Origin of the sequence: Geomonas oryzisoli (genome assembly GCF_018986915.1) — a bacterium.
Lineage (GTDB): Bacteria > Desulfobacterota > Desulfuromonadia > Geobacterales > Geobacteraceae > Geomonas > Geomonas oryzisoli.
The window spans coordinates 1,062,995-1,119,699 of sequence record NZ_CP076723.1; the positions used below are offsets into that span (position 1 = coordinate 1,062,995).

Consider the following 56,705-nt stretch of genomic DNA (forward strand, 5'->3'; position numbering starts at 1 on the left):
GTGAAAAAAGCGCCAGAGAAAGAATCAGTCAGTCAACCTGGTCATGGTGAGTGTGCGGTAGGGATTCCTGGCGACCGGCAGACCGCCGGCGACGGAGAGCAGGGTCAGGTGCAGATGGGTCGGCGATCTTTTCCGGTAGGCGTTGAGGCCGGTACGGCCGACCTCCGCGATGACGTCGCCCGGACGCACCAGGGCGCCCACCTCCACGTGCAGGACCCCGTTGTGCGCGTAGTAGACCAGCGATGCGGTGGCCGGATCATAGATCCAGAGGTATTTCCCGCCGCGCAGCCGGCTGCCGGGCCGCCATTGTTTTTCCGCGGCGACCACCACTCCCCCGGTCATGGAGAGCACCTGCACCGGCTCCCCGGTACGGTCGTCGAGCCCCGCCTGCCGTTTGTCACGGATGAAGATGTCGTGCGAGGGGTGCCCGGTGTGCCTGTTGCCGGCAAAGTAGTCGTACCCCCCAAGCTGGTAGCCGTTGCCGCGGTCTCCGATGGCCCGGTAGCCGTATCCCTTGAGCGGGAAGCACCAGCTTGTTTCCGGGTAGTCGACGCCCCCCGCGGCGCGGTATTCCCGTGACAGCGCCTGGATCAATCCCGTGAAGCGTTCTTTCGCCTCGGTCTTCGGGAGCGCGTTGTCCCGGATCTGCGTGTTCAGGGCGTTGAACTCCCGCGCCAGGGCGCGCAGCTTCTCCGCGTCGCCCGCTTGCGCCTGGGCGGAGGGCGCGGCGCAGAGCACGAGGGTGATCAAGAGGGCGGCCAGGTGCCGCAACGGGAAGAGTCGGGTCATGCGGTGAGGGCTCCGTGAATGGTTGCGGTCAACGGCATTGCTCGGCGAGGCGGACGAAACCCTCCAGCAGGGTCTGCGCCGCCTCCGGATCGGCGACGTTGATCACCGTGGTGCTCACCGAGAGGGTATCGGTCAGTGACCGGTAGCTGAAGGGCTTTTTGAACCTGAGCACCACGTAGTCGGTGTAATCCTGGCCCGATCTGCAGGCGGCGACATCGAGGGCGGAGAAATCGAGGTCCTGGAACTTTATGGTGTACAGGCCGCCGGAGGGGTAGGTGCCGGAGACGGTGTAGCTGAGGCGGCATCCGTTGAAATCGATGGACTGGTAGCTTTCCTTGCGCGCCGACGAGGTGCTGCTGCTCATGGTCGCGACGATGGCTGCGGCGGTCTGCTGCACGGCAGGGGAAGCGGCGGTCTCCTTTGTGGCGGGGGGAGCGGCGGCACCGGCCGGTGCGGCAAGGAGGGCGACCAGCGCGACGGCGGGAATTGCATGTCTGTTCATGGTAAGCACTGCCTGTTCAGGGAATCGAGTTGATGATCTGCGCGTTTTTGTCCGGGGCACGTCGATGTGCCGCCTCCTGCTTTCCGGGAGGCGTCTACTTCTGCTCCTTGGCCGGCTTCATCAGATCCTGGCGCACCTTGTACGGATCGAGCGCCGGTTCGCCCAGTTCCTTCTTCTCTTCGTTGATGAGCGTGGTCAGGATCTTCTGTTTGCCCAGGTTTTCCAGCTGGTCCGGAAGCGCCGGCAGGTTCCTGAGCTTCTCGTCCTTGGTGGCGAGCCTGGGGAGTTCGACGATGCCGGCGCCACGCAGCCTGATCTTGTACTTCCCGCTCAAGACCGGGTCGTACCAGGGGGAGAGTTCGCGCTCGGCGGTCGTCTTGCCGGTGAAGTGGTTCTTCAGGGAGAGCTGGACGCAGGCGTAGCCGGGCTTGTAGATCAGGAAACTGGTGCGGTCCTGCCGGGTGAAAGGCTGCGCCAGGATGGTTGTGTACGAGGGGATGTGAAACTTCCCTTCCTTGTCGGTGAGCGCCTCCTTGATGTTGATCACGGTGGCGGACTGTCCCGCTCCGGCGCCCATCGACCTTTTGTTGTAGATGGCAACCACCACCGCCCCCTCCACCGGCTGCTTGGTCTCGATGTCCAGCACCTGCCCGTCGAAGGCGGGCTCATGGTAGACGGGCCACACTGCCTGGGAAGCCGTTGCCGTCAGCAGCATCAGGGAAAACGCCGCAAGTACAATCCTGAGCATGTGCATGTGCGAACCTCGATGTTTCGTAATCACTGGAGCACCACGAAGGCGATCCATCCCGCGGCAAGCAGCGCTGGCGGGAGCAGGACGTCGGGAACCAGGTGCTTCCAGTAACGCTTCCCCGAGCCGAAGTGCTCCCGCTGCCTGGCAAACAGCGCCAGCAGTACCGCCGCCACCCAGAGCAGGAAGAACAGCATCAGGCTGAGCGCGATGATGCTGTTCCAAAACGCGAAGCGGTCCAGGTCGGCGAGCCCACCCTTCTCCGTGGAGGCGTTTGCGAGCCAGGCGGCGGTGAGCGACATCGCGACGCAGACAAGCTCCGCTGCGCTTAGCAGCAGTTTCAGGCGGCGCAGGGTCGTCATGCGGCAAAGAGGCGGCAAAGCTGCGCGGCCAGGATGCCGAGCCAGGTGCCCACGATGTTCCCCAGGATCGCCAGCAAAAGCCCCACCGAGGCGAGCCCGGGATGGTACACCTCGGCCACGACCGGCGCCGAGGCGACCCCCCCCACGTTGGCCTGGCTGGCGGCCGCGACAAGGAACATCGGCGCCTTCAAAAGCCGTGCGCCGACCAGCAGGAAGACGGCGTGGATCGCCACGATCAAAAGCCCCGCCGCGATCAGCACCAGTGCCGAGCCGATGCTCGCGACCGAGGCCTTGGCGCCGATGGCGGTCAGCACGAAATAGAGGAGGTCGTACCCGGTGCGGGAGGCTCCGGCGCGCTCCAGTTTTCGGACCGGCGAGAAGGAGAGCAGTATCCCGAGCAGGGTGACGATCATGATGGTCCAGGTGTAGCGCGTGATCACGTCCTGGATCTGCGGCAACTGGCCGGCCAGAAGGTGCGACAGCACGCCGCCCGTTATCGCGATCCCGAGCGAGGCGGCGATGCCGCCCAGCGTCCTGCGCCCCCCCTTTTGGGCCAGGTGCTGCACCGCCTGCTCCCCAAGGTGCTCCAGCACGCCGCGCTCGGAGCGGTTCCAGCGGTCGAAGGCCGGCTGCAGCCCCACGATGGCGATCATGAAGCCCATCCACAGGTAGGGGACCACGGTGTCCACGATGACCATGGGGGCGAACACCGCGTCGGGAATGGCGAGCGCCTCCTTCACCGCGATCATGTTGGCGCTCCCCCCGGTCCACGACCCGGACAGGGCGCCGAAGCCGGACCAGAACTGGGCGCCGATCACGGGGCGGAACAGGGCGAAGGAGACCGCCGCCCCCACGATGATGCCGGCGGCCCCGAGGAAGAACATGGCCAGCGCCGTCGGCCCGAGCCTCAGGATCGCCTTCACGTCAACCGGCAGCAGCAACAGCACCAGGCTCGCCGGCAACAGCCAGGTCCTGATCAGGCCGTAGACCGGGCTCTCGGTGGCGATGATGCCGGAGGTCGCCGCCAGCATGGGGAGGAAGTAGATCCAGAACACGGCGGGGAGCAGGTCGAAGTAGCGCGCGGTGCGTTCGTGGCGCGACAGCCACAGCACCAGTGCCTCGATGCCGAGCAGAGAGGCGACGATGAGCAGCGGGTGGCTGATCATGGCAGTTCGGGCACCACGCCGATGCCGCTGCCCGCCCCGGTCAGGTCGAACCTGCCGCTGTCATCGAGGTAGGGGGAGCGGGAGAGGTCTCCCTTGAGGAAGAAGGTGGTGTCGAGGTCGATGAAATCGAAGCAGCCAAGGCCCGCGGCGAAGTGGGCCGAGGCGGTGATGGCGAGCGCGCTCTCCATCATGGCCCCCAGCATGAGCCGTTTGCCGTTGGCGGCCGCCAGGTGCGCGATCTCGGCGCCCTCCAGGATGCCGCTTTTCATGAACTTGATGTTGATGGCACTGACCGCGTTGCTGTCGATGGCGCGCCGGGCCGCGGCGAGGGAGCCGACGCTTTCATCGGCGCAGACCAGGGTGCCGCTACCCTCGAGGGCCGCGGTGATCGCGATGAGCCCTTCCCAGTCCTGCTTCGGGACCGGCTGCTCCAAAAGAAGCGGGCGCGCCCCATTGGCGTCGAGGCGCTCCAAAAAGGCGAGCATCCCCTGAGCGCTGTAGCCCATGTTGGCGTCGAGGATGAGCGTGCATCCCGGCGCCATCTCCCGTACCGCCAGGATGCGCTGCAGGTCCTGTTCCTCGTCTTTTCCGATCTTGATCTTGAAGGAGCTGAAGCCGCGCTGTGCGTACTGCTGCGCGGTGGACCGCGCCTCGGCCACGGTCCCTATGACCACGGTGATGTCGGTGGTGAAGGAGAGCTGCGGCATGGGGGCTACCGGCGTGAACAACCGGTAGAACGGGATCCCCTGGACCCGGGCGGAGAGATCGAGCAGCGCCATCTCCAGCGCGGCCAGCGCGGCGTGGTTCCCCGCGAAGGCCGGGGCGAACTCGCGGCAGACCGCGGCGGGGTCGCTGATCCTGCGCCCGCGCAGCGCCGAAGCGGCGCACTGCAGGTTCTCCAGGGTTTCGTGGACCGTCTCGCCGGTTATGTGCGTCGCGACGGCCGCCTCACCGAAACCGCAGGCACCGTCGCTTGCGTGCAGCCGGATGAAGACGTTTTCCAGCTCGTCGTGCTGTCCGGTGGATATCCTGAACGGTGTCACCAGCGGCGCCCGGACGATCGAGGCCAGCGCATCGTCGATTACAAAAGAGACCTTCTCCATGGCAAATGTTCCTCCGGGTGCGATCGCTTTCCTGTCGAAGCTCGTGGTATTGCGGAACATAAATTTAAGGCAATTGACAATGGGAAATTGACAATTGACGATGAAAAGCCGCCCGTCTTTACTCGTCCCGTATCGCTTCCTACTGCAAGCCCTTCAGGATGCGCGGGTGTTCTTCTTTCATGGCGCGGAAGATGAGTGAGATCATGTCCACGATCACTTCACTGGAGAAGTTGTCATGGAAGGGAACCACCACCTGGATAGAGAGGGCGTTCCCGGTTTCCACGAACTTCACCATGGTGTACTCGGCATTGAGGGTGTTGATCATCTCGAGTATCGCCGGTTTCTTCTCCGGCGGAAACGCGAAATACTTGTAGCAGATAAGGGTAACATACCTGTCGCTGTCATTGAAGAGCACCATGAGAGAAACCGGACCGACTTCTTCAAGATTCTCATGGATCACGTACAGGGTGTTGTCCTCGTGCGTGTTCTTCTCCAGGGTGATTTCCTGCCCCTTCAGGTATTCCTCAAACGCGGACGCGTTTTGTGCCATCACTGTCCTCCCATTGCCACAGTTCGGTTGATGGCGGGAAATATATGTGAATATTTATGTGATGTAAATTAAAAACAACCCCGGTTAGCTGTTGATCCCGCGCCTGTTCCCTCTCCCTCCGGGAGAGGGTGCCCGGAGGGCGGGTGAGGGCAATGGTGGCTGCCGGCATCTTGCCGTGGGCAACGCCCTCACCCTGGCCCTCTCCCAGAGGGAGAGGGGACGTGGACGGGGCATATTTGAGTCAAGGGGCAGGGTAAGAGGCGGTGGTGGCAAAGGGGACAGAGGGGGAAGGGGACAGAGGGGGAAGGGGACAGGCACCTGGCGGAGCCAGTCCCGGAGGGGGAAGGGGACAGGCACCTGGCGGAGCCAGTCCCCTTTGGGGGGTGATGGTTAGCCCAAAAGACGCGTGGTCACCTGGAGCAGCTGCTCCGGGCGAAACGGCTTCACGATCCATCCGGTCGCCCCGGCCGCCTTTCCCTCCGCCTTCTTGCTCTCCTGAGACTCGGTGGTGAGCATGACGATGGGGAGGCTTCGATCGGCACCGCCGGTCCGCAGCTTCCCGATCTCCTGCTCGGACCATGGGTCACCTCCTCCTTACTTCTCGCCCAGGTACTGCTGGATCGTGTAGTCGAACCCCATGCGGCGTGCCGCCTCGAGCAGCGTTTCCGGCGCGTTTTCGAGCGCGGGGTGCACCCCGAAGAACTCCAGGCAGGAGAGCCACACCGTCAGGAGCTGGCACCCGGCCGCATCGATGGTGGTCACCCCCTCGACATTGATGATGAGCCTGGACCCCGCCTTCCCGGCATCGCTAGTCAGTGCGAACAGCGGGTGGTTTCTCAGGTGGAGCGAACGCTCCTTGACGTGGTCCATGGTCCATTCCCCTTCCAGGTAGCAGCGTGCGTCGGTCAGCATGGCGTCCTCCTCTATCGGTTGGCGGCGCCGGGTCTTCGTCCCGGTCCGCCTGTTGCCCGGCCTTTCGCCTTGGTTGATGGTCATGGTACAAGTTCCGGTCCCGCAGCCGCCGGTGCGCGAAAAAAAGAGAGCGTGCCGCCGCCGGACGGGCGGCAAGTGGCGGAAATCTTTGAGGATGAGTGAGCAAAAAAAGAGGAGGAGGGGCGGGGCGCGGGGAGCGGAGGGATTCTAATGAAGTATACAAAAGCGTGGCACGCCACACCTGGTCGGAGGCAAAATTGTGGCGCGCCACAGCGTGGTGCGGGTGCTCTCTCTCATGGAACTGCACCCATTGTATTAGAAGGGCTAAAGTAGCGGCACGCAGCGCCGAAGAGTCTTACATCCGGCTGACTTAGCGGAATTTTTTCTCCGGATGCCAGGTTCGTGGCCGACGTACGGGTGGTGGAACCAGTGGCGCGGCGTCTTGTGACAGGGTACGGTCCCCCTGTGGCTGTGCCCATCTGGCTGTGGAGTAGTTGCGGAGGCAATGTGATCGCACAGGTACTGCTCGTCGACGACGAGCCTGCCATTCGTTCGACCCTGGCCAAGTTCCTCGAGGAGCTCGACTGCTTCGTCACCCAGGCGGCCGACGTGGGCGAGGCCCTCGCCCTTCTGAACGCCCTGGAGTACGATCTCGTCGTGACCGACATCGTGATGCCCAAGGGTTCGGGGCTGGACGTTTTGCGCGCGGCCCGCAGCCAGGAAGACCCCTGCCCGGTGGTGATGATCACCGGTTCCCCCATGGTGGAGAGCGCCTCGGAGGCGCTGAGGCTCGGGGCTTTCGACTACATCTCGAAGCCGGTGCACAAGGAGCAGATCGTGCACGTGGCGCGGCGCGCCCTGGAATTCAGGCGGGTGTCGCGGGAAAACGACCGCTTCCGCAACGACCTGGAGGCCATCTTCACCAGCGTCCAGGACGCCATCATCTCGGTCGATCGCGATCTGAAGATCCTCAACTTCAACAGCTCGGCCGCCACCATCTGCGGGTTGGACAGCGCCGCCTCCGGCACCTCCTTTTACGACCTTCCCTTGCGGTGCGACCGGAAATGCCGCGGCGCCCTGGAGACCGCCATTCACACCAGGAAGCCGGTCCAGACCCGGTACTTCAAGTGCGGCAGCGCGGGCGACGCGGGTGCGGAGCAGTACGTGAGCGTATCGGTCACCCCGCGCCGGCTCACCGAGCGCCAGGTCGAGGGCGCGGTGATCGTGGTCCGCGACGAGAGTTCGCTGTACCGGCTGGAAAAGAAGCAGATGCCGCGCAGTTCCTATTCCGGCCTGATCGGCAAGAGCGCACCGATGCAGATGCTCTACTCGATGATCGAGCGCCTGGCCGGCGTCCCCTCCACCGTGCTGATCCGCGGCGAGAACGGGACGGGAAAGGAGCTGGTGGCGGCGGCGCTGCACGCCAACGGCGGGCGCCAGGACCGTCCCTTCATCAAGGTGAACTGCGCGGCCCTGACCGAGACGTTGTTGGAAAGCGAGCTGTTCGGCCACGTGCGGGGAGCCTTCACCGGCGCGCTGCGCGACAAGGCCGGGCTGTTCGAGAAGGCGGACTCGGGGACCCTGTTCCTGGACGAGATCGGCGAGGTATCGCCGCAGATGCAGGTGAAGCTTTTGCGGGTGCTGCAGGAGCGGGAGCTGGTGCGGGTGGGGGGGGCGGAGCCGGTCAAAGTCGACGTCCGCATCATCGCCGCGACCAACCGGGACCTGGCGAAAGACGTGGAGGAGGGGAGGTTCCGGCAGGATCTTTACTACCGGCTCAAGGTGGTGGAGCTTATCGTGGCGCCCCTGAGGGAGCGGCCGGAGGATCTGCCGCTTTTGGCGGAGCATTTCGTGAGCAGGCTGAACGCTAAACTTGGGCGCAGCATCACCGGTATTTCCGACGAGGCGCTGCGGCTTCTGTCCGGCTACCCCTGGCCCGGCAACGTGCGCGAGCTTGAGCACGCCCTGGAGCACGCCTTCATCATGTGTCCGACCAGGATGATCCTTCCCGACCATCTCCCGGCGGTGTTCCAGGCAGCCGTCGTCGAAGACGGGCTCACCATGCGGGAGCGCATCCAGGAAGCGCTGGCGCGTCATGCCGGCAACAAGTCCCGCGCCGCCCGTGCCCTGAACATCGACCGCAAGACCCTGTACCGCAAGATGCAGGAGTACGGCATCACGGATGTCCCCACCCCACCCTAGTGTCTTACCGAAGGAGGGGACTGGCTCCGCCAGGTGCCTGTCCCCTTGAGCTTTGTAAGGTGGCTGAGCGGAATGGAGCGTACCGCTAGAGGGACAGGCACCTACGGAGCCAGTCCCTTCTGCTACGACGCGAACACCAACCTTTCTACCCTCCCTGCTCCTTTCTTGCCTCGAGCACTTCCCTGATGCGCTGGATCAGCCGGCTGCTCTGGATCGGCTTGTGCAACACGTTGGCCATGATCCCCTTTCCCGCGAGGATGTCGTTGTCGTAGCCGGTGAGGAAGATGACCGGCAGGGACGGGTGCAGGGCGTTCAGCCCCTGCCCGCACTCGATGCCGTTGATGCCGGGGAGGATCACGTCGATCAGGGCGAGCGCGATGCCGGTGCTCTTGCGGGCGATGACGAGGGCCTCCTCGCCGCTGCCGGCCGCGACGGCCCGGTACCCCGAGGAAACCAGGGTGCGGGTCAGGGCGCTGCGCACCGCCTCTTCGTCCTCGACCACCAGGACCAGCTCACCGCTCCCCACCGGCACCCCTTGCTCGGTCAGCCGCGGCGTCTCTGCCGGCGGCGCCGTCAGCGGGATGCAGATGACGAACTCGGTTCCCCCATCCGGCGGCGTATGCACCGAAATGAAGCCGTTCATGCGCTGCACGGTGCCGTAGATCATGGAGAGGCCGAGCCCGGTCCCCTTGCCCACCTCCTTTGTGGTGAAGAAGGGTTCGAAGATGCGCCCCCTGATCTCTTCGGGGATGCCGTGCCCGCTGTCGCGCACCGACAGCTGCGCGTAACTGCCGCTGGTGGCGCTGCAGCCGCAGGTAAGGGCGCCTCCGTCCGCCTCCACCCGACGGGTCCTGATGGTGATGCTGCCGCGCCCCGATATGGCGTCGCGGGCATTGGTGACCAGGTTGAAGACGATCTGCTGCATCAGGCCCACGTCCGCCAGGATGTACAGCGGCTCGGCACACGGCTCCAGCTCGATGGCGATTTCCTCCGTGACCAGCTTGGTGGCCAGCTTGCGGCTTTGCCCGAGCAAGTCGTTGAGGTCGAAGTTGGTGAGCTCCACGGCGCTTTTGCGGCTGAAGACGAGCAGGTTCTTGGTGAGCGACGAGCCGTGCTCCACCGCCTTCACGATCTCGTCCAGATGCTGCGTGTCCACGCCCCCCTGCTGGTTCTCCACCGTCTGCAGGTAGGCATTGCCGGTGATCACCTGCATGATGTTGTTGAAGTCGTGCGCCACCCCGCCGGCCAACTGCCCCACCGCCTCCATCTTCTGGGCCTGGCGCAGTTGCTCCTCCATGGCGCGCTTCTCCGACACGTCCTCCTTGATCGCCATGTAGTGGGTGATCTCTCCCGCCTGGTTCCTGATGGGCGAGATGATGTCGTGCTCCCAGTACACGGTGCCGTCTTTCCTGGTGTTGCAGAAGTCTCCCTGCCAGACCTCCCCCTTGCACAGGTTCGCCCAGAGCAGTTGCGGGTTCTTCCCGACCATCTCTTCGGCGGTGTAGCCGGTCAGTTCGGAGAAGCGCGGGTTGACGAAATCTACGGTGCCGTGGCGGTCGGTGATGACGATGGCGGTGGGGCTCTGGTTCACCGCCACGTAGAGTTTTCTCAGCGTCTCCTCGGAGGCCGCCAGGGCCCGCCTGGTCTTCATCTCCTCGGTCACGTCGGTCAGCATGAACTGCATGTACGAGGTCGGGCCTATGCTGAGGATTTCCGCGGAATAGAGCAGGTCCACCCCCTCGCCCGACTTCCTGCGCAACCTGAGGGGCTGGTTCACGATGCGCCCGTGCTCCTGCAGGTGCCGGACGATGGCGGAGCGCTGCACACCGTTCAGGTAGATGCCCAGTTCGGTGGCGGTTCTCCCCACCACTTCGTCATGCTCGAAGCCGAGGATCTCGAGCCAGGCCCGGTTCACCTCCACCAGCCGCCCGGTGTCGAGCTCGCCGATCCCCACCCCGACCGGCGCGTGGTCGAACATGCTGCGGTACTTGCGCTCGCTGAGCATGAGGGCTTCTTCCGCCTGCAGCCGGGCATGATGCTCCTTCGCCTCTTTGACCGCCCGGGTGATGCAGGGGGCCAGGCGGGGGAGGTTGTCCTTGTGCACGAAGTCGGACATGCCGCGCTTGAGCAGTTCGACCGCCTGCTCTTCGCCCACGCTGCCCGAAACGAGGATCACCGGCAGTTCCGGGTAGCGGTCCCTGATGGTCGCCAGGGTTTCCTCGAACACCATGTGCGGGACGTTGTAGTCCGCGAGCACGAGGTCCCACTCTTCGCACAGGGATCGGCTCAACTGGTCGCGGTCGGCGATCCGGGAGAAGGACGCGGCGAAGCCGAAACCCTCGACCTGGCGCTGGATCAGCTTGAAGTCGGTGGCGTTGTCCTCGATCACCAGGATGCGCAGCGTCCGGTCGGTCATGCCTCCACCTTCGGTGCCTGGTTCACGGCGAGCCAATACACCCCCAACTGTGCCACGGTCTCGGCGAACTGGGCGAAGTCGAGCGGCTTGCGCACGAAGCTGTTGGCTCCCCCCTGGTAGCTGCGCACCCGGTCCTGTTCCTCGTCCGACGAGGTGAGCATGACGATGGGGATCTGGCGGGTCCTCTCGTCCTGCCGCAGGCGCTCCAGTACCTCGAGGCCGTTCACCCGGGGGAGGTTCACGTCCAGCATCACCACCGTCGGCAGGTCCCCGGCGCGCCCGGCGAAATCCCCCTCCCGGAGCAGGTAGTCCAGCGCCTGCTGGCCGTCGCGCACGACGAACACCTCGTTGGCCAGGTTGATCCTGTTCAGGGTGCGCAGGATCAGTTTCTCGTCCTGCGGGTTGTCCTCAACCAGCAGGATGGTCTTGTGTTCCGACATCGATGCCTCCTGTCATTTAAGGGAGCCAGAACCGGAAGGTCGCCCCATTGCCCGGCTCCCCGTCCGCCGCTATGGTGCCGCCGTGGCGGTTTACGATGCGCTGCACGGTGGCGAGCCCGATGCCGATGCCGGGGAACTCGTCCTGGCGGTGCAGCCGCTGAAACGGTTTGAAAAGACGCTCGGCGTGCCGCATGTCGAAGCCGGCCCCGTTGTCGGCGACGGCGATGAAGGTCCTCCCGTCGCGCAGCTCGGCGCAGACACGGATGCGGCCCGTCTCTGTGGAGGCCGAATACTTCCAGGCGTTGGACAACAGGTTGGTCAGCAGCATCTCGACCATGCGCGGGTCGCCGTTTACCTCGAGTCCGTCGTCTATCTGCCACTGCACCTTCCGTCCGGGTTCCTGGCGCTCCAGGTCCTTCATCAGCCGCTGCGCCAGGGCTGTCACGTCGACGGACCGACATTCCAGGGTGCTGCGGAGGCTGCGGGAGAGCACCAGGAGCCCGTCGACCAGTTCCCCCATCCGGTACCCCGCCGTCTGGATCTCCTGCAGGTGGTCGAGCCCCTCCTCGGAAAGCTGCGCCGCGCAGTCCTCCCGCAGCGCCTCGCTGAAGCCGATCATGGCGCGCAGCGGCGCGCGCAGGTCGTGGGACACCGCGTAGGCGAAGGCGTCCAGCTCCTGGTTGGCCGCTTTCAGTTCAGCCGTACGCAGCTCGACGCGCCGCTCCAGGTCCGTGTTGAGGCTCTCGATCTCCTCCTGCGCCTTCTTCAATCCGGTGATGTCCTCGGAGAAGAGCACGATGCCGCCGATAGTCCCGTCCGCCTGGCGCCAGGGGCGGATCTCCCAGCGGACCCACTGCACGGAACCGTCCGCGCGGACAAACCGGTCCGCGTCGGCACGCACCACCTCGCCGGCCAACCCGCGACGGTGGAATTCCCGCCACTCGGGGGGGATCTCCGGAAAGATGTCGTAGTGGGAACGGCCGATAATCTCCCGGCCTTCCAGGCCGTAATCTCTTATCCAGCGCAGACTGACGTGAAGGTAGCGCATATGCCGGTCGAACATGGCCAGGGCGGCGGGGGCGTGTTTTATGAAGATCTCCTGGCGTTCCTCGCTCTCCCGCCGCGCCGCCGCCGACTGCTCCAAAAGCGTCCGTGCCTCGGCGATCTCCGCGATTTCCGGGCCCGGCACCGGCGTCGGCTGTACCAGCCCCCGGACGGCACGCCCCAGACGGCTTGCCGCGAGGCTTCCACCGAGAACACCGGCGACGGTGGTGAGGAGAAGCCCCAGCGCCAGCAACAGGGCGAACCGCACCAGGGGAGCCCGGTAGGCGGCCGCGGGGATTTCGAGCACCACCGTCCAGGGGGAGAGTTCGGAACGCACCACCACCCGGTCGGCCGGGTCCGTCTCTTGGTGGCGCACCGCGTTGCGGCGCGCGATCTCGCGCCCCCCGCTGTCTTTGACCGCGATGGACCACCCTTCGGGGAGTCGGCGCCGGTCGATGCGCTGCTGCAAAAGGGTCGTGTCCAGCAGGGTGAGCAGTACGTATTCAGGGCGTTTTTTCCGCAGGACCGGAACCGCGATCGAGCAGAGCGGGGTCTTGCTGACCGGGCCGATGAAGAGGTCTCCCACCTCCGGCTTTCCGGAGGCAACGGCGGCGGGTGCGGCTGCCTTCCCCGTGGGGACCGGCAGCGGCGGAAGGGGGGTGCCCAGGGGGGTCCTGGTGTTCAAAAGCATCTGCATCGGGCGCCCGACGTCGGCCAGGATGACGTGGCTGCCGAAGGAGGCATGGAACGCCTGGGCTTCTTGGTAAAGTTCAGGCCACCGGGCCCTGTCCTCCAGCAGCGGGGAACTGGCCAGCATCTGGAGCGCCCCGATCCGGGACGCGAGGAACTGGTCCAGGTCGGTGGCGAAGTTGCCGGCCTGCATCGCGGCCTGGCGCAGGTCCTGCTGGTGGCGGGCGCGCAGGGTGTCCACCGCGAGCCACAAGGACAGTAGCATGAGCGGCAGGATGCTGAGCCAGATCAGTCGCCTCAGAAACAACGCTAGGGGCGTTTTCTGTTTGGCTGGAGCCACGGAATGTGTTTGGGAAGATTTCATTGGTGCTGCTCACTGTGTCGCGGGTGACCGTTCTCTGACAACGGAGAAAAAAAACGTATACCACCCTGTCATAGAATTTCTAGTAGAGCTTGTTTCATTTTCTCCTACAAAGAGGGGTTTGTGGCTTTCAGTGACCACGTAGTAACAAGTTTTGGGTCTAGTTCAGGAAATGAGGGTGTTGCTTGGAAATGACACAGTACCTGCATGGGGGGTGCTACGTGTACTGTGGTTGAAAACGCGGCAGCGGTGCGGCCGGTGGCACCGGCGCAGGACGCAAGCGGTGACGCGGCGCCCGAGTTGAATGTACGGGGGGGGATGGTATCGTTGACGGGTTTTAATTCCGCGGGGCAAGGAGGCGCTATGTTGGCGAGACTGTTGGCAACGGAGGATACGGCAAGCCTGACGGTTTTAAGACTGTTCCTTGCACTGGTGATGTTTCCTCACGGCGCGCAGAAGGTGTTCGGCTGGTTCGGCGGCCCGGGCTTTACCGGCACCATGGAGATGTTCACGAAGATGATGGGGATCCCGTATCTCTTCGGCCTGATGGCGGTGCTGACCGAGTTCGTCGGGCCGCTGCTGCTGGTCGCCGGGCTTGCCACCAGGGTGGCGGCCCTGGTGATGGCCGGCGAGATGGTGGTGGCGGTGGCGCTGGTGCACCTGCACAACGGCTTCTTCATGAACTGGACCGGCAAACAGGCCGGAGAAGGGTTCGAGTACCACATCCTCGTGGTGGGAATGGCGCTCGCGCTTATGATAGGCGGGGGCGGGTGCTGGTCCGTGGACCGGCTCATGTTCCGGCGGCGTGCAGGCGGGCCGCTAAGGTGACGGCGGCAGCGCGGGTAAGCGGCCCGAAGCGGGCGGCTATTTCAGGAAGCCGTACTCCGTCTTGTAGAAGTCGAGCACCGTCTGCACCTTGGCGCTGGGAGCGCCCTTGGTGAAGGCGTAGATCGGGCTGCCTATGGCGATGGTGTCGATGGAGCGGGTGGCGGCGGTGGTCATCTCATGGGAGACGACGCCGACGCTCCCCGGCAGCTTGGCCACGGTTTCCGCTATGTCGCGGTAGGTGGTGGCGGGGTGCCTGGTCGCGGTGACCGGCTCTCCGTCCAGCGCGATGCGGGTGAACTGGACGTTTTGCCCTTCGGTTTCCTTCCCCCACACCACGACGATCGGGAGGTTCTTGCCTCCCACCTCCTTCCAGGTACTGATCCTGCCCGTGAAGACGGCTTTCAACTGTTCTTTCGACAGCTGCCGTACCTCGCTGTCCCGGTTAGCGATGACGATGAGCTCGTTGTCGCCAACCTGGGTGGACACGATGGTGGCAGGATCTATCACGACCCCGTCCTTCGCGGCGCCGGCAACGATGTCCTCCAGGGGGTGAGCGCCGGTCGCTATGTCGACCTTGCCTTCGTTCAGGGCGATGAGCCCCTTCACAGCGGAGGACTGCACTATGGTGAGGTAATCGCCGTGCAGCTTCTCATAACGTTTCTTGATGGGAAGGAATACCGTGCTGATCGCGGTCCCGCCCCCCTCGATCTTTATCTCGCCGGCAAACGCCGGGACCCACAACGTCATGCTCAGCGCTACCGCTATGACAGTCCTCTTCATCATACCCCCGGTCTCTAATGAGTCCGAGGAATATAGGGTATTCCGTATTGAATGTAAATGTAAATTTCCCCGGTAGTTACGTTGCGACCGCTTGCCGCGTACGTCCTCGCCGTCTATGACCGGCTCCAGCCGCGGGGCTCCCCTGCCGGAAAACCGTGGCAAGCCGCAGCTTGTCGGGTCTTCGCTTCGCTGCGACAGTCATTCGCCGGCGCATCCGACCAAAACACAAGTCATTCTGCGGCGTGCCGCTATCTCCGGTAGTATCGGATCATGAAATTACCGGTTGTTCATTGCTGATCTGCCGTGCTATGCTGCCGAGCTGTCCGGCAAACCGGTATAGTTTGATTCGTTGATAGAAAGCGAGGCGCACATTGAAAGGGAAAAGCTTGATCGACTCCATCGGCTCGACGCCGCTCATCGAGATCGACTCTCTCTGTGACAACCCTGCCGTGAGGATCATGGCGAAACTCGAGGGGAGCAACCCCGGCGGCTCGGTCAAGGACCGCCCGGCGCGGCACATGATCCTGGCGGCCGAGAAAAGCGGCGAGCTGACCGTGGACAAGGTGATCCTGGAACCGACCTCGGGCAACACCGGCATCGCGCTGGCCATGATCGCCGCCGCCAGGGGGTACCGCATCAAGCTGGTGATGCCGGCCTGCGTCAGCATGGAGCGCCGCAGCGTGCTGGAGGCCTACGGTGCCGAGATCGTCCTTTCCCCGGGCTGCGAGGCGACCGACGGGGCGATCCGGCTGGCGCACAAGATCTTCGAGGAGCACCCCGGGAAGTACTACATGCCCAACCAGTACGCGAACCCCAACAACGTGCTCGCCCACTACGAGACGACCGGTCCCGAGATCTGGCGGCAGACCGGCGGCGCCATCACCCACATGGTGGCCGGCATGGGGACGGGGGGGACCCTGATGGGGCTCTCCCGCTATTTCCGCGAGACCGCACCCCAGGTCCGGGTGGTCGGCGTCGAGCCGGTGCTGGGACACAAGATCCAGGGGCTTAAGAACATGCAGGAGGCCATCGTCCCTCCCATCTACGACGCGACCGCCTACCACCAAAAGCTCGTGGTGGAGGATGACGATGCCTTCGAGACCGCGAGGCTCCTCGCGGCACAGCACGGCATCTTCTGCGGCATGTCCGGCGGGGCCGCCGTTTTCGGAGCGCTCAAGCTGGCCCGGGAGCTGGAATCCGGGACCATCGTGGTGATCCTCCCCGACCGCGGCGACCGCTACCTGAGCACCAACCTCTTCAAATCGATGTGCGCGCAGTGCCCCCCCTAGCTGGGACGGCGCAATCATGAACAGCAAAGCCCCCCCGGCAGTCACAGCCGGCGGGGCTTTTTTTTCGGCCACGCTCTTCCTCCCTAAAGGGGAGGTTCATCCGTGAATTCCGGGGAAATCTCCCCCTCCCTTGACGGGAGGGGGACCCAAACGCGGTTCTCCCCGGAATTACCCGATGAACCAAAAGGGAGGAGGGGAAGCAGCAAGGGGAGGGGAGAAGAGTCGAAATTTAAAAAATTAAAGTCGGCGGTCGCTATTCCCGATACGGAACCTATCGGCTCAAAACCGTAAGGAGGTCAGGGTATGGAAATTTCGACTGTACGCAATGCGACGGCTCTTCCCCTTGCCACCCAGACACTGCAGGCAACCGCCTCTGCTTCTGCTGATACGAAAAAGGTCCCGGCAGGCAAAGACGAGGTAACGGTCTCCGACGAGGCGCTGGCATCGTCCAGGCAGGCGACCGCAGACTCCTCCGCCGCACCGGACGGCACGCTGCGCCTGCTTGGAGATCTACTGAACCAGATCACCGGCAGCACGGTGCAGCAGTTGAGCTACCAGGAAACGGATATCGCCGCGCAGTCCGCTTCGCTCTCCTTCAGCGGGACCATAGCCACCAGGGACGGCAAGGAAGTGAGCTTCGGACTCCAGCTTGACTATGACCACCTCTCCGTCCAACAGCAGTCGGCCACCTTCCAGTCCGGCCCCGACGGCCTTTCGCTGACCTACCAGGGGGATGCTGCCGAGTTGACCAGCAGAAGCTTCAGTTTCTCCCTGGCGGCCGGCGCCGACAGCCAGGCTGTGACCGGCAAAGGCGTGTTCCACCTGAACGACGAGGTGAGCCGGATCGCCAAGGAGATGAAGCCGGCGGTGAAGGAATTCATGGCCGCAACCGGCGCCCAAGGGGGATGGGGCCAAGTGAACCGACTGCTGCGCTCCACCGTCTGATACGTTGTCGGCACCTGCACGGCAAGAAAAAGCCCCCGATCCAGGTCGCGGGGCTTTTTATTTTCAGGCGCCCCCCGTTACTGATGAGGGAACCTACCCTTTCAGTTTCATGAGAGGTTTGGTATAATGAAGTCGTCTCTCAACCGGCGGCCAGCCGCTTCACTGGCCAAGGAACGAGGCGCACATGAAACCGCTGCTGCGCACACTCTGCACCCTGCTGATTCTCCTCGGCGTGACCAGCCTCCCCTGTTCTGCAGCCGACAAGATTCGATCCCTCTGTGACATCCACTATCCCACCGACTACCTCTACGAGTGGGACTGCGTCAAGATCACCGGCAAAGACACACCCTACCGGATCTTCGGCAAACAGTGGCAGGACGGCCTGCGCTTCAACCGCATGGACCGGCGCCATTTCCTGGCCGGCATGTCGGTCAAGGTTCCCAAGCACATGGAGGACATAAAGGAATTCAACCCGATGCCTCCCTTTCACTACGAAGCCGAGAAGGAGCCGCAGTTGATCCTCATCGACCAGAACGAAATGTTCCTGGGAGCCTACGAGTTCGGCACCCTGGTCTTCTCGGCGCCGGTCGCGGTCGGGGTGGAGGAGTACCGCCTCAAGAACGGCACCTACCGCGTCGATACCGCCGACCCGAAGCACGAGTCGAGCCTCTACCCGGTCGAGGGGACGGACCGCCCCTACCCGATGCACTACGGGCTGCGCTTTTACGTGGACAAGAAGGACGACGGCTGGACCTCTTACTGGATCCACGGCCGCGATCTCCCCGGTTATCCCGCCTCCCACGGCTGCATCGGGCTCTCCGACGAAGAGATGCAGCTCGCCTATTACGGCGAACCGGCCAAGCCCCTGCTTATGGACGCAAAAACGCTGTACCGCTGGGCAGTCGGCTTCCACGACACCGGAACGCTGCAGAGGCTGCGCGGACCGATGGTCATCATCATGGGAGAGCCGCAGGTGCCGCCCGACCAGTTGAGGCCACTTGCCGAGCCGACGGTCGCGCCTGCTGCCGTCGCGCCGTCGCACCCGTAAACCCGTGCCGGAAAAATCGCCCTTGCGCTGTCCATTTCCGGTTTCCGGTGTATATTCTCATGGTGCCCAGGTTCCCGGGCATCGCTCCCTGCAGCAGCAGTCACGTCTCTTGATCAGTTGATCTGTCTTTCCAACAATCGATCCATGTTCGCAGCCAGCAGCCTCGACCTTCCCGGCCGAGCGTGTCGACGCGTCCGCCCTGGACCGAAAACGTCACCAGCGAGGGTACAAAGATGATCGTCAAACGCGGCAGCGTGGTGAGTCATGCCATGGCACAGCAATGGGGTACCGGCAAGGTGGTCGAAGTGGACGACGTGAGGGCCACCATCCGCTTCAACGACGGCATGGTCCGAAAGATCATCTCCTCGCATTTCGACGACCTGAAGCCCGCCGACCCGGCCAGCTACCATCCGCCGGCGAAGGCGCAGAAGGGGAGAGAGAAGGTGCAGGCGGCCGGCTCCGGTGCCAAGTCGCCCCGCTCCAAGACGCCCCGCGCCAAGACGTCCCGCGCCAAGGCGACCCGGACCAAGAAAGCGGCAGCCGGCGCGACGGCGCAATAGGGAGAGGCTGCGGCAGCGAACGCATGACGGAGCTGCGACGAGCGATTCTGTATGGCAGGGGGGAGCATCTGTTTGGTCGCTTGCCACGCGCGGAAATGCCGTCATACTCTCTCTCATGAGATCAGCGACCGCAGTTGCCGCGGGAGGAGGAGAACCATGAAATGCCCGGTATGTAAGAACCATGCGCAGGTCGATACCAACCTCCATTCGGAGGGGTTCAACGAGGGGATCACGGAATGCAGCGTCTGCGGCACGGTCTGGTCCGCTAACCACGGCGTCATCGAGATCGTCAAAGACCCACAGGAGGAATCGTTCCTGGAAGTCTCGAGCGAGTGCGTCGAGGGTGATGATTACAGTCTGAACCTTGATGGCAAGTCGTAACTGCCGCCGTCCATCCCGCCGCCCGTCTCCAAAATCCCCCTCCCGACGGAGGGGGATTTTTTTCCCCGCTGCCATTGTCTCATCCTTTTCGCAACTCCTCTCCCGCCGGCGCCGGTACCGTTGACACCCCCGTTTGATTTAGCGTAACCTGTGCAGGTTGTCCGGATTCAGGGGGTAGAGCCATGAAAACCTTCAGCATCATCGGTTGCGGCGCCGTGGGTAAGACGCTGGGGCGCCTGCTGCAGCAGTCGGGTGCCGTGCAGATCAGGGACATCCTGACCCGTGCTGCGGCCACCGCGCAGGCCGCGGCCGATTTCATCGGGGCAGGGCGTCCCGTCGTCGATTTCGGGGAACTCGAGCGCGCCGACCTGTACCTGGTGGCGAGCTCCGACGACGCCATCGCCGCCTGCGTAGAAGGGCTCTGCCGGGCTCAACTGCTGGACCGGCACACCACGGTGTGTCACCTAAGCGGCGCGCTGGGGAGCGACGTCCTGGGGGGCGCCGCGGCCATGGGGGCACAGGTGGCGAGCGTTCATCCGGTGAAAAGCTTCGCCGACCCCGCCGTCTGCGTCGGCGATTTTGCCGGAACCTGGTGCGGGATCGAGGGGGATCGGGAGGCGCAGGAAATCCTGGGGACGCTCTTTCGCGGCATCGGCGGGAAGGTCTTCAGTATCGATCCCCGTTTCAAGACCGTTTACCACGCCGGCTCCGTGCTGGTCTGCAACTACCTCACCGCCTTGCTCGAGGCGGGGCTCAGGGCCTACCAGAAGGGGGGAGTTCCCCGCGAGACCGCACTGCAGGTCATGGAGCCGCTGGTGCGAGGCACCGTCGACAACGTCTTTCGGGTCGGCACCGCCGCCGCCCTGACCGGTCCCATCGCCCGCGGCGACGCCGGGGTGGTGGGGCGGCAGCTGGATGCACTGGAAGGCTTCGACACGAAACTGGCGCTCATCTACCGCGCCCTGGGGAGTGTCGCGCTCGAGTTGTCGCGTGAGCGGGGGCAGGCGTCGGCAGCGGGGCTCTCCGCAATCGAGGAACTGCTGGCAACGCGCAGGGCAGGAGCATCGTAGGGTATGTCGCACCGCTTGAAGCATGAGCCGATGAAAACAAAAGAACTGCTGGATGCGGTCGTGAACGGGACCTCCGACCTAATCTACGCGAAGGACCTCGAGGGGAATTACCTGCTCATCAACCGCGAGGCGGCCAAGTGGTATGGCAAGCCGGCGCAGGAGATCCTGGGGCTGGACGACAGCGACCTCTTCCCCGACGAAGTGGTGCAGGTGCTGCGTGAAAACGACCACCGGGTGATGGCCTCGGCTGTCAGCTCGACCATGCAGGAGAGGGTCGTCGACCGGGTCGGCCGCCCCTGCGTCTTCCTCTCCACCAAGGGACCGCTCTTCGACGCCAACGGCAGGGTGAGCGGCATCTTCAGCATCTCCCGCGACATCACCGAGCAGGTGCAGGCCCAGGAACTGTTGCTGTCCAACCAGGAACAGCTCAGTGCACTGGCGATCGAGCTGTCTTCGGCGGAAGAGAAGGAGCGCCGCCGCATCGCCGCCGACCTGCACGACGAGATCGGGCAGAACCTGGCCCTGGCCAAGCTGAAGCTCAGCGACTGCCGGCACGATTTCAAGCTTCCCGCCGCCGCGACCCGGACTGTTCGGGAGCTGGAGCTTCTGCTCGAAAGGACCATCCAGGAAGTGCGCACCCTCACCTTCCAGATCAGTCCGCCGCTGCTGTACGAGGTGGGGCTGGAGGCGGCGCTGGACTGGCTTGCGGAAGAGTTCCAGGCTAAGCACAAGTTGCAGGTCAGGGTTGAGAGCGACCTGCACGCTCCGCTGGACGAGGAGTTGGGGACAACCCTCTACCATGTGGCGCGCGAGCTGCTGGTGAACGTGGTCAAGCATGCCGGGGCCGGCAAGGTTTCCATAACCATCGGCGTAGCGGAAAAGCGGCTGGAGCTCAAGGTTTCCGACGACGGCAAGGGCTTCTCGCACCAGGCCGAGGAGGGGGGGATGATCTCTGGATTCGGCCTCTTCAACATTCGGCAAAGGGTGCAGCATCTGGGCGGGCAACTGGAGTTCGCTTCGGGCCCCGGTGGCACCGAGGTCACGGTCCGCGTCCCCTGGTCCGGCGCCGATCATTAACAACACGGGAGTCGCGATGATACGCGTAATGATAGTGGACGACCACAGCATAGTCCGGGAGGGGATACGGATCCTGCTGGAGAAGTTCCCGGACATCGAGGTGGTCGCCGATGCCGACAACGGCAGGTCGGCGCTGGAGGTTGCCGGGAGTGCTTCACCGGGCGTGGTGCTGATGGATACCAGCATGCCGGGCATGAACGGGATCGAGGCGACCCAGCGGCTCGGCGTTGAATGCCCGTCGGCGCGGGTTTTGATCCTCTCGATGCACAAGGACAAACGTTTCGTCGCCCAGGCCTTCAGGGCGGGGGCGCGCGGCTACCTGCTCAAGGACTGCACCTCGGCGGAACTGGTGCACGCTGTGCGGGCGGTGGCGGCTGGTGAGATCTACGTCTGCTCCGGCATCATCGGCGTGGTCATCGACGACTACATAAAGAGAATCCCCGACTCCTTCGCCCAGAGCGAGGCGGCGCTGACCCCGCGGGAACGGGAGGTGCTGCAGCTGATCGCCGAAGGAAACAACGCCAAGAACATAGCCTTCCTGCTCAAGATCAACGTGAAGACCGTTGATACCCACCGTCAGCAGATCATGAAGAAGCTGAAGCTGTACTCCATCGCGGAACTGACCAAGTTCGCCATAAGGGAAGGGGTCACCAGCCTGGAAAACTGATCGGGTCAGGAAAATCTCCGTGTCCTCTCATAGAAACCCTTATATCGATACTGGTTTCTATTTGTTAGAGTTGCTTTCATTTGCGATCCTGAACCTCCTCGCGCAGCAGCAACTACCGGGACCGATGCAGACTACAAAAATCATCCTTGCCGACGACCACGCGCTGATCCGGGAATGCCTGATCGCGATGCTTGAGAAATGCCCAGGATTGGAAATCGTGGCCCAGGCTGCGAGCGGAATGGAGGCCGTGCGGCTCGCCTACGACCTGCAACCGGACCTTGTCCTGATGGACCTGGTGATGCCCGACGGTAACGGCATCGAAGCGAGCCGCTGCATCCTGAGCGCCTTCCCGGACATGAAGGTGCTGGTCCTCTCCATGTACGGCGATGCGCGCTCGGTGCGACAGGCCCTGGATGCCGGCGCGCGCGGGTTCCTGGTCAAAAGCTGCCCGTCCGACGAGATCGTCGAAGCCATCCGCATCGTTTCCGACAACGGTTTCTATCTGAGCTCCCACGTGCAGGGGGTCCTGGAGCACGAGCTTCAGACCGCAGCAGGGAAACTGCCGCTCACCTCGCGCGAGGAGGAGGTGCTGGTGCTGATGGCCCAAGGCAAGACCTCCCGGGAGATCGCCGTCCTGCTCCAGATCAGTCCCAAGACCGTAGAAACCCACCGCATGCACCTCATGAAAAAGCTGAACCTCACCAGTATCGCCAGCCTCACCAAGTACGCCATCAGGGAAGGCCTGCTGCCGCTCGATTGATCCCCGGCCCAAGCAGGCCCATGCCGCTTCACCCCCTTCACCCTCCTTCTTTTTTGTCGCCTTCTTCCTGGTCCCCGCGTGTTCCGGCAGCGCCGCCGGCGGTTCTTCGCTCGCCTCACGGAACCGTCTCGGCCAAAATGCCGCCGTAAGCAGGCCTTTTTCTGATTCACCGCGCGCTTTTCCGGTCGATGAAACATGGGACGGTCGGCGAGGCACCCGCACAGGAGCTACCTCGCCCGGACAACCACACCCGGAGGACGGAGCTCACATGAAATGGTTCACCAATCTGAAGGTAGGCACTAAGCTTGTCGCGGCGTTTGTAGCGGTATCGGTCATCACGGCCGTGGTGGGGATCATCGGCATCCGCAACATGGGGACCATCAATGACATGGCCGATGAAATGTACATGAGGGAGCTGCTGGGGGTCTCCAATATCAAGGAAGCCAACATCAACCTGATTTACATCTCCCGGGCCGAGAAGAACTACCTCCTTGCCACTACGCAGCAGGAGCGGGAGAAGTACGTCACCAACATAAACAAATACAAGGCCGGCTATAAGGAATGGCTGGACAAGGCGAGGCCGCTGTTCACCTCGGAGAAGGGAAAGATTCTCCTGAAACGGCTGGAGACGGCCAACGAGGAGTGGTTCGCGCTGCAACAGAAGGTGATCGAATTGGGGGCAAAGGACAAGCTCAACGACAGCTCGCCCGCGGTGACCCTCTCCTTCGGTGAGGCCCGCACCAAACAGACCGTGGTGGATGAGACCCTGACCGAACTGGCCCGGCTGAAGGAAGAGAATGCCAAGGACGCAGCGGTGGAGACCGCCAGAATCTACAAGGGGAGCCTGACGCTGATGGTGAGCCTAGTGGCGGGCGGCGTTCTGATCGGCCTGGCGCTGGGGATCATCATCTCGCGCATGATCAGCGTCCCGCTCCGGCGCGGCGTCGAGTTCGCCTCAGTCGTGGCGGATGGTGACCTGACCCAGACCATCGATCTCGACCAGAAGGACGAGGTCGGCCAGTTGGCCGCGGCGCTGAACAACATGGTGGGGCGCCTGAAGGGGATCGTCGCCGAGGTGAAGAGCGCGTCCGATAACGTGGCGGCGGGGAGCCAGCAGCTTTCCTCCGGGGCGGAGGAGATGTCCCAGGGGGCCACTGAGCAGGCGGCGTCCGCCGAGGAGGCCTCGTCCTCGATGGAACAGATGTCCTCCAATATCCGACAGAACGCGGACAACGCCATTCAGACCGAGAAGATCGCGGTGAAGTCGGCCCAGGACGCCCGGGAAGGGGGGCAGGCCGTCCAGGAGACGGTGACCGCCATGAAGGAGATAGCCGGCAAGATCGGCATCATCGAGGAGATCGCGCGCCAGACCAACCTGCTTGCGCTCAATGCCGCCATCGAAGCGGCCAGGGCGGGGGAGCATGGCAAGGGGTTCGCGGTGGTCGCCTCCGAGGTGAGAAAGCTCGCGGAACGGAGCCAGAGAGCGGCCGCCGAGATCAGCGAGCTCTCGGCCAGCAGCGTCGATGTGGCCGAGAAGGCAGGAGACCTGCTGGCCAAGATGGTGCCGGACATCCAGAAGACCGCCGAACTGGTGCAGGAGATCAGCGCGGCGAGTAAGGAGCAGGACACCGGTGCGGACCAGATCAACCGGGCGATCCAGCAGCTGGACCAGGTGATCCAGGCCAATGCGGGAGCCTCCGAAGAGATGGCCTCCACCGCCGAGGAACTCTCCAGCCAGGCCGAACAGCTGCAGACCGCGGTCTCCTTCTTCAAGATCGGCGACGAGCGCCTGAGGAGGGTTGCGCCTGCGGCCAAGGTCGCTCCCACCGCCAAGCCGGCCGCGGCGCAGGGGAAGCAGCTGACCCGCGCCAAGGTCGCGGCCCCCGGCGCGACGGCCGCGCAGGTGAAGAAGGCCGTGGGGCATGACTTCAACCTGGACGACAAGAGCGCGAGCGACGCGGATTTCGAGCAGTACTAGCTTTGATTGAGTCGGCGGCCTGAGGGCCGCCTGTGATGCCCTGCCATGCAGCGCCGTCCCCCGGGACGGCGCTTTTTTTTGCCTCGACCAGGGACCAGGAGGTCGGCGTCCTTGCCGGCAGGCCGGCGCAGGGGCTGCATAGCCCCCCCTCCCTTGACGGGAGGGGGCCGGGGGGTGGGTGAAGACTCACCGAACGGATATGATGCCCGCAAGGATCAGAACCTTCGGGCGCAGCCCAATAAAAAGGGGCAGCCGCTCCATGGCGGCTGCCCCTTGCCTCTTTCGATTCGTTCTGTCTATTGTCCGGTCGCCTGCTAAGCCGCGGCCCCTTCCAGCTCCTGGACCATTTCCAGTTCGCCGCTGGTGAACACCTTGTCGATGTCCAGGATGATGATGAACTGCTCGTTGTGCTTGCCCATCCCCTTGATGAAGTCGGTGTTGAGCTTGGTGCCGATACGCGGCGGCGGCTCGATCTGGTCCGGCTCCAGGTCCATGACCTCCTGGACCGCGTCGGCCATGGCTCCCATGACCACCTTTTCGCCTTCCAGTTCCACCTCGACGATGATGACGCAGGTGTTGACCGTCTGCTCAGCCATCGCCATGCCGAACTTCAGGCGCAGGTCCACCACCGGGACCACGCTGCCGCGCAGGTTGATGACGCCGCGCATGTAGTCCGGCGTCTGCGGCACCTTGGTGATGGACGTGAAATCCAGCACCTCGCGCACCTTGCCGATGTCCAGGGCGAACAGCTCGTCCTCCAGCTTGAAGGTCAGATACTGGGTAGTTTCCGTGATTGTCTCGACCGCCATATTCTCTCTCCTCTCTCAGTTTTGACTGTCGGTGCGCCCCACTATGAGTAACGACCAATCAGGCTAGGCTCGAACCGGTTCCGCCGATCGTGCACCCGGAACCCATCAAATATATCGTCACATTGCGGCGCTAAATTGAGTCAAAAAAACCGTGGTTACAAAGTTATAATCTGCCGGCGCCCGCCCCTGGGCCGGAGGGAGGGGAAGGAAGTCGTGGCGCAGCGGCCGGTGCCGCAAGCCGCTGCGCCGATGGGAACACCCTTTTAGAAGCTTTCGAATGCCTCGTCGTTCAGGTCCAGGTGGACGGCGTGAGGAGCGGCGTGGGTGAGCGAACGGGCCGGCGCGGCAGCCTTCTTGGCCGGCTTGGCAGCCGCCTTGCGCGGTGCGGCAGCCGTCGAGGCGGTGTGGGCCACCCTGAAGAAGCTGATGGTGTGCTGCAGCTGCTCCGACTGCGAGGCGAGCTCTTCCGCGGTGGCCGACATCTCCTCGGCGGCCGAGGCGTTCTGCTGGATCACCTGGTCGAGCTGCTGGATCGCTTTGTTGATCTGCTCGGCGCCGGTGTCCTGTTCTCTGCTGGCGGCGGTGATCTCCTGCACCAGTCCGGCCGTCCTCTGGATGTCCGGCAGCATGTTGGAGAGCATGGCCCCGGCGGTTTCGGCCACCTCGACGCTCGAAGAGGAGAGATCCGAGATCTCCGCCGCAGCCTTCTGGGAACGCTCGGCCAGCTTTCTCACCTCGGACGCGACCACGGCGAACCCCTTGCCGTGCTCGCCGGCGCGCGCCGCCTCGATGGCGGCGTTCAGTGCCAGGAGGTTGGTCTGCCGCGCGATCTCCTCGATGATGGAGATCTTGCCTGCGATCTCTTTCATTGCGGACACCGTCTGTGCCACCGCCTTGCCCCCCTCCTGCGCATCCGCCGCGGACTTGACCGCGATCTTCTCGGTCTGCAGGGCGTTATCCGCGTTCTGTCTGATGTTGGAAGACATCTCTTCCATGGAGGAGGAGGCCTCCTCCGCGGCTGCGGCCTGCTCGGTGGCCCCCTGCGACATCTGCTCTGCGCTGGAGGACATCTGCTGGCTGCCTGCCGCGACGTTGTCCGATGCATTCTTGACGTCGTTGACCACCTCGGAGAGCTTGCCGACCATGTTGCCCAGCGAGCGCATCAGCTCGTCCTCGGCGGAGCGTTCGGTGATGGTGACGGTGAGGTTGCCGTCGGCCACCTCCCTCGCTGCGGCGGTGATGGTGTCGGTGGCCCGGATCAGCACGTTCAGGTTGTTCTTGATCTCGTTGAAGTCACCTTTGTACTCTTCCCTGATCTCGGGCGGCATGTTCCCCTTGGAGATACGCTCCACGTATTCGGCTGCCACGTTGAGCGGGCCGATCACCGCGTCGAGGGTGCCGTTGACCCCTTCCACGACCTCGCGATAGGCGCCCTGGTGCCGGGAGGCGTCGGCGCGGCTGGCCAGTTTCCCTTCCATCGCGGCCGCGGAGAGGTCCATGGTGTCCGCCACCAGCGCCTTGATGCTCGCCACCATGGTCTGCATGGCCTGCAGCAGCTGCCCCGTCTCGTCCTTCCCGGTCTCCGCGATGGAGACGGAGAGGTCGCCGCAGGCCAGCTTTTCCGCGATCTGGACCCCGGTGCCGAGCGCACGGCTGATCATGCGCGAGACCAGGACCGCCAGCAACGCCCCGATCAGAACCGCAGCCACCAGGGCGGCGATGATCATCCAGCGGGAGCTCTGGTAGGTTTGGGTCGCGCGGTGCGCCGCCTCCTCCGCCCCCTTGTCGTTCATGGCCACGCCCTTCTCGATGGAGACCACCGCCTCGCTGAAGCTCTTGGCGCCGTCTCCCTGCAAAAGCGCCAGGGCCTGCTGCTTCTTGTTCTGCCGGGAAAACTCGATCACCTTCTGGTGGTCCGCCAGGTACTGGCCCCATTCGGTCGTGAACTCCTGCAGGTTCTTTTTCTCCTCGGGGGTGTCGGCCAGCTTCTCGTACTGCCCCGTTACCTTTTTGATGCCGGCCAACTCCTCTTCCAGGGTCTTCTCGAGTTTTTTCATCTCTTCCTGGGACGTGGCCAGGACGTGCTGGAATTCTGCGTTGCGTACGTCGCCCATGCCGATGCGCATGTCGTCCAGTGCATTGACGCCCGGCAGCCATTGCGTTGTTACCTCGACCGTGTCACGGTTCAGGCGTGCCAGCTGCCAGATGGAGAAGATCCCCAGTGCCGTGGCGAGCAGCAGTACCGACGCTACGACCGCCAGGATTTTCCCGCCGATCTTCATGTCATTGAACCATTTCATGTTTCTCTCCTATGTGCTATGGGTTGAGGCCGCTGGTGCGGCCCGGGTTCAGGCGCTGGGTGTTGCCGCACTCCGGCTTTGCGGGACCCTGGTCCCCGAGGCGGTATCAGCACCTTCCGTCCTTGCCGATGTCGAGCACGAACGATTCATGGTCTTGGGTACAAAAGGTGCCGGAGTGTCCTCATTGTCTCGACAGTCATGGGACTCCTCCTGTCTGTGAAGATGCTGTCATCGTGTAAAGGAAGAGAGGAATGTGTCAGAGACGGGCCGGTTGGTTTGTTTATCGATATATATCGGCGACATTTGTAAGGAATTAAGAGAAAACTCGCATGAAGCAGTGGGAGACTTCGACGCGTCAGTGTCCAAAAGGCCTAGACTTTGTCGGGCAATGCGGGCATTATTGTCGCCGTTGTTACTTGATATAACTGAAGTTATTGACCTGCGGTTACGAATGGGGTTACACAGAGATACGGGAGGAGCATATGGACGACACGATGAGAAGAAAGGACCGTCAGCTCTCGGCACAGGTAGCCAACGAGATCCTCGAGAAGGGAAGCGTCTGCCAGCTGGCAATGGCGGCACAGGGTGAGCCCTACCTGGTGACCCTCAATTACGGCTACCGCGACTCGACCATGTACTTCCACTGTGCCAGGGCAGGCAGGAAGCTGGAGGTGATCGAGCAGAACAACCGGGTCTGCTTCACCGTGGTCGAGCACGGCCCGGTGCTGCCGGCGGAGAAGCCTTGCGACTTCACCATGAAATTCCGCAGCGTGGTCGGGTTCGGCACCGCGCGGGTGATCGACGGCTACCGGGACAAGTGCGAGGCGCTCGGTATAATCATGGCTCAGTACGCTCCCGGTGAGACCTTCCAGTTCCCGGAGGGGACCCTGGCAGCAACGACGGTGTTCGCCGTCGACATCTCCTCCATGGCAGCCAAGAGCAACCTTTGACCGTCACCAATAACTTTGACCGCCATAGCAACCACTGACCACTGACCCCCAAGAGCAACCACTGATAGCTCAACAAGTGAGGTCCCCATGAACATCCTGGCCATCGATCCCGGTTCCACGTCGACCAAGGTAGGGGTGCAGCGCGCGGGGAAGCTGGTCAAGGCGACCATCGAGCACCCCCGCTGCGACATCGAGAGCTTCCACGCCGTGATGGAACAGCTGGACTACCGGATGGAGCACCTGGTGCGCTACCTGCGCGAGACCGGCGCCGAACAGCTGCACTGGGACGCGGTGGTCGGGCGGGGCGGCCTGGTCCGCCCGGTGCCCAGCGGCGTCTACCTCGTGGAGGATCACCTCCTTGCGGACCTCATGCGGGGAGTGAACGGCGAGCACGCGGCGAACCTGGGCGGTGTCATGGCCCACGCGGTTGCGACCCGCCAGGGGGTACCGGCCTACGTGGTGGACCCGCCGGTGATCGACGAGATGTGGCCGGTGGCCCGCATCTCCGGCATGGCGGGCATCGAGCGGCGCAGCATGTTCCACGCCCTGAACCAGAAGGCGGTGGCGCGCGATGTGGCGCGGGAATTGGGCAAGCCGTACCAGGAGCTGAACCTTATCGTGGCGCATCTCGGCGGCGGCATCACCGTGGGGGCGCACCGCTTGGGGCTCGTGGTGGACGTGAACAACGGCCTCAACGGTGACGGCCCCTTCTCGCCGGAGCGGACCGGCGGGCTGCCGGTGATCGGCGTGTTGCAGCTCGTGGAGCAGGGGGCCTTCACCACCGAGCAGTTGAAGAGCATCGTGGCGCGCAAGGGGGGCGTCTTCTCCTACCTCGGCACCGTCGACCTGCGCGAGGCGGAGGAAAGCGCGCAGCAGGGGGACCGCTGGGCGGCCCTGGTGCTGGAGGCCATGGTGTACCAGATCGCCAAGGAGATCGGCGCCTTGGCCGCCGCCCTTTCCGGGGAGGTCGACGGCATCGTCCTCACCGGCGGGCTTGCCTTCAGCCGGACCGTGGTGGCGGGGGTGCGGCAGCGGGTTGCCTTCATCGCGCCGCTGTTCGTGCGGCCGGGGGAGTTCGAGATCGAAGCGCTGGTCGAGGGGGCTTGCAGGGTCCTCTCCGGCGCCGAACAGGCGCGGCGCTACCCGGGAGGAGCCGATGAAGATCGGGCCTAATCTGAGGGCGGTGGTCGCCGCCAGGGGCGTGCCGATGGACGAGGTGCGCGAGGCGCTGGGGTGGGACCGGGAGACCCTGGACCGGGTGCTGGCGGACCGGCTTTCCCCGGGCATCTCGGAACTGTTGCGGCTCGCCACCTTCCTGGGAGTCGGCATCTCGCAGCTTTTGGGGGGCGACCAGGAGTCGCGGCAGCGCGCGGTGAAGACCGGCAAGGACGAGCGGATCGGCGTGGACCGCCGTAACGCCCTGCACTACGAGAGCCTGGCGCAGTCCTTCGCCGGACGGCATCTTGAGCCTTTCGTGGTGGATCTGTACCGCGCCCCGGAAACGGAGCCGGACCTGAGCCGGCATCCCGGCGAGGAGTTCCTGTTCGTCCTCTCCGGGGAACTGCAGGTCACCGTGGACGGCGAGCCCTTTCACCTGGAGGCGGGCGATTCCCTCTACTTCGACTCGCTTTTGCCGCACGTGCTGGTCTCCCTCAGTGAACACACCCGGCTCATGGCGGTGCTCTACAAGGGCGAGTCCATGCTGCAGCTCACCAAGGGGCACGGCATGAAGAGCCTCATCGAGGCGGCGAGACTCGCCCCGCGCCAGAAGGTGGTGCTGGTCTGCCCGGACCCCGGTTCGCTCAAGGCGGTGAACAAGGGGATCGAGGAGGGGATCCTGGAGGCTGCCTTCCTGGTGGGGGATCCGGACCGGGTGCGGCACTCCTGCGCCGATCTGTTGATCTTCGAGAAGCAGTACCGCTTCGTCCCGGTCGGCGCCGGTGACGACCACGAGCGGGAGGCGGCGCGCATCGGCGTGGAGCTGGTGGCCTCCGGGCAGGGGGATCTCCTCATGAAGGGGGGGATCAACACCGCCGTCCTGATGAAGGCGGTCCTCGCCAAGGAGACCGGGATCGGTACCGGCAGACGGCTCTCCAACGTGAGCATCTTCGAGCTTCCCGGCGTGGAACGGCTCATCTTCCTGACCGACCCCGCCATCAACCCCGAGCTCTTCGCGCACCAGGAGGCCGCCTCGGCCATCGACATCATCGAGAACGCCATCGAGGTGGCGCGCGCCCTCGGTGTCGAGCGTCCCAAGGTGGCGCTTTTGGAAGCGAACGAGGTCCCTTCCGCCAACATACCGACCACGCTATTGGAGCAGGAGCTTTCCCGGCGCAACTTCCCGCAGGCGGACGTCTACGGTCCGCTCTCCTACGACCTGGCGCTCTACCCCGACTCGGTCCGCAAGAAGGGGCTGACCGGCAACCCGGTGGCGGGACAGGCCGACATCATCGTGGTGCCCCACATCTCGGGAGGCAATTTCCTCTACAAGAGCTGGGTCTTCACCATGGGGGCGGAGGTCGCCAACGTGGTTTTGGGCGCCCGGGCCCCCATCATCCTCACCTCCCGAAGCGACAGCGAGCTCACCAAGTTCCTCACCATCTGCGCCAGCTCCCTCTACGGCCACTACCTGCGCCGGCAGGAGTGAAACCCGCGCGGCAGGTCCGGACCGGGCAGGGAAGCGGATCGTCCCTTTGCCGTTTGCTTTCCCGGCTGCAGCCGGGTATGCTAATGAACGCTTGATCACTCTGACGCGAGGAAAGCATGCCCAGCACCCCGCTCATCATCGGCCACCGCGGCGCCTCCCGTGACGCTCCCGAAAACACACTCGCCTCCTTCCGGCTCGCCTTCGCCCAGGGGGCGGACGGCCTCGAGGCCGATTTCCGGCTCACCCGGGACGGCCGCGTCGTCTGCCTGCACGACGCCGGCACCTTGCGCACCGCCGGGGAGAACCTGGAGGTGGCCGGGGCGACCCTGGCCCAGCTGCAGCGCCTGGACGCAGGGCGCTGGAAGGGAGAGCAGTGGCGGGGCGAGCGCATCCCGACGCTCTCCCAGGTGCTCGAGCTGCTGCCGGCCGGCAAGAGGCTCTTCATCGAGCTCAAGTGCGGGGCCGAGATCATCGACCCCTTGAGCGCGGAGCTGGCCCGCGCCGCCGTCCCGGCCGACCGCATCCGTTTCCTCGCCTTCGACCACCTGCTGGTGGCAGCACTCAAACAACGCCTCCCCGACCATCGCGCCTGCTGGCTGTGCGACTACCGCTGGCGCGGCGGCTGGCACCCCTCGGCCGGGGAGGTGCTCTCCCGGCTCGCAGAAATCGGCGCCGACGGCCTCGCCAGCCGTGACCGTGCCATACTGGACGCTTCGCTGGTAGTGCAGCTGCGGCAACGGGGGCTGGAAATCCACGTCTGGACCGTCGATTCCGCGAAGGACGCCCGCAGGCTCTGCGGCCTCGGCGTCGACTCCATCATGACCAACCGCCCGGGATGGCTGCGCCGCGCCCTGGACCTGCCGCAGGAGAGAGCATGAACCGCAAGGCATACCTCGCCACCGGCCGCATGATCGCGATGCTGCAGGGGTTCTCCAAGCTCAGGGTGAACGTCCACGGCAAGGAGCACATCCCCGAAGGTCCCGTCGTGTTCGTGGTGAACCATTTCACCCGCATCGAGACGGTGCTGCTCCCCTACCACATCTACCGCCTGACCAGGATCCCGGTCTGGTCCCTGGCCGACGCCTCCCTGTTCGCGGGTCCGCTGGGGCGCTTTCTGGACCTGATGGGGGCGGTCTCCACCAGGAACCCGGACCGCGACCGCGTCATCGTCAAGACCCTGCTCACCGGCGAGGCCAGCTGGATCGTCTTCCCCGAGGGGAGGATGGTGAAGGACAAGGAGCTGTTCAGAAAGCGCCTGCTGCTTCCCTCCAGCGGGGTGCGTCCCCGCTCCGGCGCCGCGACGGTCGCGCTGCGCACCGAGTTCTACCGCCAGAGGATGCTGCGGCTGCAGGGGGTGGCCCCGGAAGAGGTGGCGAGGCTCCAGGGGATGTTCCAGATCCCCGACCTCGGGCCGCTCAAGAAGGGGAAGTGTCACATCGTCCCGGTGAACATCACCTACTACCCGCTGCGCGCCCGGGAGAACGCGCTCAGCAGGCTCACCGAGCTCTTCCTGGGGGAGGCCCCGCAGCACCTGAAGGAGGAGATCCTCACCGAGGGGAGCATGCTCCTCTCCGGGGTGGACATCGACATACGCTTCGGCAGCCCCATCGACCCCTCCTCCTACCTCATGAGCAGGGATGTCGAGGCCGACATCGTCTCCACCGCGAGTTACGGCTTCGACGACCGGCTCCCGTCGCTCTCCGAGATGAAGCATGCGGCGAACCGCCTCATGCAGCGCTACATGAGCAGCATCTACAGCCTCACCACGGTGAACCACGACCATCTCTTCGCCTCACTGCTGCGGGCCTTTCCCTTCAAGTCGATCGATGAGGACGACTTCCGGCGCAGGGTGTTCCTGCTGACCAAGGTCTGCCTGCGGGATACCACCTGCCGACTGCACCAAAGCCTCAGCACCGACCAGGTGTCGCTTTTGACCGACGACCGCTACCACAAGTACCGCGAGTTCCGGGAGCTGGCGCTGGAGAAGGGGGTGGTGGTGCAAAAAGAGGGCGAACTGGTGAAGGACCGGGCCAAGTTCTCCGCCCCGTTCGAGATGCAGCGCGCCCGGATCGACAACCCCATCGGCGTCATCGCCAACGAGGTGCTCCCCCTGACCCAACTGCAGCGCGAGGTGCACCTGACGGCGTGGCTGCCGGTCTGGCTGGTGCGCAAGAAGGTGGCGCAGATCCTGGAAACCCAGGCCCTCGAGGAATTCGACGCGGACTACCGGAAGTACTACCGAGAGGGGGAAAGCAAGGAGAGCGAGGTGGGGATGCCCGTGCTCCTGAAGGGGAGCTCGCGCAGGCTCGGCGTGGTGTTGGTGCACGGCCTCCTCTCGGTCCCGGCCCAGATGCTGGAGCTCGCCCGCTACCTGCAAAAAAAGGGGCTCTGGGTCTACCTGGTGCGCCTGAAAGGGCACGGCACCTCGCCGGAGGACCTGGCCCTGAGAAACGGCAGCGACTGGGTGCAGTCGGTGGATCTGGGCTACGCCCTCATGAAGGCCCAGTGCGACCGGGTCGTGATCGGCGGCTTCTCCTTCGGCGGCGGGGTGGCGCTCGACTGCGCCAGCCGCGTCGGGGATGCGGCGGCGGTGTTCGCCGTCTGTCCGCCGCAGCGGCTATTGGACATCTCCTCGCGTTTCGCGCCGGCGGTCACGGTCTGGAACCGGGTCATGGACGTCTTCAGCTACCAGTGGGCCAAGAAGGAGTTCGTCGAGAGCGTCCCGGAGCGCCCGGAGCTCAACTACTCCAGGATACCGGTCAGCGCCCTGCGGGCCATGGAGCGCTTCATGAGCGAACTGGAGCCCAAGCTCGCCGGGATCCGGACCCCGGTCCTGGTGCTGCAGTCCGAGGGGGATCCGGTGGTCGATCCGCGCGGCTCGCAGCGGCTCTTCGAGATGCTGGGGAGCGAGCACAAGAGCTACCGGAGGTTCCCGCTCAAGCGGCACGGCATCCTGGCCGGCGCCGGGTCCGAGGAGGTGCATGCCGCGGTGGGTGCCTTTCTCGACACCATGCTCGGCACGGGAGGCGTCGGCAACGCCCCGGCGCAGGGGTAGCGGCTTTCCAGAATTGTCGGGATCTGCTACAAGGGTGATATGGGAAACGACAACTGGCAGGGGATATTGCAGAAGCAGCACTGGGTCTTCGACCTGGACGGCACCCTCACCGTGGCCATCCACGACTTCGTCCACATCAGGAGCGTGCTGGGGGTCCCGCAGGGGAGCGACATCCTGGGGCACCTGGCCGCTCTACCGGAAGCGGAGGGACACCAGGCCCGGGCGCTGTTGCAGTCGATCGAGGAAGAGCTGGCGGGGCGCACGGAACCGGCCGAGGGGGCGCTGGAGCTGGTGCAGTTGCTGCACGAGCGCGGCACCCGGATCGGGGTCCTCACCCGCAACACCAGGGAGAACGCGCTCACCACGCTGTCGCGTATCGGGCTCATGAGTTTCATCGGGGAGGGGGACGTGCTGGGGCGGGACGACGCCCGGGCCAAGCCCGACCCGGACGGGATCCACAAACTCGCGTGCCGCTGGGGAGTCTCCCCCGCGGCACTGGTGATGGTTGGTGATTATGCCTTCGATCTTGAGACCGGTCGCGCGGCCGGCGCCGGCACCGTTCACGTCGACCCTGCCCGCGCCTTCCGCTGGCCCGAGCTCACCGACCTCGCGGTGGGGAGCCTGGCCGAACTGGCGCGGGCGCTTCAGGCCAGCGTCTCCAGCTCGTGGTCGGCTATCTGCACGATCTCGTCGTAGATGGCCAGCATGACGTGCATGTCGCACCACTTCCTGGTCATGGCGTGGATCAGGTAGCCGCCGTTCACCAGGGTGCCGGAAAGAAGCGCGATCCCCAGCAGCCTCTGCTCCTCGACCGACAGCAGGAAACACGCGTAGACCGCGATGTTCACCATGGAAAAGAGCCATGCCACCTCCGGCCCCTTGAACGGGTTGAGCATCACCTTGGTGAGGTCCATGTAGTAGCGGGTGAGCCCACGCACCCTGCGCATGCACTCGATGATCCCTTCGCTTTGTTCCTTCAGATACAGGCTGGCAAGGAAATGGGTGCTGGCTTTCTCTTTCCCCTTCGACATCCTTTCTTTCACGTACATATCGATTGCTTCGTCGACTGTCTCTTTACTCATAGCCGCCACCTTTGGACGCCCGGTAGTGATGTTCCTGCGTCCGATCGGATCTCTATGTGAGGGGCGCTGACTCGCCCTTCGGATCAAGTAGTGAAAAGGGGCTCTGGCACCGGCGGATCCCGGTACTTGCATAAGGCAAACTATGGTGCAAAACAACTCCGGTGTCAACCGGTGTCACCGCATGCATCTGTCCCATTTATCGGCGCAAATTTGCTTTAGTTGACAACTTTTCGCTCCTGCCGTACTCTCGGAGCCTGTCTGGAAGCGAACCGGGGTGCAACTCACTGAAACTTCGACCTGGAGGGGTATGGGGAACAAAAAACAGCAGGGCAACGACACCGCCGAGAACGGCCTGATCGTCTCCCATTTCGGGGTGGCGGTCGAGGTGCTCTTCGAGACGGGCGAGCGCCGCATGGTGAAGGTGAAGCGCAACTCCGGGCACGTGGTCGGCGACCAGGTCACGGTGGTCGGCGAGGTGCTGCACCGGCGTGCCAGGAGGACCGAGCTGAGCCGGCGCGACGCCCGGGGGGGCATCCACCTGGTCGCCGCCAACCTCGACGTGCTCGGCGTGGTGCTCGCTCCCGGCACCCCCTCCGGGTTCCTGGACCGCGCCGTCGTTGCCGCCCGCGCGGCCGGGCTGTCCCCCTTCGTCGTCCTCAACAAGTGCGACCTTCCCGAGTCCGAAGAGCTGGGTGCAATGATCGGCTCGGTCTACGGCGCCATCCTCCCCCTGTTCACCCTGAGCGCGGTCACCGGAGCGGGGATCGAGCCGCTGCGGGACTTCCTGCGCCAGGGGCACCGGGGCGCCTTCGTCGGCACCACCGGGGTGGGGAAGAGCTCCCTGATGAACGCGCTCTGCCCCGAGCTCAACCTGAAGGTGGGGGAACTCTCCGACTACAACTGGACCGGCAGGCACACCACCACCGTCTCGTCCCTGCACGCCCTTCCCGGCGGCGGCGAACTGGTCGATACCCCGGGCTTTCGCGACTTCGGGCTGGTGGACATCACCGTTTCCGAGCTGGCCGCCTGGTTCCCCGGCTTCGAAGCGCTTAAGGACCATCGTTGCCGCTTCAACGACTGCCGGCATCGGCGGGAGCCGGGCTGCGCGGTGCGCGACGAGGTCGGCTCGGGGGGGATCAGCGAGGAACGCTACCAGACCTACCTGGTGCTTTTGGGCGAGGTCGAGGCCCTGGAAGAGGCGGCGCAGCGCCGCAACTGGAAGAAATAGAGAGTACAGAGGAGATACATGGCCGTACCCTGGAAAGTATTGCAGAGCGTGACTACCGGCGACGGGGTCCTGGAACTGAGGCAGCGCGGCGAGCGCGACTTCCTGATCACCGTGAACGGCTTGGTGCTGATGAACAGTTCGCTGCACCGGTCGGAGGTGGCATTGGGGGAGGTGGCCTGCGGCCATCTCAAGCACGAGGCGGCGCCGCGGGTGCTGGTGGGGGGGCTGGGCATGGCAATCACCCTGCGGGCGGTGCTGGACCAGCTGCCTGAGACGGCCGGCGTGGTGGTGGCGGAGCTGAACCCGGTGGTGCTGCAGTGGTGCCGTGGGCCGCTGGCGCCCTTGACCGGCGGGGCGGCCGACGATCCCCGCGTCGCGGTGGAGATCGCCAACGTGGCCGACGTGATCAGGAGAAGCGCCATGAACAACAACCGCTTCGACGCCATCGTGCTCGATCTCTACACCGGGCCGCATGCCAGGACGGACAAGATCATGGACCCGCTCTACGGCGAGATCGCCATCGAGCTGAGCAAGGGGGCCCTGAAGCCGGGCGGCGTCTTCGCCGTCTGGGGTGAGAATTACGACCAGGGCTTCGACAAGCGCCTGCGCCAGGCCGGCTTCACGGTTACCTGCGACCGTCCCGGCCGGGGGGGGCTGCGCCACGTGGTGTACCTGGCCCGCCTGGAGTCCCGTCCGCAGGCCGGCGTCGAGCGGCGTCACAAGCGCTCGCCGCGACGCTAGCCTTTAGGCGCGCGAAGCGCGCCAACTTCACCAGAATAAAAAGAGGGGGGCGAACCCGGTTCGCCCCCCTCTTTACGTATCGCCTCGACTCAGGCGGCGGCGCCGAAATCCGCGCCCGCGTACTGCACCGCCGCGGGGTCGTTCGCCCTCGGGGGTGACACCGCGTGCACGCCCCCGCAGGAGGGGCATCCCTGCACGAAGGTTTGCAGCACGAACTCCCTGCCGCATTCCTGGCAGCGCACCTCGAGCGCATTGGGAAGCGGCGAACAGGCCACCCTCCCGCCGTGAGCCGCCAGCACAAACTCGACCAGTTCCCTCCCCGTAGCGTAGGGGCCACCCCTTCTGGAGCTATCCGAACCGCAATCGCACATCTTTCCTCCCTTGTTCCTTATGTTCCATTTGGTTCACCAGCGTGACGCAGGCTAGCACGGCGCCGATCTGCCATGCCTTGACCTCGGTCAAAAAACCGCGCTTGCCAGACAATTTCCGGCCACAACTGATGCTAAATTCGCCCCTCGTATTATTGCAATGGCGTCCGCTTCCAGTATATTGTGTTGGTGTTTTTTAATGTCTGTCCGCGCGCGAGGAGATCACCCCAGATGGAAGACGAGAAACGCAACGTGGAAATAGCAGACATCGGCGTCGTCAACAGCCACGATCACCTCTGCCTTATGTACCAGGACGAGTCGGAGGTGCTGAACCTGGTGCTTCCCTTCATCCAGAAGGGGGTGGCGATCGGGGAGCGTTGCGTCTGTCTCCATGGCGCCGAGCAGAAGCTGGAGCGGCTGCTGCACAACGTGGTCGAGGTGCAGAAACAGGATTCGGGCGCGCTGGTTCTGTTGCCGGTGAAGCAGACCTGGCTCAGGGGAGGGACGTTCAAGCCGGATCGGGTGATGGAGCTGATGCGCAACATCTGCGCCGGTGCCGCCGCCGAGGGGTTCAGCGGAACCCGGATCATCTGCGACATGGGGTGGGCCGTGAAGGACGACAAGTCGCTGGAGCTTTTGTACCGGTTCGAGCGCGACCTGACCGCCTTTGCCGCACAGCAGGAGACCGCGCTTCTGTGCCTGTACGACCGGCGGCTGTTCACCCCGGAACTGCTCATCGAGGTGGCGCGCATCCATCCCGGGCTGGTCACCGGCGGCAGGGTGTGCGACAACGCGCTTTTCATCCCGCCCGGGCTGCAACACCGCAAGAAGGCCGCGGTATGCGAACTGGACGTATTCCTGGCCGCATCGCAGCGTATGGCGATGGTGGAGGCGGAAAGCGAGCGGCTCAAGCAGGAGCTCGAGCAGGCCTACGCTGCCCTGGCGCGCAAGATCTACGAAAACTGGCAGGAAGAGGACACCTTGCGGGCCAGCGAACAGGAGATCCACGAGAAGGACGAGGCGCTCCTCGCCAACCGGCGCCGCCTGCAGACCATCCTGCAGCACCTCCCGGTCATCATGATGGCCTTCGACAACGGCGATCGCCTGGCCGCCTGCAACCACGAGTTCGAGCGGGTGACCGGCTACCGTGGCGAGGAGGTGATGGGGAAGCCGATGCTTGAGCTTTTGCAGGTCGAGGGGGCGCTGCGCGAGGACGTGGTGGCGGCACACCCGCCGCAGGGGGGGGATTACCGGGGACGGGAATGGACCCTCCGCGTAAAGGAGGGCTCGCCCAAGCTCATCTCCTGGTCCAACCTGTCGCGCTACATACCGATCACGGGGTGGGTCAACTGGATCGTCGGCCTGGATGTGACCCCGCGGGTGCAGGCGGAGAACGGGCTCCGGGTGCTCAAGGTGGAACTGGACGCCCGCACCGCGGAGCTGGAGGCGATCGGACAGGCCGTGTCCCACGACCTGGGGGCGCGACTGGCACGGATCAGCGCCGATTGCGACCGGTTGCAACTGCTCGACCGCGCCCGGCTCGACCGTACCTGCCGCGTGCTTTTGGAGAGCATCGACACCGGAGCACGGGAGCTCACCGGGGCGGTCGCCGCTCTCGAGCGCATGACGGCTCTGACCGCGGCCGAGCTGCAGCCGGTGGAGGTGGACCTGAGCGCCATGGCCTCGGAGATCGCGGCCCAGCTCAGCGGCCGTGCCCAGCGTCCGGTCGACTTCCGGATCGAGGACGGCGTCACGGTCACCGGGGACAAGGAGATGCTGCGTCTGGCCATGGAGCAGCTGTTGCAGAACGCCTGGCACTGCACCATCGGCGTCAGGCACCCGGTGATCAAGTTCGGTACCGCGCAGGTCGAGGGGGAGCGCAGCTGCTACGTGAGCGACAACGGCCCAAGGCTCGGTGCCGCCCCGAGCGAGGCGATCGGCGGCGCCGCGGAAGCGAGCTGCCGCGGCATAGGTTTGGCGACGGTACAGCGGATCATCAACCTGCATCGGGGGCGGATTTGGAGCGCGGAGCAGGCAGGAAAGGGGGGAACCCTCTACTTCCAGGTCTAGCGACGCCTAACAGGCAGAGAGGCCGGTCATGAAAAGCAACGAAGCGACGCCGCTGCCGGTAGTGGTGGTGGACGACGACCAGGACATGCTGCAGATCTACCGGGCCCTATTGCAGGGGCACGGGGTGGGACCGGTGCTGACCTTCGACGAGGGGGAGGCGCTGGTGCCTTACCTGCGCCGCAACGAGGCGGCCCTGGTGGTCCTGGACCTCGCGCTGCCCACGGTGACGGGTAGCGACCTCTTGCCCCGCCTGGTCGAGGAATTTCCGCATCTGCCGGTACTGATCATCACCGGCATGGCAGAGGTGGGACAGGCGGTTTCCTGCATGCGCGCCGGGGCCTGCGATTACCTGCTGAAGCCTATCGACAACGCGCTGTTCCTCGCCGCCATCGACCGGGCCCTCGGGCTCTCCGAGGACGAGAGCCGGTTGCGCCGCAGGCGCATGCCCTTCCCCGACATCGTCACCGAAAACCCGCAGATGCTGAGGCTTATGAAGAGGGCCCAGGCGGTGTCCCACAGCGGGCAGCCGGTGCTGATCACCGGGGAAACCGGCGTCGGCAAGGAGCTCTTTGCGGAGGCGGTACATCGCTGCTCGGGCAATAAAGGGGAGCTGGTGACGGTGAACGTGGCGGGGCTGGACGACGCCGTTTTCTCCGACACCCTGTTCGGCCACCGCAAGGGGGCCTTCACCAGCGCCCAGGATCACCGCGAGGGGCTGATCAGGAAGGCGGCGGGGGGGACCCTGTTCCTGGACGAGATCGGCGACCTGCGCGAGGGGGCCCAGGTGAAGCTGTTGCGGCTGATCCAGGAGCACGAGTACCTGCCGCTGGGCTCGGACGTGGCGGCGAAGACCGACGCCGGCATCGTGGTAGCCACCAACCGGGACCTGAAGCAGCTGCTGGAGCAGGGAAAGCTGCGCGAGGACCTTTATTACCGGCTGAGCTGTCACCGGCTCCACATCCCCCCGCTCAGGGAGAGACCGGGTGACATCCCCCTGCTGCTGGAGCATTTCGTCACGGTCGCGTCCCGGCAGATGGGGAAAAAACGCCCCTGGTACCCCGCCGAGCTGCCGCGGCTGTTGCAGCAGTACCACTTCCCGGGCAACGTGCGCGAGCTGCAGGCCATGGTGTACGATGCGGTTGCTTTGCACGAGAAGGGGCCTCTTTCCCTGGCGGCCTTCCGCTCCAACATGGGGATCCCCTCGGGGAGGGGGCTGACCGTGGAGGGGCACGAGATGGTCACCGTCATCTTCAACGGTTTTCCCAGCATAAAGGAGGCGCAGTCGCACCTGATCAGTGAGGCGTTGCGGATGTCCAACGGCAATCAGGGCGAGGCCGCGAGTCTGCTGGGGATCTCCAGGCAAGCCCTCAACAACCGGCTCAGGAGGAGGTCGGCCTGAACCGCCTGCAACGGAAGTTGCACCTGCCACAAACGTTGCCTACCCTGCGACCCGCCCTCAGCAAGGCCCTGGCGCCATCAGCCACGAACAGCATAAACCTTTGTTGCCGGACCCGGCGCCACGCCGAGGCCACGGGTCCGGGTAAGTGGCCGAAACGACACGGGCGGTAAGAAAGGCCGGTGTGGGCACGGTTGCTGCTGAAGTACCAGGATGGACCCGCCGCGACGGCGGGAAAACGATGTTCACAGCGTAACGGGGACGTCCGGTCGGGGAAGCGGGGTGTGAGCTTCCAGGTGCACCGGGCGGGACGTCCGGCGACGCCCCCGCGGGGGCAGGTCAACAGGGGGTGCCCCATGACCGATGCGTACAAGGCGAAGAGGAACAACGGGGAGGGCCGGTATTTGGCTATAGACAAGGAAATAGCGTCCAGCATGCTGAACGCGTCGTACGCGGTCGATCTCAAGTCGGCGGTGCATAACTCGCTGGAGACGATACGCAACATGCTCCTGGAGCGACCCAACAACGAGGAAATCAGCCTGCTGACCCAGCAGGTGGAACGCCTGCTCACCGAGCAGACCGAGCGTCTGGAGTCCATCAACCGGGACCTCGAGGCTTTCAACTACTCGGTGGCCCACGACCTGTGCGCGCCGCTGCGGCGCATCTGCGGCTTCACACGCGCCCTTCAGGAGCAGTATGCCGGCAGGCTCGACCTGGAAGGGATGGATTACCTGGAGCGGATCTTCAAGTCCAGTCAGCACATGAACGAGTTGATCGAGGCGCTGTTGCAGCTCTCCCAACTCTCCTACCTCAGCCTGAAACGTGAGGTGGTCGATCTCTCCGAGATCGTCAGCGACACCGCGGCTGATTTCACGCAAAGCTCTCCCGACCGGAAGGTCGAGTTCGCCATCCAGCCTCGGATCCGCACCTTCGGCGACCATAACCTGCTAGAGATCGCCATGAAGAACCTGTTGAGGAACGCCTGGAAGTTCACCCAGATGCGGGAGGTGACCCGCATCGAGTTCGGGGCCCGGGAGAGCGCATCGGACAAGACCTGTTTCGTCAAGGACAACGGCATCGGCTTCGACATGGCCAACTCCGAGCGGATGTTCCATGCCTTCCAGCGCCTGCACAGCTCCAGCGAATTCCCGGGCAACGGCATCGGCCTCACCACGGTGCAGCGCATCATCAACCGCCACGGCGGGCGCATCTGGGCCGAAGGGGAGGTGGACAAGGGAGCCACCTTCTTCTTCACCCTGCAGTCCTGCATCACCTGAAAAGCCCCTTTTGCTGCGCTGCCCGATCTGCTATCATCCCTCCACATTAAAATCGGAGGCGGGCATGCACGAGATGAGCATAACCCAGAGCGTGGTGGAGATCTGCGAGGGACACGCTGCGGGGCGCAAGGTGGTGGAGGTGGTTCTCGAGATCGGTGAGCTTTCCGGGGTGGTGCCCGAGAGCGTGGAGTTCTGCTTCGAGGCCTGCACCAAGGGAACCCTGCTCGAGGGGGCGAAGCTCACCATCGAGGAGGTGCCGGGGCGCGGCAGTTGTCCCGCCTGTCACGGCGAGTTCCCGCTGCAAAGCCTCTTTTCCCCCTGCCCGGGATGCGGCGCCTTCGGCCTCGCCATAGTTTCGGGCGAGGAGCTGAGGGTGAAGGAGCTGGAGTTGGCCTGACCGGGGGGGCACCGGGGACTGGCTTCGCAGGTGCCTGTCCCCTTGCTCGTGTCCCCTTTTTTCTCCCTTTGGGACAAAATGATACAAAGTCGGGACAGAAGTACCCAACAAAATGAAGCAAACAAAGGCGCCGTGCGGAGAGCTTCCGCGGGCGCCATTTTTATTGCTCAAGGATTTCAATGTATTACATTTTGAAATTTTGTTTACTGGATTGGCACGGGTGTTGCCGTATACGGGCGGTTTGATTTATCTCGAGGAGGCTTGTTATGAAAGAAGAGATGTTTTGCGAAGGGGTCACCCGCAGGAGTTTCATGAAGGCCTGTGTCACCGCCACCGCGATGATGGGGCTGCCCTTCGCCATGCATACGCAGGTGGCCGAGGCCGTTGAGAAAAACGGCAACCCTGCGGTGATCTGGCTCCACTTCCAGGAGTGCACCGGCTGTTCGGAGTCGCTTTTGCGCTCGTCGCACCCGACCATTTCCACGCTGATCCTGGACATGATCTCGCTGGACTATCACGAGACCCTGATGGTCGGCGCCGGTCACCAGGCCGAGCAGGCGCTGCACGATTCCATGAAGGCTAACCACGGCAAGTACATCCTCGTGGTCGAGGGTGCCATCCCGACCAAGCAGAACGGCATCTTCTGCAAGGTGTCCGGCAGGACCGCACTCGAGTCGCTGCAGCACGCGGCCGAAGGCGCCGCCGCCATCATCAGCATCGGCACCTGCGCCTCCTACGGCGGCATCCAGTCCGTCTCCCCGAACCCGACTGGCGCGGTCGGCGTGAAGGACATCATCAAGGACAAGCCGATCATCAACATCCCCGGCTGCCCGCCCAACCCCTACAACTTCCTTTCCACCGTGCTGTACTACCTGACCTTCAAGAAGGTGCCCGAGCTCGATGCGCTGGGCCGTCCGAAGTTCGCCTACGGCAGGAAGATCCACGAGCACTGCGAGCGTCGTCCGCACTTCGATGCCGGCCGCTTCGCCAAGGCCTACGGCGATCCGACCCACGCCCAGGGATACTGCCTGTACAAACTGGGCTGCAAGGGCCCCGCGACCAACGCCAACTGCTCCGTGCAGCGCTTCAACGACGTCGGCGCCTGGCCGGTATCCGTCGGTCACCCCTGCATCGGCTGCACCGAGCCGGACATCCTCTTCAAGACCGCCATCGCCGAGAAGGTGCAGATCCACGAGCCGACCCCGTTCGACAGCTACGCTCCGGTCGATCTGAAGGAAAAAGGGAAGGGTCCGGACCCGCTGACCACCGGCTTCGTCGGTCTGGCGGCAGGTGCGGCGCTTGGCGCCGGCGCAATGCTCGCCAAGAAGCTTCCGGGCGGTGAGGCGCAGGAGGATGCCCATGAAAAAGACAAGTAGACGCGATTTCCTGAAGCTCGCCGGCGCCACCGGCGCGGGGCTTCTGGCCTGCGGCGCGGGTAACGCCCTGGCCAACGAGGGACTCCAGGTCAACAACGACGAGCTCGGCATGCTCTATGACGCCACCAAGTGCGTTGGCTGCAAGGCGTGCATGTCCGCCTGCAAGAGGGTCAACTCCGACTACGGCTCACTCTCCTACGAGAAGGCGAAGTTCGACGAGGACGGCCTGTGGGATGCCCCGAGCGACCTCTCCGGCTCGACCCGTACCCTCATCAAGCTCTTCAAGGAGAGCGAGAAGCGCTGGAGCTACGTGAAGTACTCCTGCATGCACTGCCAGAAGCCCTCCTGCGTTTCGGTCTGCCCGGTTTCGGCCATGACCAAGGAGAAGGTCTCCGGCATCGTCGACTACAACAAGAACACCTGCATCGGCTGCCGCTACTGCCAGATCGCGTGCCCCTACAACATCCCGAAGTTCCAGTGGGAGAAGGCGGTACCGCAGATCGTCAAGTGCGACCTGTGCAAGGCGACCAACCTGCGCGAGAAGGGGATCACGGCCTGCGCCGAGACCTGCCCGGCGGGCGCCATCAAGTTCGGCAAGAGGAAGGACCTGCTGGAGGAAGCGCACCAGCGCCTGAAGGATGCTCCGGACAAGTACGTGGCCCACGTCTACGGCGAGCACGAAGGGGGCGGCACCAACCACCTCTACCTGGCCTCCATGCCGTTCAACAAGCTCGGTCTCCCCGAGATCAAGCCGGAAGCTCCGGCCGAGTTCTCCGAGAAGATCCAGCACACCATCTACAAGGGTTTCATCGCCCCGGTGGCCCTGTACAGCACCCTCTGCTTCATCGCGGTGAAGAACATGAAGAAACACCAGGGGCACGACGACGATCACCAGAAGGGGGGTAAGTAATGGGTCACAGCGAAGAATATAAAAAGCTGGAAGGTAAGATCTTTACCAAATCCTTCTTCATCCTCCTCTCCGTCGTGCTGCTCGGCTTCTACTTCGTGGGCGTGCGCTACGTGAAAGGGATCGGCGCCGTCTCCAACATGAGCGACGGCTACCCCTGGGGTATCTGGATCACCTACGACGTCGCCACCGGCACAGCCATCGCCTGCGGCGGCTACGCGGTCGCCATCCTGGTTTACATCCGTAACAGGATGCAATACCACCCGATGATCCGTTCCGCGATCCTCACCTCCATGTTCGGCTACGGCCTGGCCGGCTTCTCGGTCATGGTCGACCTGGGCCGTCCCTGGAACGCCTATAACTTTTTCATCCCGAGCAAGTGGCAGGCTAACTCCGCCATGTTCGAAGTCGCGCTCTGCGTCATGGCTTACTCCACGGTCCTCATCCTGGAGTTCCTCCCGGCGATCCTGACCTCGATCGAGAAGAGCAAGTGGGACCGCATGAACGCGATCCGCAACTGGCTGCACCCGAAGATCGCTCCGGACAAGAAGACCATGGAAGACAAGCTGGAGATGGTGCGCCTGGGCGCAGCCTGGCTCAACCCGCGCCTGAACAAGGTCCTCATTTTCTTCATCGTCCTGGGCATCACGCTGCCGACCATGCACCAGTCCTCGCTGGGGAGCCTGCTCCTCATCGCCTCGACCAAGCTGCATCCGCTCTGGCACACCGGCTTTTTGCCGCTGCTGTTCCTGCTGAACTGCGTCTTCATCGGCTACTCCATCGCCATCCTGGAGTCGATCATCTCGAGCTACTCCTTCAAGCGCCCCTTCGAGATCGAGGAACTCTCCGGCCTGGCCGGCCTGATCCCGTTCGTCACCGTGATCTGGCTCACCGTCGTCATCGGCGACCTGGCTCACAGAAACCAGATCTCCGCGGCGCTCAAGGGTGACTTCTACTCCGGCTGGTTCATGACGGAGTTCCTGCTGGTCGCCTGCGGCTCGCTGATCCTCTTCGTCAAGAAGGCCAGGAAGTCGGCACGCTGGCTCTTCATCTCCGCTTCCATGATCGTTCTGGGCGGCGCCCTGTACCGCTTCAACGTCTACCTGATCGGCTTCAACCCGGGCCAGGGGTGGAAGTACTTCCCCTCCTTCGCCGAAGTGATGATCACGGTCGGCATCGTGGCCCTCGAGATCCTTGGCTACAAGGTGTTCGTGGCACTGTTCCCGGTCCTCCCCAACATGGACCTGCACGGCGCACACAAGAAGAAGGGGCATGCCAAGAAGCACAAGGGAAGCGAGGCGGACAAGACCCTGCCGGCAGGCGAGGCGCACGCGCACTAACATTAATTAAGCAATTAGCCTTTGGAGGAAATAAATGTCTAGAATCACGCTTGATCCCATCACCCGAATCGAAGGACATCTGAGGATCGATGTCGAAGCAAACGGCGGCAAGGTCACCAACGCCTGGTCCTCCGCCCAGATGTGGCGCGGCATCGAGGTCATCCTCAAGGGGCGCGCCCCGGAGGACGCCTGGAGCTTCGTGCAGCGTTTCTGCGGCGTCTGCACCACCGTGCACGCCATCTCGTCCATCCGCGCCGTCGAGCACGCCCTCGACGTCGAGGTGCCGCTGAACGCGCAGTACATCCGTAACATCATGATCGCGCAGCACTCGGTGCAGGACCACATCGTCCACTTCTACCACCTCTCGGCTCTCGACTGGGTCGACATCGTCTCCGCGCTGAAGGCCGATCCCAAGAAGACCGCGCAGATCGCGCAGAGCATCTCCGACTGGCCGGGCAACTCTGAGAAGGAGTTCAAGGCGGTGCAGGACAAGCTGAAGGCGTTCGTGGCCGGCGGCAAGCTCGGCATCTTCGCAACCGGCTACTGGGGCCACCCGGCGATGAAACTCTCCCCGGAAGTGAACCTGATGGCGGTCGCCCACTACCTGAAGGCGCTCGACTACCAGAGGAAGGCATCCCAGGCCACCGCGATCCTCGGCGGCAAGAACCCGCACATCCAGAACCTCGTGGTCGGCGGCGTCGCCACCGCGATCAACACCGAGAACATCGCGACCCTCAACATGGAGCGCCTGATCTACCTCAGGACCCTCATGGAAGAGACCCGCGACTTCGTCCAGAAGGTCTACTACCCGGACCTCCTAGCCATCGCCGGCGCCTACAAGGACTGGTTCAAGTACGGCGCGGGCGTCACCAACTACATGGCGGTGCCGGAGTTCCCGGAAGACACCAAGAACACCAAGTTCATGCTTCCGGGCGGCGTCGTCATGGGCGGCAACATCGGCGGCATCAGGATGGTCAAGGATCACCGCGACGACTACCTGATCAAGAACATCAAGGAGAACGTCACCCACGCCTGGTACGAGGGTAACGGCACCCTGCATCCCTGGGACGGCGAGACCAAGCCGGACTACACCGACTTCAAAGAGAACGGCAAGTACTCCTGGTGCAAGGCTCCGACCCTCGACGGCAAGCCGGTCCAGGTCGGTCCGCCGGCCCAGATCATGGCCGCTTACGCCGCTGGCAACCCGAAGGTGAAGAAGCTCGTGGACGGCGCCGTATCCACCCTGGGCATCTCGCTCAAGGACATCCACTCCACCATGGGCCGTCTCTACTGCCGCGGCGCCCGCGCCCACGTCATGGCCGACCTGTCGCTGGAGAACCTGGACAAGCTGATCGCCAACATCGCGTCCGGCGACCAGACCTACGCCAACCACACCGTGATCCCGAAAGGCGAGTACAGGGGCGTCGGCTTCCACGAAGCGCCGCGCGGCACCCTGTCCCACTGGATCGTGATCAAGGACAAGAAGATCGAGAACTACCAGGCCGTCGTTCCCTCCACCTGGAACGCTGCGCCGAGGAACGACAAGGGCGAACTCGGTCCCTACGAGGCATCGCTGGTCGGCAACCCGATCGCGGACGCCAGCAAGCCGCTCGAGGTGCTGCGTACCGTCCACTCCTTCGACCCGTGCATCGCCTGCGCCGTTCACACCGTGGATCCGGAAGGCGCTGAGATCACCAAGGTGAAGGTGCTGTAGCCGTAACAACGAAAGGGGACTGGCACCTGACGGAGCCAGTCCCCCTCTGTAGAACGGGCAGGGGACTGGCTCCGCAAGGTGCCTGTCCCCCTCTCATAGCTGGTGGCCGGTAGTGAAAGACAGCGGTTAGAGATGGGTTGGGGGCTGCAAAGATTCGGCAAAACCGAATGGCTATAGGGGCGGACACCAGCGAAAAAAGCTTGTGCAGCCGCCGGTACTCGTTTAATTTATAGCCTGGTTTTGCTAGCCCCCAGTCCCTAGTCCCTAGCCCCTGGTTTTCCCCCCCGGCCTTTTCTTTTTTCTGGAGGTTACATGCAGGTCCTCATCTATGGCGCCGGCAACCTGATCCTTTCCGACGAGGGGTTCGGCGTCCATTTCGTCAGACATCTAGAGCAGCACTACCAGATCCCGGATAACGTCGAGCTCTACGACGGCGGCACCCTGGGCATCATGGTGCACTTCAAGTTCGAGGAGGCCGACAAGGTCATCCTGGTGGACGTGGTGCAGGCCAAGGGCGAGCCGGGTGACATCTTCCGCTACGAGCGCGAAGACATCATGCTGAAAAACATCCCGGTCAAGATGTCGCCGCACCAGATCGGGCTGCAGGAGATGCTCCTGATCTCCGAGATGCGCGACGCACCCAAGCCCGACCTCACCTTCTTCGGCATCGTCGCGAAGTCGCTCGATCCGGGGGACCAGCTCACCCCGCCGCTTCAGGCCGGGCTCGAGAAGGTGGCCGGGCTCGTGGTCGAAGAACTGGCCAAGGTCGGCGTGGAACTCAAAAAGAAAGCCGCTTAGCAACTATCTTTCGCTGGTAAAAGTCCCCCTTTGCGTAGGGGGATTTAGGGGGATTTGCTTTTGGTTGGGAATGGGCAAATCCCCCCCCGTCCCCCCTTCGCAAAGGGGGGAGCCTTGGTTCACGTGCACTACTTCATAGGTGACAGTTTTAACGCTGCCGGATGAACCTTTTCAACAGGGGGGAGCGACAGGTAGCGGAAGGTTGCGCTAATCCGGAAAGATAAGACGCCTGATCCGGTAAGCGGGTCGGCGTGTAAAAGGAGAACAATATGTTTGGATTTGGTTTGCCCGAGTTGATCATCGTAGCCGTCATCCTGCTGGTGGTGGCCGGTCCCAGCAAACTGCCGCAGTTCGGCCAGGCGCTGGGGAGCAGCATCAGGGGCTTCAAGAAAGCCATGAACGGCGACGACGTGGTCCAGATCAACGAGAAGAAGCAAGACTAGCCGGAGGTTTAAGCTATGTGTGTAGACTGCGGCTGCGGCCCGAATCACGACCACGACCATGATCATGACCACGACCATGATCATGACCACGACCATCACGGACACCACCATGGGCACCACCACGGTCACGACCACCATCACGGGCACGACCATGACCATGGCCATCAGCACGGAGAGGGGCATAAGCACCACCATCACCACGAGCATCCCGGCGAGGAGAAGCCAGCCAGGAAGGTGGTGATCGAGACCGACATCCTCGCCAAGAACAACAGGATGGCGTCAGGCAACCGTGCCCTGTTCCGCGAGAAGGGGTTCTTCGTGCTGAACCTGGTTTCCTCCCCCGGTTCGGGCAAGACCACGATCCTGGAGCGGACGCTGAAGGACCTGGCCGAGACCTGCCGCTGCGCGGTGGTCGAGGGTGACCAGCAGACCGACAACGACGCCATGCGCATCGCCGCGACCGGCGTACCGGTGAAGCAGGTCAACACCGGGGCGGGTTGCCATCTCGATGCGCACATGGTGCTGCACGCCACGGAGAGTTTCGACCTGGATAACCTGGACCTGCTCCTGATCGAGAACGTCGGCAACCTCGTTTGCCCCGCCTCCTTCGACCTGGGCGAGCACCACAAGGTGGTTGTTCTTAGCGTCACCGAGGGCGAAGACAAGCCGCTCAAGTACCCGCAGATGTTCCACGCCGCCGACATCATGCTGCTCAACAAGGTCGACCTGCTTCCCTATCTCGATTTCGACGTGGAGAAGTGCAAGGAAATGGCGCGCCGGGTCTCCCCGGGCATCCATATCCTCGAGGTCTCCAGCAAGACCGGCCAGGGGATGGACGAGTGGTACGCCTGGCTGAAAAAAGGGATGGAGCGGTCCAAGGCTTAGTCCGGACCTTTCGGTAACGAGATGACCTCACGCGAGCGCGCCAGCCTGGAGATCGACGGCATCGTGCAGGGGGTGGGTTTCCGCCCCTTCGTGTACCGTCTCGCCCTGCGTTTCGGGCTCTCCGGTTGGGTGCGCAACACCGGCAGCGGTGTGCAGATCGAGGCGGAAGGGGACGCGGGCGACCTGCTCGCCTTCTGCCACGCCCTGCGCGACGAGGCGCCCCCGCTGGCCGTGATCGGATCCTTCAGGATCGAGAATATTGCGCCTGCCGGTGGGGATGGATTCGTCATCCTGGACAGCGCCAAGGCGGGGAAGGGGGGCGAGATCTCCCCGGACTGCGAGGTCTGCGACGACTGCCTCGCCGAACTTTTCGACCCGAATAACCGCCGCTACCTCTACCCATTCATCAACTGCACCAACTGCGGCCCGCGCTATTCCATCATTACCGGCATCCCCTACGACCGCCCCGCCACCACCATGGCCGGCTTCGCCATGTGCGACGACTGTCTGGCCGAGTACCACGACCCGCTGAACCGCCGCTTCCACGCCCAGCCCAACGCCTGTCCGGTCTGCGGTCCGCGCCTGAACCTCGTCGATCGTGACGGTGCCGCCGTGGCCGGCGATCCGCTGGGAGAAGCGCTTGCCGCGCTCCGCGAGGGGCGGATTGTCGCGGTGAAAGGGGTGGGCGGATATCACCTGGCGGTCGACGCCTGCAGCGAGGCCGCCGTCGGCCTGCTGCGCCGGCGCAAGAAGCGGGACGAGAAGCCCTTCGCCATGCTGGCCGCCGACCTGGATGCCGTGCGACGTCACGTGCAGTGCTCGGACCTGGAAGGACGGCTTCTCGCCGGGGTTGAGCGTCCCATAGTTTTGATGCGGAAGCTGCCGCAGACGCCGATAGCGGAGTTGGTGGCCCCCGGCAACGGCTGGTTCGGCTTCATGCTCCCGGGAAACCCGCTGCAGCACCTCCTGGCGCGCAGCTTCGGCGGTCCCCTGGTGATGACCAGCGGCAACCTGTCCGATGAGCCGATCGCCTATCGTGACGACGAGGCGCTGCGGATGCTCTCGGGGATCGCCGACCTCTTCCTCACCAACGACCGCGAGATCCACACCCGGACCGACGATTCGGTGATCCGTCTGTACCGGGGCGAGCCGTTATTCCTGCGCCGTTCGCGCGGATACGTACCGCGGGCGCTGGCGCTGCCGGGCGAGCAGGTGAGCGTGCTGGCGCTGGGGGCGGAGTTGAAGGCGACCCTTTGCCTTACCCGCGGCGCACAGGGGTTCCTGAGCCAGCACATCGGCGATTTGAAGAACGCCGCTACCCTGGCCTCGCTGGAGGAGAGCGCGGCGCATCTGGAAAGGCTCCTGGAGATCAAGCCCACCGTGGTGGCGCACGATCTGCACCCGGACTATCTCTCCACGGTGTACGGGCAGGGCCTCGGTCTTCCCTGCGTCGCGGTTCAGCACCACCACGCCCACATGGCCTCATGCATGGCGGAGAATGCCTTGGACGGCGAGGTCATCGGGGTGATCCTCGACGGCACCGGCTACGGCACCGACGGCACCATCTGGGGCGGAGAATTCCTAGTCGGCGGCTACCAAGGCTTCGAACGGCGTGGCCATTTCGGGCAGTTGGCCATGCCCGGCGGCGACGCCGCAGTGAAGGAGCCGTACCGCATGGCGCTCTCGGCACTGTACCGGCTGCACGGCGCTGAGCTGTTCCGGCAGCCGCTGGCCGTCTGCGACCAGGTGCGGGAGGCTGACCGCCCGCTGTTTCTGAAGATGCTGGAGAAGGGGATCAACGCCCCGCTCACTTCGAGCTGCGGCAGGCTCTTCGACGCCGTATCCGCGTTACTCGGCGTGCGGCATCGGATCAGCTACGAGGGGCAGGCCGCCATCGAGCTGGAGGCGCTGGCGGAGACGGGCAGCGCTACGGAACCTTATCCCTATTTTCTGGCAGGGGGGGCGGGAGATGTGCTGGATTTCGGCCCGGCCGTTGTCGCCATCTGCGCCGACCTTGCCGCGGGCAGGAGCCGCGCCGACATTGCCCGGGCTTTCCACAAGACCGTTGCTGCCGGGCTCGTGGATCTCTGTGGGCGGATCAGAACGGCAACGGGGTTGGATCGGGTGATCCTGTCCGGAGGGGTGTTCCAGAACCGGTTGCTGACGGAGGACGTGGCGGAACAACTGGCGGCGGAGGAGTTTAGAGTTTATTGCCACCGGCTGGTGCCGCCCAATGATGGCGGTCTGGCCTTGGGGCAGGCAGTCATCGCCGGCAGAATTTTTCCGAGAAAGTAAATGCCCGAGGACTTTTCACGCTCCTCCCCCCGGAGGGGGGAGGTTGGGAGGGGGGGATTGTTTCCACAGCCGCTACGCGCCCCCTCCCTATCCCTCCCCCTCCGGGGGCGGGGACTCAGGCAAACATCGAGACGACGAAACGGATACGAACACCGAGAGTGTAAAGGAGTACAAAGATGTGTGTAGGTGTACCGATGCAGGTGATCAGCATTGATGGCGATTTCGCCATGACCGAGGTCGACGGCGTGAAACGCGAGGCGAGCCTGATGATGCTGGACCAGGAGATCAAGGTCGGCGATTTCGTGATCGTGCACGCCGGCTTCGCCATCTCCAAGCTGGACGAGGAAGACGCCAAGGCGACCCTGGAACTGATGCGTGAAGTATATTCGCCGGAGTTGATGGGATGAACTACTCGGACAGCTTTCGCGACAAGGAACTGGTCCAGGGGCTGGCGCGGCGCATCGCCGAGCTGACCAAGGACCTGAGCAAACCGCTGGTCTTCATGGAAGTCTGCGGCACCCACACCATGGCCATCTACCAGTTCGGCCTGAGAAGCCTGCTCCCGCCGCAGGTGAAGCTCATCTCCGGCCCCGGGTGCCCGGTCTGCGTCACCCCCAACAGCTACCTCGACCGGGCCATCGCGCTGTGCCGCCTCCCTGACGTGATCATTACCAGCTTCGGTGACATGCTCCGCGTCCCCGGTTCCAGTTCGTCGCTCATGGAGGAGCGCGCCAAGGGCGCCGATATCCGGGTGGTCTACTCGCCGCTCGACGCCGTGCAGCTCGCCGCGAAGAACCCGTCCAAGCGCGTGGTCTTCCTCGGCGTCGGCTTCGAAACCACCGCCCCGACCATCGCCGGGAGCATCCTGGCGGCCAAGGCGCAGGGGCTCACCAACTATTTCGTCCTCGCCTCGCACAAGACCATGCCGCAGCCGATGGCCATCCTGTCGGCCGATCCTGATTTGCAGGTCGACGGCTACATCTGCCCGGCCCACGTAAGCGCCATCATCGGCGCCGACGCTTACCGCTTCCTGTGCGAAGAGTACAAGGTCCCCTGCGTGGTGACCGGCTTCGAGCCTACCGACGTGCTGCAGGGGGTGGAGCTCCTGGTGCGCCAGGCGCTGGCCGGTGAGAGCAAGGTGGAGATCCAGTACTCGCGCGTGGTGCGCTGGGAAGGAAACGCCAAGGCGCAGGCGATGCTGGCCGACGTTTTCACCCCCTTCGACGCCCCCTGGCGCGGCATCGGCGTGCTCCCCGGCAGCGGGCTGCGGATCGCCGACAAGTACGCCGAATTTGACGCCGAGCTGGCCATTCCGGTGCAGGTGGAAGAGCTGAAGGAGCACAAGGGGTGTCTGTGCGGCGAGATCCTGAAGGGGAAGGTGTCTCCCTTCGACTGCCCGCTTTTCGGTGGCAAGTGCACCCCCGAGTCCCCGGTCGGCGCCTGCATGGTTTCCTCCGAGGGAACCTGCGCCGCGGCCTTCAAGTACGGCCGCTAGACCAAAACGTCTGACGTCAGACCAGTCTGACAGAAAAGGAGTACGCCTTTGAACAACGACCTCATCCTCCTTGGCCACGGCAGCGGCGGGAGGCTTTCGCACCAGCTCCTGGAAGAGCTCATCATCCCGCAGCTCTCCAGCGTGCCGGTGGCAGGCCAGAACGACGCGGCGCTGCTCAACATCGGCGGCGTCAAACTCGCCTTCAGCACCGATTCCTACGTAGTCGACCCCATCTTCTTCCCCGGCGGCAACATCGGCGACCTCGCCATCAACGGCACGGTCAACGACCTCGCCATGATGGGTGCACGCCCGTTGTGCCTCTCCGTCGGCTTCATCCTCGAGGAAGGATTTTCCAAGGAGGAACTGGCCCGCATCCTCGCCTCAATGCGCGAGGCGGCTGAGACCGCCGGGGTCGCCATCGTAACCGGCGACACCAAGGTGGTTCCCAAGGGAAAGGGTGACCGCATCTTCATCAACACCTCGGGTATCGGGGCCGTCGAGCACAACCTGCAGATCGACGGCGCGTCGGCGCAGGTCGGCGACAAGATCATCGTCAACGGCTGCATCGGCGACCACGGCATCGCCGTCCTCTCCGCTCGTGAAGGGCTGGAAATCGACAGCGGCATCCGGACCGACTCGGCCGCACTGAACGGCGTGGTGGCAAGCCTCTTGCCCCTGGGGAGCGCGCTGCACGTGCTGCGCGACCCGACCCGCGGCGGCGTGGCGACGACGCTCAAGGAGATCGCCCTGCAATCGGGGGTGACCATCACGCTGGACGAGAAGAGCCTCCCCATCAACCCGGGGGTCAAGGGGGTCTGCTCCATTCTCGGGCTCGATCCGCTCTACGTCGCTAACGAGGGAAAACTGCTGGCAATCGTGGCACCGGAGCAGGCCGAGGAGGCCCTGGCGGTGATGCGCCGGCATCCCCTCGGAAAGGATGCCGCCGTCATCGGCGAGGTCACCGGGACCTCATCCGGCAAGGTGCAGATGGAAACCCTGGTTGGTGGGGTGAGGGGAGTGGAGATGCTGGCGGGGGAACAACTGCCGCGCATCTGCTGAGGCCTGTCGCGCCTCGACCAGCTCCCCATTTCAGGCAGGTATATCGGGACCCTTCTCAGTCGAGAAGGGTCTTTTCAAATTGAAGTCCCATCCCCTGGTCGGTGATCCTGACCACTTTGGCCTTCAGGTCGCACAGCACCTGCGGCGTCAGCGTGTGGTAGATGGTCACGGCTACCGTGTCGTTCAGCTCCAGCTTCCGTGCCGCCGTAACGAACACACCTTTCATGCTGAGGTTTTCGACCTCCCCCTCGATGGTGTGCTCTCCCTGGTGGAGGTTCGCTTTTGCGTGTAAGGCCAGCCTGGCGAAGTTTCTTTTTTCTTTGTACATCGCCCCTCCTTTTTTGTCCTTCATTGGTTTTTTGACCGGCGTTTTTGGCACAGACGTTAGTGTAGTCTAATCTTTTCTGTTTGCAACAACTGGAAAAAAAGTTCTCGGGCGGCATTAGCGGCGATGTTGCGCCTCCTCATGACTCTGCTATCATCTAACCTTCATGTGTCTTGCTTAATGTAAAGCTGGGGGTGCACGATGACTGAAGACGAAAGGCTGGTTCAAAGGGCATTTGCGGTCTTGGCGCCTCCGGCGCATCACTACTACCCGATCACCATCGCCCACGGCAAGGGGACCGAGGTGGTATCCAGGGATGGTCGGCGTTTCCTCGATTTCTCCTCCGGTCTGGCCGTGCTCAACCTGGGGCATAACCACCCGAAGGTGATGCAGGCGGTTCACGAGCAAGCGGACCGCTATCTCCATGCCGGCGGCATCTACTACAGCGAAGCCACCATCCTGGCGGCGGAGGAGCTCGTCTCGGTCACGCCCGACGGACTGGACATGCTCTTTTTCGGCAACTCCGGCGCCGAGGCGGTCGAAGGCGCCCTAAAGGCGGCGCGCTACACCAGCGGCCGCCAAGCCATCATCGCGTGCACCGGGGGCTTCCACGGCCGCACCATGGGCGCCCTCTCCCTCACCAGCAGTTCCTCTGCCTACCGCCGGCGCTACCATCCGCTGGTTCCCTCCGTCTACCACGTCAGCTATCCCGCCTGCTTCATCTGCTCCTGCGGGATGAACGCCGAAGCATGCGGGGGGAAATGCCTCGAGGAGCTCGACCGCCTCTTCCAACGCCAGATCCCACCCGAGGAGGTCGCTGCCATCGTCGTGGAGCCGTTTCTGGGGGAAGGTGGCTATTATCCGGCCCCGAAGACCTACCTGAAGGGGCTGCGCAAGATCTGCGACGAGTACGGCATCCTGCTCATCTTCGACGAGGTGCAGTCCGGGATCGGCCGGACCGGGAAGTGGTTTTGCTGCGAACATGCCGGCGTGAAGCCGGACATCCTGGTGACTGCCAAGGCGCTTGCCTCGGGTCTGCCTCTGGGGGCGGTGGTCGCT

Annotated in this window: 54 protein-coding genes (1 of these 54 cut by a window edge); 36 read left to right on the forward strand and 18 right to left on the reverse strand. The window is 64.0% G+C overall.

Annotated features, from left to right (window positions below):
• Positions 1–24 precede the first annotated feature (24 nt).
• The 9 genes from KP004_RS04695 to KP004_RS04735 all read right to left on the reverse strand — a co-directional run bounded on the left by KP004_RS04695 (position 25) and on the right by KP004_RS04735 (position 6,216).
• The gene (locus KP004_RS04695; RefSeq protein WP_216801228.1) at positions 25–789 is read right to left on the reverse strand and encodes a M23 family metallopeptidase; all 765 of its coding nucleotides are present in this window, start codon (positions 787–789) and stop codon (positions 25–27) included.
• Positions 790–817: 28 nt separating this feature from the next.
• Positions 818–1,291, reverse strand: a complete 474-nt coding sequence (locus KP004_RS04700; RefSeq protein ID WP_216801229.1) for a hypothetical protein — start codon at positions 1,289–1,291, stop codon at positions 818–820.
• 94 nt (positions 1,292–1,385) lie between these two features.
• The gene (locus KP004_RS04705; protein WP_216801230.1) at positions 1,386–2,039 is read right to left on the reverse strand and encodes a hypothetical protein; all 654 of its coding nucleotides are present in this window, start codon (positions 2,037–2,039) and stop codon (positions 1,386–1,388) included.
• 29 nt (positions 2,040–2,068) lie between these two features.
• Entirely contained in the window at positions 2,069–2,401 is a 333-nt protein-coding gene (locus KP004_RS04710) for a hypothetical protein (RefSeq protein WP_216801231.1), read from the reverse strand.
• A complete protein-coding gene (locus KP004_RS04715; RefSeq protein ID WP_216801232.1) occupies positions 2,398–3,567 on the reverse strand; it encodes a DUF819 family protein in 1,170 nt (389 codons plus the stop codon). The genes KP004_RS04710 and KP004_RS04715 overlap by 4 nt, the downstream gene beginning before the upstream one ends.
• Entirely contained in the window at positions 3,564–4,670 is a 1,107-nt protein-coding gene (locus KP004_RS04720; RefSeq protein WP_216801233.1) for a dipeptide epimerase, read from the reverse strand. The genes KP004_RS04715 and KP004_RS04720 overlap by 4 nt, the downstream gene beginning before the upstream one ends.
• Before the next feature lie 139 nt (positions 4,671–4,809).
• Positions 4,810–5,220, reverse strand: coding sequence for a YbjN domain-containing protein (locus tag KP004_RS04725; protein WP_216801234.1), 411 nt, complete (start codon positions 5,218–5,220; stop codon positions 4,810–4,812).
• A gap of 390 nt (positions 5,221–5,610) precedes the next feature.
• A complete protein-coding gene (locus KP004_RS21260; protein ID WP_302467684.1) occupies positions 5,611–5,736 on the reverse strand; it encodes a response regulator in 126 nt (41 codons plus the stop codon).
• Between the two features lie 78 nt (positions 5,737–5,814).
• A complete protein-coding gene (locus KP004_RS04735; protein WP_216801235.1) occupies positions 5,815–6,216 on the reverse strand; it encodes an STAS domain-containing protein in 402 nt (133 codons plus the stop codon).
• Between the two features lie 444 nt (positions 6,217–6,660).
• Here KP004_RS04735 and KP004_RS04740 point away from each other — a divergent pair, with 444 nt between their 5' ends.
• A complete protein-coding gene (locus KP004_RS04740; RefSeq protein ID WP_216801236.1) occupies positions 6,661–8,355 on the forward strand; it encodes a sigma 54-interacting transcriptional regulator in 1,695 nt (564 codons plus the stop codon).
• Positions 8,356–8,500: 145 nt separating this feature from the next.
• On the opposite strand, the gene KP004_RS04745 is transcribed toward KP004_RS04740, so the two are convergent.
• The 3 genes from KP004_RS04745 to KP004_RS04755 are packed head-to-tail and all read right to left on the reverse strand — an operon-like array spanning position 8,501 to position 13,252.
• Positions 8,501–10,771 (reverse strand): hybrid sensor histidine kinase/response regulator, encoded by a 2,271-nt coding sequence (locus tag KP004_RS04745; protein WP_216801237.1) that lies wholly within the window; start codon positions 10,769–10,771, stop codon positions 8,501–8,503.
• A complete protein-coding gene (locus KP004_RS04750; protein WP_216801238.1) occupies positions 10,768–11,211 on the reverse strand; it encodes a response regulator in 444 nt (147 codons plus the stop codon). Before KP004_RS04750 ends, KP004_RS04745 begins: the two co-directional genes overlap by 4 nt.
• 16 nt (positions 11,212–11,227) lie before the next feature.
• On the reverse strand, positions 11,228–13,252 hold the full coding sequence (locus tag KP004_RS04755) for a sensor histidine kinase (protein ID WP_216801239.1): 2,025 nt from the start codon (positions 13,250–13,252) through the stop codon (positions 11,228–11,230).
• A 417-nt stretch (positions 13,253–13,669) separates the two neighbouring features.
• Here KP004_RS04755 and KP004_RS04760 point away from each other — a divergent pair, with 417 nt between their 5' ends.
• A complete protein-coding gene (locus KP004_RS04760) occupies positions 13,670–14,134 on the forward strand; it encodes a DoxX family protein (protein ID WP_216801240.1) in 465 nt (154 codons plus the stop codon).
• A gap of 36 nt (positions 14,135–14,170) precedes the next feature.
• Here KP004_RS04760 and KP004_RS04765 read toward each other — a convergent pair whose 3' ends face one another.
• A complete protein-coding gene (locus KP004_RS04765; RefSeq protein WP_216801241.1) occupies positions 14,171–14,917 on the reverse strand; it encodes a substrate-binding domain-containing protein in 747 nt (248 codons plus the stop codon).
• A 368-nt stretch (positions 14,918–15,285) separates the two neighbouring features.
• On the opposite strand from KP004_RS04765, the gene KP004_RS04770 reads away from it, so the two are divergent.
• The 10 genes from KP004_RS04770 to KP004_RS04815 all read left to right on the forward strand — a co-directional run bounded on the left by KP004_RS04770 (position 15,286) and on the right by KP004_RS04815 (position 24,689).
• On the forward strand, positions 15,286–16,203 hold the full coding sequence (locus tag KP004_RS04770) for a PLP-dependent cysteine synthase family protein (RefSeq protein ID WP_216801242.1): 918 nt from the start codon (positions 15,286–15,288) through the stop codon (positions 16,201–16,203).
• A gap of 303 nt (positions 16,204–16,506) precedes the next feature.
• Positions 16,507–17,148: a hypothetical protein gene (locus KP004_RS04775; RefSeq protein ID WP_216801243.1), complete on the forward strand. Its 642-nt coding sequence runs from the start codon at positions 16,507–16,509 to the stop codon at positions 17,146–17,148.
• Positions 17,149–17,332: 184 nt separating this feature from the next.
• Positions 17,333–18,196 (forward strand): L,D-transpeptidase, encoded by an 864-nt coding sequence (locus tag KP004_RS04780; protein ID WP_216801244.1) that lies wholly within the window; start codon positions 17,333–17,335, stop codon positions 18,194–18,196.
• Between the two features lie 233 nt (positions 18,197–18,429).
• Positions 18,430–18,756 carry a DUF3553 domain-containing protein gene (locus KP004_RS04785; protein ID WP_216801245.1) on the forward strand — a complete coding sequence of 109 codons (327 nt, stop codon included), beginning with the start codon at positions 18,430–18,432 and terminating at the stop codon, positions 18,754–18,756.
• A gap of 156 nt (positions 18,757–18,912) precedes the next feature.
• Positions 18,913–19,137 carry a hypothetical protein gene (locus KP004_RS04790; RefSeq protein ID WP_216801246.1) on the forward strand — a complete coding sequence of 75 codons (225 nt, stop codon included), beginning with the start codon at positions 18,913–18,915 and terminating at the stop codon, positions 19,135–19,137.
• 182 nt (positions 19,138–19,319) lie between these two features.
• On the forward strand, positions 19,320–20,207 hold the full coding sequence (locus KP004_RS04795; RefSeq protein ID WP_216801247.1) for a Rossmann-like and DUF2520 domain-containing protein: 888 nt from the start codon (positions 19,320–19,322) through the stop codon (positions 20,205–20,207).
• A gap of 3 nt (positions 20,208–20,210) precedes the next feature.
• Positions 20,211–21,284, forward strand: coding sequence for a PAS domain-containing sensor histidine kinase (locus KP004_RS04800; RefSeq protein ID WP_216801248.1), 1,074 nt, complete (start codon positions 20,211–20,213; stop codon positions 21,282–21,284).
• Between the two features lie 16 nt (positions 21,285–21,300).
• Complete coding sequence (locus KP004_RS04805; RefSeq protein ID WP_216801249.1) at positions 21,301–21,951, forward strand: response regulator transcription factor; 651 nt, start codon at positions 21,301–21,303, stop codon at positions 21,949–21,951.
• Between the two features lie 124 nt (positions 21,952–22,075).
• Entirely contained in the window at positions 22,076–22,711 is a 636-nt protein-coding gene (locus KP004_RS04810) for a response regulator (RefSeq protein ID WP_216801250.1), read from the forward strand.
• Between the two features lie 268 nt (positions 22,712–22,979).
• Positions 22,980–24,689, forward strand: coding sequence for a methyl-accepting chemotaxis protein (locus KP004_RS04815; RefSeq protein ID WP_216801251.1), 1,710 nt, complete (start codon positions 22,980–22,982; stop codon positions 24,687–24,689).
• Between the two features lie 314 nt (positions 24,690–25,003).
• On the opposite strand, the gene KP004_RS04820 is transcribed toward KP004_RS04815, so the two are convergent.
• Both KP004_RS04820 and KP004_RS04825 read right to left on the reverse strand, forming a co-directional pair.
• A complete protein-coding gene (locus tag KP004_RS04820; protein ID WP_216801252.1) occupies positions 25,004–25,498 on the reverse strand; it encodes a chemotaxis protein CheW in 495 nt (164 codons plus the stop codon).
• 263 nt (positions 25,499–25,761) lie between these two features.
• Positions 25,762–27,798 (reverse strand): methyl-accepting chemotaxis protein, encoded by a 2,037-nt coding sequence (locus tag KP004_RS04825; protein WP_216801253.1) that lies wholly within the window; start codon positions 27,796–27,798, stop codon positions 25,762–25,764.
• 482 nt (positions 27,799–28,280) lie between these two features.
• On the opposite strand from KP004_RS04825, the gene KP004_RS04830 reads away from it, so the two are divergent.
• The 6 genes from KP004_RS04830 (at position 28,281) to KP004_RS04855 (ending at position 35,146) form a co-directional block, all read left to right on the forward strand.
• Positions 28,281–28,748: a pyridoxamine 5'-phosphate oxidase family protein gene (locus tag KP004_RS04830; RefSeq protein WP_216801254.1), complete on the forward strand. Its 468-nt coding sequence runs from the start codon at positions 28,281–28,283 to the stop codon at positions 28,746–28,748.
• Between the two features lie 87 nt (positions 28,749–28,835).
• Positions 28,836–29,921: a butyrate kinase gene (gene buk, locus KP004_RS04835; protein ID WP_216801255.1), complete on the forward strand. Its 1,086-nt coding sequence runs from the start codon at positions 28,836–28,838 to the stop codon at positions 29,919–29,921.
• The gene (locus KP004_RS04840; RefSeq protein WP_216801256.1) at positions 29,905–31,395 is read left to right on the forward strand and encodes a phosphate acyltransferase; all 1,491 of its coding nucleotides are present in this window, start codon (positions 29,905–29,907) and stop codon (positions 31,393–31,395) included. The genes buk and KP004_RS04840 overlap by 17 nt, the downstream gene beginning before the upstream one ends.
• Before the next feature lie 116 nt (positions 31,396–31,511).
• On the forward strand, positions 31,512–32,273 hold the full coding sequence (locus KP004_RS04845) for a glycerophosphodiester phosphodiesterase (RefSeq protein ID WP_216801257.1): 762 nt from the start codon (positions 31,512–31,514) through the stop codon (positions 32,271–32,273).
• On the forward strand, positions 32,270–34,450 hold the full coding sequence (locus tag KP004_RS04850; protein WP_216801258.1) for an alpha/beta fold hydrolase: 2,181 nt from the start codon (positions 32,270–32,272) through the stop codon (positions 34,448–34,450). Before KP004_RS04845 ends, KP004_RS04850 begins: the two co-directional genes overlap by 4 nt.
• 39 nt (positions 34,451–34,489) lie before the next feature.
• Positions 34,490–35,146: an HAD family hydrolase gene (locus KP004_RS04855; protein ID WP_216801259.1), complete on the forward strand. Its 657-nt coding sequence runs from the start codon at positions 34,490–34,492 to the stop codon at positions 35,144–35,146.
• On the opposite strand, the gene KP004_RS04860 is transcribed toward KP004_RS04855, so the two are convergent.
• The gene (locus KP004_RS04860) at positions 35,095–35,532 is read right to left on the reverse strand and encodes a GSU0071 family protein (protein WP_216801260.1); all 438 of its coding nucleotides are present in this window, start codon (positions 35,530–35,532) and stop codon (positions 35,095–35,097) included. The genes KP004_RS04855 and KP004_RS04860 overlap by 52 nt on opposite strands.
• Positions 35,533–35,839: 307 nt before the next feature.
• Here KP004_RS04860 and rsgA point away from each other — a divergent pair, with 307 nt between their 5' ends.
• Positions 35,840–36,760: a ribosome small subunit-dependent GTPase A gene (rsgA, locus tag KP004_RS04865; protein ID WP_216801261.1), complete on the forward strand. Its 921-nt coding sequence runs from the start codon at positions 35,840–35,842 to the stop codon at positions 36,758–36,760.
• 18 nt (positions 36,761–36,778) lie between these two features.
• Complete coding sequence (locus KP004_RS04870; RefSeq protein ID WP_216801262.1) at positions 36,779–37,501, forward strand: spermidine synthase; 723 nt, start codon at positions 36,779–36,781, stop codon at positions 37,499–37,501.
• 89 nt (positions 37,502–37,590) lie between these two features.
• Here KP004_RS04870 and KP004_RS04875 read toward each other — a convergent pair whose 3' ends face one another.
• Positions 37,591–37,872, reverse strand: a complete 282-nt coding sequence (locus KP004_RS04875) for a hydrogenase maturation nickel metallochaperone HypA (protein WP_216801263.1) — start codon at positions 37,870–37,872, stop codon at positions 37,591–37,593.
• Positions 37,873–38,100: 228 nt separating this feature from the next.
• Between KP004_RS04875 and KP004_RS04880 the strand changes: the two genes are divergently transcribed.
• The 15 genes from KP004_RS04880 to hypE all read left to right on the forward strand — a co-directional run bounded on the left by KP004_RS04880 (position 38,101) and on the right by hypE (position 55,321).
• On the forward strand, positions 38,101–39,939 hold the full coding sequence (locus KP004_RS04880; protein ID WP_216801264.1) for an MEDS domain-containing protein: 1,839 nt from the start codon (positions 38,101–38,103) through the stop codon (positions 39,937–39,939).
• 28 nt (positions 39,940–39,967) lie between these two features.
• Entirely contained in the window at positions 39,968–41,338 is a 1,371-nt protein-coding gene (locus KP004_RS04885) for a sigma-54-dependent transcriptional regulator (protein ID WP_216801265.1), read from the forward strand.
• Between the two features lie 353 nt (positions 41,339–41,691).
• Positions 41,692–42,612, forward strand: coding sequence for a sensor histidine kinase (locus tag KP004_RS04890; protein WP_216801266.1), 921 nt, complete (start codon positions 41,692–41,694; stop codon positions 42,610–42,612).
• Between the two features lie 64 nt (positions 42,613–42,676).
• Positions 42,677–43,009, forward strand: a complete 333-nt coding sequence (hypA, locus tag KP004_RS04895) for a hydrogenase maturation nickel metallochaperone HypA (RefSeq protein ID WP_216801267.1) — start codon at positions 42,677–42,679, stop codon at positions 43,007–43,009.
• Positions 43,010–43,275: 266 nt separating this feature from the next.
• Positions 43,276–44,385, forward strand: coding sequence for a hydrogenase small subunit (locus KP004_RS04900; protein WP_216801268.1), 1,110 nt, complete (start codon positions 43,276–43,278; stop codon positions 44,383–44,385).
• Positions 44,369–45,295, forward strand: coding sequence for a hydrogenase 2 operon protein HybA (gene hybA, locus KP004_RS04905; RefSeq protein ID WP_216801269.1), 927 nt, complete (start codon positions 44,369–44,371; stop codon positions 45,293–45,295). Before KP004_RS04900 ends, hybA begins: the two co-directional genes overlap by 17 nt.
• The gene (hybB, locus tag KP004_RS04910; RefSeq protein ID WP_216801270.1) at positions 45,295–46,632 is read left to right on the forward strand and encodes a Ni/Fe-hydrogenase cytochrome b subunit; all 1,338 of its coding nucleotides are present in this window, start codon (positions 45,295–45,297) and stop codon (positions 46,630–46,632) included. The genes hybA and hybB overlap by 1 nt, the downstream gene beginning before the upstream one ends.
• Positions 46,633–46,666: 34 nt before the next feature.
• Positions 46,667–48,346, forward strand: a complete 1,680-nt coding sequence (locus tag KP004_RS04915; protein ID WP_216801271.1) for a nickel-dependent hydrogenase large subunit — start codon at positions 46,667–46,669, stop codon at positions 48,344–48,346.
• A gap of 312 nt (positions 48,347–48,658) precedes the next feature.
• Positions 48,659–49,144: a HyaD/HybD family hydrogenase maturation endopeptidase gene (locus tag KP004_RS04920; protein ID WP_216801272.1), complete on the forward strand. Its 486-nt coding sequence runs from the start codon at positions 48,659–48,661 to the stop codon at positions 49,142–49,144.
• Between the two features lie 269 nt (positions 49,145–49,413).
• Positions 49,414–49,587, forward strand: a complete 174-nt coding sequence (locus tag KP004_RS04925; RefSeq protein WP_199389137.1) for a twin-arginine translocase TatA/TatE family subunit — start codon at positions 49,414–49,416, stop codon at positions 49,585–49,587.
• 15 nt (positions 49,588–49,602) lie between these two features.
• Positions 49,603–50,472, forward strand: coding sequence for a hydrogenase nickel incorporation protein HypB (hypB, locus tag KP004_RS04930; RefSeq protein ID WP_216801273.1), 870 nt, complete (start codon positions 49,603–49,605; stop codon positions 50,470–50,472).
• Between the two features lie 21 nt (positions 50,473–50,493).
• Complete coding sequence (gene hypF / locus KP004_RS04935; RefSeq protein WP_216801274.1) at positions 50,494–52,767, forward strand: carbamoyltransferase HypF; 2,274 nt, start codon at positions 50,494–50,496, stop codon at positions 52,765–52,767.
• Positions 52,768–52,943: 176 nt separating this feature from the next.
• Positions 52,944–53,174, forward strand: coding sequence for a HypC/HybG/HupF family hydrogenase formation chaperone (locus KP004_RS04940; protein WP_183347946.1), 231 nt, complete (start codon positions 52,944–52,946; stop codon positions 53,172–53,174).
• Positions 53,171–54,262, forward strand: coding sequence for a hydrogenase formation protein HypD (hypD, locus tag KP004_RS04945; RefSeq protein ID WP_216801275.1), 1,092 nt, complete (start codon positions 53,171–53,173; stop codon positions 54,260–54,262). The genes KP004_RS04940 and hypD overlap by 4 nt, the downstream gene beginning before the upstream one ends.
• A 48-nt stretch (positions 54,263–54,310) precedes the next feature.
• On the forward strand, positions 54,311–55,321 hold the full coding sequence (hypE, locus tag KP004_RS04950; protein ID WP_216801276.1) for a hydrogenase expression/formation protein HypE: 1,011 nt from the start codon (positions 54,311–54,313) through the stop codon (positions 55,319–55,321).
• 55 nt (positions 55,322–55,376) lie between these two features.
• On the opposite strand, the gene KP004_RS04955 is transcribed toward hypE, so the two are convergent.
• Positions 55,377–55,649: a PilZ domain-containing protein gene (locus KP004_RS04955; RefSeq protein ID WP_216801277.1), complete on the reverse strand. Its 273-nt coding sequence runs from the start codon at positions 55,647–55,649 to the stop codon at positions 55,377–55,379.
• Between the two features lie 198 nt (positions 55,650–55,847).
• On the opposite strand from KP004_RS04955, the gene KP004_RS04960 reads away from it, so the two are divergent.
• Positions 55,848–56,705 carry the 5' portion of an aspartate aminotransferase family protein gene (locus KP004_RS04960; RefSeq protein ID WP_216801278.1) on the forward strand. The gene runs 438 nt beyond the window's last position, so 858 of the gene's 1,296 nt are visible here — the first part of the coding sequence; its start codon is at positions 55,848–55,850; its stop codon lies off the right edge, out of view.

Coding starts and splice junctions, on each gene's coding strand:
- hybA (WP_216801269.1), top strand. CDS start 44,369: ATGAAAAAGACAAGTAGACGCGATTTCCTGAAGCTCGCCGGCGCCACC.
- KP004_RS04870 (WP_216801262.1), top strand. CDS start 36,779: ATGGCCGTACCCTGGAAAGTATTGCAGAGCGTGACTACCGGCGACGGG.
- KP004_RS04925 (WP_199389137.1), top strand. CDS start 49,414: ATGTTTGGATTTGGTTTGCCCGAGTTGATCATCGTAGCCGTCATCCTG.
- KP004_RS04785 (WP_216801245.1), top strand. CDS start 18,430: ATGATCGTCAAACGCGGCAGCGTGGTGAGTCATGCCATGGCACAGCAA.
- KP004_RS04780 (WP_216801244.1), top strand. CDS start 17,333: ATGAAACCGCTGCTGCGCACACTCTGCACCCTGCTGATTCTCCTCGGC.
- rsgA (WP_216801261.1), top strand. CDS start 35,840: ATGGGGAACAAAAAACAGCAGGGCAACGACACCGCCGAGAACGGCCTG.
- hybB (WP_216801270.1), top strand. CDS start 45,295: ATGGGTCACAGCGAAGAATATAAAAAGCTGGAAGGTAAGATCTTTACC.
- KP004_RS04795 (WP_216801247.1), top strand. CDS start 19,320: ATGAAAACCTTCAGCATCATCGGTTGCGGCGCCGTGGGTAAGACGCTG.
- hypF (WP_216801274.1), top strand. CDS start 50,494: ATGACCTCACGCGAGCGCGCCAGCCTGGAGATCGACGGCATCGTGCAG.
- hypD (WP_216801275.1), top strand. CDS start 53,171: ATGAACTACTCGGACAGCTTTCGCGACAAGGAACTGGTCCAGGGGCTG.
- KP004_RS04695 (WP_216801228.1), bottom strand. CDS start 789: ATGACCCGACTCTTCCCGTTGCGGCACCTGGCCGCCCTCTTGATCACC.
- KP004_RS04955 (WP_216801277.1), bottom strand. CDS start 55,649: ATGTACAAAGAAAAAAGAAACTTCGCCAGGCTGGCCTTACACGCAAAA.
- KP004_RS04920 (WP_216801272.1), top strand. CDS start 48,659: ATGCAGGTCCTCATCTATGGCGCCGGCAACCTGATCCTTTCCGACGAG.
- KP004_RS04820 (WP_216801252.1), bottom strand. CDS start 25,498: ATGGCGGTCGAGACAATCACGGAAACTACCCAGTATCTGACCTTCAAG.
- KP004_RS04805 (WP_216801249.1), top strand. CDS start 21,301: ATGATACGCGTAATGATAGTGGACGACCACAGCATAGTCCGGGAGGGG.
- buk (WP_216801255.1), top strand. CDS start 28,836: ATGAACATCCTGGCCATCGATCCCGGTTCCACGTCGACCAAGGTAGGG.
- KP004_RS04800 (WP_216801248.1), top strand. CDS start 20,211: ATGTCGCACCGCTTGAAGCATGAGCCGATGAAAACAAAAGAACTGCTG.
- KP004_RS04720 (WP_216801233.1), bottom strand. CDS start 4,670: ATGGAGAAGGTCTCTTTTGTAATCGACGATGCGCTGGCCTCGATCGTC.
- KP004_RS21260 (WP_302467684.1), bottom strand. CDS start 5,736: ATGCTCACCACCGAGTCTCAGGAGAGCAAGAAGGCGGAGGGAAAGGCG.
- KP004_RS04845 (WP_216801257.1), top strand. CDS start 31,512: ATGCCCAGCACCCCGCTCATCATCGGCCACCGCGGCGCCTCCCGTGAC.
- KP004_RS04775 (WP_216801243.1), top strand. CDS start 16,507: ATGGAAATTTCGACTGTACGCAATGCGACGGCTCTTCCCCTTGCCACC.
- KP004_RS04875 (WP_216801263.1), bottom strand. CDS start 37,872: ATGTGCGATTGCGGTTCGGATAGCTCCAGAAGGGGTGGCCCCTACGCT.
- KP004_RS04840 (WP_216801256.1), top strand. CDS start 29,905: ATGAAGATCGGGCCTAATCTGAGGGCGGTGGTCGCCGCCAGGGGCGTG.
- KP004_RS04890 (WP_216801266.1), top strand. CDS start 41,692: ATGACCGATGCGTACAAGGCGAAGAGGAACAACGGGGAGGGCCGGTAT.
- KP004_RS04825 (WP_216801253.1), bottom strand. CDS start 27,798: ATGAAATGGTTCAATGACATGAAGATCGGCGGGAAAATCCTGGCGGTC.
- KP004_RS04745 (WP_216801237.1), bottom strand. CDS start 10,771: ATGACCGACCGGACGCTGCGCATCCTGGTGATCGAGGACAACGCCACC.
- KP004_RS04715 (WP_216801232.1), bottom strand. CDS start 3,567: ATGATCAGCCACCCGCTGCTCATCGTCGCCTCTCTGCTCGGCATCGAG.
- KP004_RS04915 (WP_216801271.1), top strand. CDS start 46,667: ATGTCTAGAATCACGCTTGATCCCATCACCCGAATCGAAGGACATCTG.
- KP004_RS04855 (WP_216801259.1), top strand. CDS start 34,490: ATGGGAAACGACAACTGGCAGGGGATATTGCAGAAGCAGCACTGGGTC.
- KP004_RS04700 (WP_216801229.1), bottom strand. CDS start 1,291: ATGAACAGACATGCAATTCCCGCCGTCGCGCTGGTCGCCCTCCTTGCC.
- KP004_RS04885 (WP_216801265.1), top strand. CDS start 39,968: ATGAAAAGCAACGAAGCGACGCCGCTGCCGGTAGTGGTGGTGGACGAC.
- KP004_RS04790 (WP_216801246.1), top strand. CDS start 18,913: ATGAAATGCCCGGTATGTAAGAACCATGCGCAGGTCGATACCAACCTC.
- KP004_RS04860 (WP_216801260.1), bottom strand. CDS start 35,532: ATGAGTAAAGAGACAGTCGACGAAGCAATCGATATGTACGTGAAAGAA.
- KP004_RS04850 (WP_216801258.1), top strand. CDS start 32,270: ATGAACCGCAAGGCATACCTCGCCACCGGCCGCATGATCGCGATGCTG.
- KP004_RS04750 (WP_216801238.1), bottom strand. CDS start 11,211: ATGTCGGAACACAAGACCATCCTGCTGGTTGAGGACAACCCGCAGGAC.
- KP004_RS04815 (WP_216801251.1), top strand. CDS start 22,980: ATGAAATGGTTCACCAATCTGAAGGTAGGCACTAAGCTTGTCGCGGCG.
- hypB (WP_216801273.1), top strand. CDS start 49,603: ATGTGTGTAGACTGCGGCTGCGGCCCGAATCACGACCACGACCATGAT.
- KP004_RS04940 (WP_183347946.1), top strand. CDS start 52,944: ATGTGTGTAGGTGTACCGATGCAGGTGATCAGCATTGATGGCGATTTC.
- KP004_RS04765 (WP_216801241.1), bottom strand. CDS start 14,917: ATGATGAAGAGGACTGTCATAGCGGTAGCGCTGAGCATGACGTTGTGG.
- KP004_RS04760 (WP_216801240.1), top strand. CDS start 13,670: ATGTTGGCGAGACTGTTGGCAACGGAGGATACGGCAAGCCTGACGGTT.
- KP004_RS04735 (WP_216801235.1), bottom strand. CDS start 6,216: ATGACCATCAACCAAGGCGAAAGGCCGGGCAACAGGCGGACCGGGACG.
- KP004_RS04880 (WP_216801264.1), top strand. CDS start 38,101: ATGGAAGACGAGAAACGCAACGTGGAAATAGCAGACATCGGCGTCGTC.
- KP004_RS04705 (WP_216801230.1), bottom strand. CDS start 2,039: ATGCTCAGGATTGTACTTGCGGCGTTTTCCCTGATGCTGCTGACGGCA.
- KP004_RS04710 (WP_216801231.1), bottom strand. CDS start 2,401: ATGACGACCCTGCGCCGCCTGAAACTGCTGCTAAGCGCAGCGGAGCTT.
- KP004_RS04725 (WP_216801234.1), bottom strand. CDS start 5,220: ATGGCACAAAACGCGTCCGCGTTTGAGGAATACCTGAAGGGGCAGGAA.
- hypA (WP_216801267.1), top strand. CDS start 42,677: ATGCACGAGATGAGCATAACCCAGAGCGTGGTGGAGATCTGCGAGGGA.
- KP004_RS04900 (WP_216801268.1), top strand. CDS start 43,276: ATGAAAGAAGAGATGTTTTGCGAAGGGGTCACCCGCAGGAGTTTCATG.
- KP004_RS04810 (WP_216801250.1), top strand. CDS start 22,076: ATGCAGACTACAAAAATCATCCTTGCCGACGACCACGCGCTGATCCGG.
- KP004_RS04830 (WP_216801254.1), top strand. CDS start 28,281: ATGGACGACACGATGAGAAGAAAGGACCGTCAGCTCTCGGCACAGGTA.